Origin of the sequence: Jiella mangrovi (assembly GCF_017815135.1) — a bacterium.
Taxonomy (GTDB): Bacteria; Pseudomonadota; Alphaproteobacteria; order Rhizobiales; family Rhizobiaceae; genus Jiella; species Jiella mangrovi.
This window is the reverse complement of the sequence record NZ_JAGJCF010000013.1, coordinates 57672-114254: the sequence shown is the minus strand read 5'-3', so window position 1 is coordinate 114254 and position 56583 is coordinate 57672. Positions and strand designations below refer to the sequence as shown.

At 63.6% G+C, this 56583-nt stretch carries 54 protein-coding genes and 2 pseudogenes (2 of these 56 running past the window's edge); 23 read left to right on the top strand and 33 right to left on the bottom strand.

Going from position 1 to position 56583, the window contains the following annotated elements:
* Window positions 1-1311, bottom strand: partial view of an aminotransferase-like domain-containing protein gene (locus tag J6595_RS16045; protein ID WP_209595589.1) — the 5' portion only. It extends 108 nt beyond the left edge of the window; only the first 1311 of its 1419 coding nucleotides appear in the window; the start codon lies at window positions 1309-1311; its stop codon lies off the left edge, out of view.
* Between the two features lie 105 nt (window positions 1312-1416).
* On the opposite strand from J6595_RS16045, the gene J6595_RS16040 reads away from it, so the two are divergent.
* Complete coding sequence (locus tag J6595_RS16040) at window positions 1417-1695, top strand: YjiS-like domain-containing protein (RefSeq protein ID WP_209595588.1); 279 nt, start codon at window positions 1417-1419, stop codon at window positions 1693-1695.
* Between the two features lie 98 nt (window positions 1696-1793).
* Here J6595_RS16040 and J6595_RS16035 read toward each other — a convergent pair whose 3' ends face one another.
* The 10 genes from J6595_RS16035 to J6595_RS15990 all read right to left on the bottom strand — a co-directional run bounded on the left by J6595_RS16035 (window position 1794) and on the right by J6595_RS15990 (window position 10597).
* Window positions 1794-2165, bottom strand: coding sequence for a TfoX/Sxy family protein (locus J6595_RS16035; protein WP_209595587.1), 372 nt, complete (start codon window positions 2163-2165; stop codon window positions 1794-1796).
* 20 nt (window positions 2166-2185) lie between these two features.
* A complete protein-coding gene (gene sufA, locus J6595_RS16030; RefSeq protein ID WP_209595586.1) occupies window positions 2186-2566 on the bottom strand; it encodes a Fe-S cluster assembly scaffold SufA in 381 nt (126 codons plus the stop codon).
* Window positions 2567-2783: 217 nt separating this feature from the next.
* A complete protein-coding gene (locus J6595_RS16025; protein ID WP_342453224.1) occupies window positions 2784-3212 on the bottom strand; it encodes a VOC family protein in 429 nt (142 codons plus the stop codon).
* A 16-nt stretch (window positions 3213-3228) separates the two neighbouring features.
* Window positions 3229-3660, bottom strand: a complete 432-nt coding sequence (locus tag J6595_RS16020) for an SUF system Fe-S cluster assembly protein (protein ID WP_209595585.1) — start codon at window positions 3658-3660, stop codon at window positions 3229-3231.
* Between the two features lie 95 nt (window positions 3661-3755).
* Window positions 3756-5006 carry a cysteine desulfurase gene (locus J6595_RS16015; protein WP_209595584.1) on the bottom strand — a complete coding sequence of 417 codons (1251 nt, stop codon included), beginning with the start codon at window positions 5004-5006 and terminating at the stop codon, window positions 3756-3758.
* Window positions 5007-5099: 93 nt separating this feature from the next.
* The gene (sufD, locus tag J6595_RS16010; RefSeq protein ID WP_209595583.1) at window positions 5100-6365 is read right to left on the bottom strand and encodes a Fe-S cluster assembly protein SufD; all 1266 of its coding nucleotides are present in this window, start codon (window positions 6363-6365) and stop codon (window positions 5100-5102) included.
* A gap of 2 nt (window positions 6366-6367) precedes the next feature.
* On the bottom strand, window positions 6368-7123 hold the full coding sequence (sufC, locus tag J6595_RS16005; protein ID WP_209595582.1) for a Fe-S cluster assembly ATPase SufC: 756 nt from the start codon (window positions 7121-7123) through the stop codon (window positions 6368-6370).
* 221 nt (window positions 7124-7344) lie between these two features.
* Window positions 7345-7566, bottom strand: a complete 222-nt coding sequence (locus J6595_RS16000; protein WP_209595581.1) for a hypothetical protein — start codon at window positions 7564-7566, stop codon at window positions 7345-7347.
* Window positions 7567-7731: 165 nt separating this feature from the next.
* A complete protein-coding gene (gene sufB, locus J6595_RS15995) occupies window positions 7732-9258 on the bottom strand; it encodes a Fe-S cluster assembly protein SufB (RefSeq protein ID WP_209595580.1) in 1527 nt (508 codons plus the stop codon).
* 148 nt (window positions 9259-9406) lie between these two features.
* On the bottom strand, window positions 9407-10597 hold the full coding sequence (locus J6595_RS15990) for a cysteine desulfurase family protein (protein WP_209595579.1): 1191 nt from the start codon (window positions 10595-10597) through the stop codon (window positions 9407-9409).
* A 191-nt stretch (window positions 10598-10788) separates the two neighbouring features.
* On the opposite strand from J6595_RS15990, the gene J6595_RS15985 reads away from it, so the two are divergent.
* Window positions 10789-11463 (top strand): alpha/beta hydrolase, encoded by a 675-nt coding sequence (locus J6595_RS15985; RefSeq protein ID WP_209595578.1) that lies wholly within the window; start codon window positions 10789-10791, stop codon window positions 11461-11463.
* 117 nt (window positions 11464-11580) lie between these two features.
* On the opposite strand, the gene J6595_RS15980 is transcribed toward J6595_RS15985, so the two are convergent.
* Window positions 11581-11994, bottom strand: a complete 414-nt coding sequence (locus J6595_RS15980; RefSeq protein ID WP_209595577.1) for a hypothetical protein — start codon at window positions 11992-11994, stop codon at window positions 11581-11583.
* Between the two features lie 86 nt (window positions 11995-12080).
* Between J6595_RS15980 and J6595_RS15975 the strand changes: the two genes are divergently transcribed.
* Together J6595_RS15975 and tyrS are read left to right on the top strand one after the other, a co-directional pair.
* Complete coding sequence (locus tag J6595_RS15975) at window positions 12081-12641, top strand: TetR/AcrR family transcriptional regulator (protein ID WP_209595576.1); 561 nt, start codon at window positions 12081-12083, stop codon at window positions 12639-12641.
* 261 nt (window positions 12642-12902) lie between these two features.
* On the top strand, window positions 12903-14153 hold the full coding sequence (gene tyrS, locus J6595_RS15970; RefSeq protein WP_209595575.1) for a tyrosine--tRNA ligase: 1251 nt from the start codon (window positions 12903-12905) through the stop codon (window positions 14151-14153).
* Window positions 14154-14322: 169 nt separating this feature from the next.
* Here tyrS and J6595_RS15965 read toward each other — a convergent pair whose 3' ends face one another.
* Window positions 14323-17517, bottom strand: a complete 3195-nt coding sequence (locus J6595_RS15965; RefSeq protein WP_209595574.1) for a hypothetical protein — start codon at window positions 17515-17517, stop codon at window positions 14323-14325.
* Between the two features lie 231 nt (window positions 17518-17748).
* On the opposite strand from J6595_RS15965, the gene bcp reads away from it, so the two are divergent.
* The 3 genes from bcp (at window position 17749) to J6595_RS15950 (ending at window position 20913) form a co-directional block, all read left to right on the top strand.
* Window positions 17749-18225, top strand: coding sequence for a thioredoxin-dependent thiol peroxidase (gene bcp / locus J6595_RS15960; RefSeq protein ID WP_209595573.1), 477 nt, complete (start codon window positions 17749-17751; stop codon window positions 18223-18225).
* A gap of 5 nt (window positions 18226-18230) precedes the next feature.
* A complete protein-coding gene (locus J6595_RS15955) occupies window positions 18231-19061 on the top strand; it encodes a ferritin-like domain-containing protein (RefSeq protein WP_209595617.1) in 831 nt (276 codons plus the stop codon).
* A 466-nt stretch (window positions 19062-19527) separates the two neighbouring features.
* The gene (locus J6595_RS15950) at window positions 19528-20913 is read left to right on the top strand and encodes a M23 family metallopeptidase (RefSeq protein ID WP_209595572.1); all 1386 of its coding nucleotides are present in this window, start codon (window positions 19528-19530) and stop codon (window positions 20911-20913) included.
* A 397-nt stretch (window positions 20914-21310) separates the two neighbouring features.
* Here J6595_RS15950 and prfB read toward each other — a convergent pair.
* From prfB to J6595_RS15935, 3 genes are all read right to left on the bottom strand, one after another.
* A protein-coding gene (gene prfB / locus J6595_RS15945) for a peptide chain release factor 2 (RefSeq protein WP_209595571.1) occupies window positions 21311-22439 on the bottom strand; the annotation gives its coding sequence in 2 pieces (ribosomal slippage) (window positions 21311-22369 and window positions 22371-22439; 1128 coding nt in all).
* 140 nt (window positions 22440-22579) lie between these two features.
* Window positions 22580-25027: a penicillin-binding protein 1A gene (locus J6595_RS15940; protein ID WP_209595570.1), complete on the bottom strand. Its 2448-nt coding sequence runs from the start codon at window positions 25025-25027 to the stop codon at window positions 22580-22582.
* A 326-nt stretch (window positions 25028-25353) separates the two neighbouring features.
* A complete protein-coding gene (locus tag J6595_RS15935) occupies window positions 25354-26583 on the bottom strand; it encodes an N-acetylmuramoyl-L-alanine amidase (protein WP_209595569.1) in 1230 nt (409 codons plus the stop codon).
* An 852-nt stretch (window positions 26584-27435) separates the two neighbouring features.
* Between J6595_RS15935 and J6595_RS15930 the strand changes: the two genes are divergently transcribed.
* Window positions 27436-30396 carry an Rne/Rng family ribonuclease gene (locus tag J6595_RS15930; protein WP_209595568.1) on the top strand — a complete coding sequence of 987 codons (2961 nt, stop codon included), beginning with the start codon at window positions 27436-27438 and terminating at the stop codon, window positions 30394-30396.
* A gap of 205 nt (window positions 30397-30601) precedes the next feature.
* On the opposite strand, the pseudogene tnpA reads toward J6595_RS15930, so the two are convergent.
* Window positions 30602-31009, bottom strand: a pseudogene (tnpA, locus tag J6595_RS15925) (IS200/IS605 family transposase).
* A 258-nt stretch (window positions 31010-31267) separates the two neighbouring features.
* Here tnpA and J6595_RS22980 point away from each other — a divergent pair.
* Complete coding sequence (locus tag J6595_RS22980; RefSeq protein ID WP_425342163.1) at window positions 31268-31696, top strand: STM2901 family protein; 429 nt, start codon at window positions 31268-31270, stop codon at window positions 31694-31696.
* Entirely contained in the window at window positions 31687-32040 is a 354-nt protein-coding gene (locus tag J6595_RS15920) for a DUF1493 family protein (RefSeq protein ID WP_209595567.1), read from the top strand. Before J6595_RS22980 ends, J6595_RS15920 begins: the two co-directional genes overlap by 10 nt.
* Window positions 32041-32072: 32 nt before the next feature.
* Here J6595_RS15920 and J6595_RS15915 read toward each other — a convergent pair whose 3' ends face one another.
* The 5 genes from J6595_RS15915 to pdxH form a co-directional block, all read right to left on the bottom strand.
* Window positions 32073-33473 carry an NAD(P)(+) transhydrogenase (Re/Si-specific) subunit beta gene (locus J6595_RS15915; protein ID WP_209595566.1) on the bottom strand — a complete coding sequence of 467 codons (1401 nt, stop codon included), beginning with the start codon at window positions 33471-33473 and terminating at the stop codon, window positions 32073-32075.
* Between the two features lie 13 nt (window positions 33474-33486).
* Entirely contained in the window at window positions 33487-33909 is a 423-nt protein-coding gene (locus J6595_RS15910) for a proton-translocating transhydrogenase family protein (protein WP_209595616.1), read from the bottom strand.
* Complete coding sequence (locus J6595_RS15905) at window positions 33909-35108, bottom strand: Re/Si-specific NAD(P)(+) transhydrogenase subunit alpha (protein WP_209595565.1); 1200 nt, start codon at window positions 35106-35108, stop codon at window positions 33909-33911. The genes J6595_RS15910 and J6595_RS15905 overlap by 1 nt, the downstream gene beginning before the upstream one ends.
* A 77-nt stretch (window positions 35109-35185) precedes the next feature.
* Window positions 35186-35410 carry an aa3-type cytochrome c oxidase subunit IV gene (locus tag J6595_RS15900; RefSeq protein ID WP_209595564.1) on the bottom strand — a complete coding sequence of 75 codons (225 nt, stop codon included), beginning with the start codon at window positions 35408-35410 and terminating at the stop codon, window positions 35186-35188.
* Between the two features lie 99 nt (window positions 35411-35509).
* The gene (gene pdxH, locus J6595_RS15895; protein ID WP_209595563.1) at window positions 35510-36130 is read right to left on the bottom strand and encodes a pyridoxamine 5'-phosphate oxidase; all 621 of its coding nucleotides are present in this window, start codon (window positions 36128-36130) and stop codon (window positions 35510-35512) included.
* Between the two features lie 57 nt (window positions 36131-36187).
* Between pdxH and J6595_RS15890 the strand changes: the two genes are divergently transcribed.
* The 5 genes from J6595_RS15890 (at window position 36188) to J6595_RS15870 (ending at window position 40087) form a co-directional block, all read left to right on the top strand.
* The gene (locus J6595_RS15890; protein WP_209595562.1) at window positions 36188-36610 is read left to right on the top strand and encodes an RT0821/Lpp0805 family surface protein; all 423 of its coding nucleotides are present in this window, start codon (window positions 36188-36190) and stop codon (window positions 36608-36610) included.
* Window positions 36611-36794: 184 nt separating this feature from the next.
* Window positions 36795-37751 carry a DnaJ C-terminal domain-containing protein gene (locus tag J6595_RS15885; RefSeq protein WP_209595561.1) on the top strand — a complete coding sequence of 319 codons (957 nt, stop codon included), beginning with the start codon at window positions 36795-36797 and terminating at the stop codon, window positions 37749-37751.
* Between the two features lie 113 nt (window positions 37752-37864).
* On the top strand, window positions 37865-38677 hold the full coding sequence (fabI, locus tag J6595_RS15880; protein WP_209595560.1) for an enoyl-ACP reductase FabI: 813 nt from the start codon (window positions 37865-37867) through the stop codon (window positions 38675-38677).
* 128 nt (window positions 38678-38805) lie between these two features.
* Entirely contained in the window at window positions 38806-39417 is a 612-nt protein-coding gene (locus J6595_RS15875) for a histidine phosphatase family protein (protein WP_209595559.1), read from the top strand.
* Between the two features lie 64 nt (window positions 39418-39481).
* The gene (locus J6595_RS15870; protein WP_209595558.1) at window positions 39482-40087 is read left to right on the top strand and encodes an LOG family protein; all 606 of its coding nucleotides are present in this window, start codon (window positions 39482-39484) and stop codon (window positions 40085-40087) included.
* 18 nt (window positions 40088-40105) lie between these two features.
* Here J6595_RS15870 and J6595_RS15865 read toward each other — a convergent pair whose 3' ends face one another.
* Window positions 40106-40420: a HigA family addiction module antitoxin gene (locus J6595_RS15865; RefSeq protein ID WP_209595557.1), complete on the bottom strand. Its 315-nt coding sequence runs from the start codon at window positions 40418-40420 to the stop codon at window positions 40106-40108.
* Window positions 40392-40676 (bottom strand): type II toxin-antitoxin system RelE/ParE family toxin, encoded by a 285-nt coding sequence (locus J6595_RS15860; RefSeq protein ID WP_209595556.1) that lies wholly within the window; start codon window positions 40674-40676, stop codon window positions 40392-40394. Before J6595_RS15860 ends, J6595_RS15865 begins: the two co-directional genes overlap by 29 nt.
* Before the next feature lie 82 nt (window positions 40677-40758).
* On the opposite strand from J6595_RS15860, the gene J6595_RS15855 reads away from it, so the two are divergent.
* Window positions 40759-40929, top strand: coding sequence for a hypothetical protein (locus J6595_RS15855; RefSeq protein WP_245198534.1), 171 nt, complete (start codon window positions 40759-40761; stop codon window positions 40927-40929).
* A gap of 56 nt (window positions 40930-40985) precedes the next feature.
* Here J6595_RS15855 and J6595_RS15850 read toward each other — a convergent pair whose 3' ends face one another.
* Complete coding sequence (locus J6595_RS15850; protein WP_209595615.1) at window positions 40986-41315, bottom strand: metalloregulator ArsR/SmtB family transcription factor; 330 nt, start codon at window positions 41313-41315, stop codon at window positions 40986-40988.
* Window positions 41316-41418: 103 nt separating this feature from the next.
* Between J6595_RS15850 and J6595_RS15845 the strand changes: the two genes are divergently transcribed.
* Window positions 41419-41931: an SRPBCC family protein gene (locus J6595_RS15845; protein WP_209595555.1), complete on the top strand. Its 513-nt coding sequence runs from the start codon at window positions 41419-41421 to the stop codon at window positions 41929-41931.
* A gap of 28 nt (window positions 41932-41959) precedes the next feature.
* On the opposite strand, the gene J6595_RS15840 is transcribed toward J6595_RS15845, so the two are convergent.
* Together J6595_RS15840 and J6595_RS15835 are read right to left on the bottom strand one after the other, a co-directional pair.
* On the bottom strand, window positions 41960-43282 hold the full coding sequence (locus tag J6595_RS15840; RefSeq protein ID WP_342453222.1) for an ABC1 kinase family protein: 1323 nt from the start codon (window positions 43280-43282) through the stop codon (window positions 41960-41962).
* 252 nt (window positions 43283-43534) lie between these two features.
* Window positions 43535-44155 carry a YceI family protein gene (locus tag J6595_RS15835; RefSeq protein ID WP_209595554.1) on the bottom strand — a complete coding sequence of 207 codons (621 nt, stop codon included), beginning with the start codon at window positions 44153-44155 and terminating at the stop codon, window positions 43535-43537.
* 304 nt (window positions 44156-44459) lie between these two features.
* Between J6595_RS15835 and J6595_RS15830 the strand changes: the two genes are divergently transcribed.
* Window positions 44460-46010: a carbon-nitrogen hydrolase family protein gene (locus J6595_RS15830; RefSeq protein ID WP_209595553.1), complete on the top strand. Its 1551-nt coding sequence runs from the start codon at window positions 44460-44462 to the stop codon at window positions 46008-46010.
* A gap of 18 nt (window positions 46011-46028) precedes the next feature.
* Here the strand turns inward: J6595_RS15830 and rarD are convergent, their stop codons facing one another.
* From rarD to J6595_RS15800, 6 genes and pseudogenes are all read right to left on the bottom strand, one after another.
* Window positions 46029-46955 carry an EamA family transporter RarD gene (gene rarD / locus J6595_RS15825; protein ID WP_209595552.1) on the bottom strand — a complete coding sequence of 309 codons (927 nt, stop codon included), beginning with the start codon at window positions 46953-46955 and terminating at the stop codon, window positions 46029-46031.
* Window positions 46956-47300: 345 nt separating this feature from the next.
* Window positions 47301-47969 (bottom strand): hypothetical protein, encoded by a 669-nt coding sequence (locus J6595_RS15820; RefSeq protein WP_209595551.1) that lies wholly within the window; start codon window positions 47967-47969, stop codon window positions 47301-47303.
* A 302-nt stretch (window positions 47970-48271) separates the two neighbouring features.
* A pseudogene (pip, locus tag J6595_RS15815) lies at window positions 48272-49225 on the bottom strand (prolyl aminopeptidase).
* The gene (locus tag J6595_RS15810; RefSeq protein ID WP_209595550.1) at window positions 49222-49716 is read right to left on the bottom strand and encodes a GFA family protein; all 495 of its coding nucleotides are present in this window, start codon (window positions 49714-49716) and stop codon (window positions 49222-49224) included. Before J6595_RS15810 ends, pip (J6595_RS15815) begins: the two are co-directional and overlap by 4 nt.
* 134 nt (window positions 49717-49850) lie before the next feature.
* Window positions 49851-50819 (bottom strand): prolyl aminopeptidase, encoded by a 969-nt coding sequence (pip, locus tag J6595_RS15805; protein WP_209595549.1) that lies wholly within the window; start codon window positions 50817-50819, stop codon window positions 49851-49853.
* Window positions 50820-50924: 105 nt separating this feature from the next.
* Window positions 50925-51128 carry a hypothetical protein gene (locus J6595_RS15800; protein WP_209595548.1) on the bottom strand — a complete coding sequence of 68 codons (204 nt, stop codon included), beginning with the start codon at window positions 51126-51128 and terminating at the stop codon, window positions 50925-50927.
* A gap of 276 nt (window positions 51129-51404) precedes the next feature.
* Between J6595_RS15800 and J6595_RS15795 the strand changes: the two genes are divergently transcribed.
* The 5 genes from J6595_RS15795 to J6595_RS22975 form a co-directional block, all read left to right on the top strand.
* Window positions 51405-52148 (top strand): endonuclease/exonuclease/phosphatase family protein, encoded by a 744-nt coding sequence (locus J6595_RS15795; protein ID WP_209595547.1) that lies wholly within the window; start codon window positions 51405-51407, stop codon window positions 52146-52148.
* 232 nt (window positions 52149-52380) lie between these two features.
* Complete coding sequence (locus J6595_RS15790; RefSeq protein WP_209595546.1) at window positions 52381-53361, top strand: sialic acid TRAP transporter substrate-binding protein SiaP; 981 nt, start codon at window positions 52381-52383, stop codon at window positions 53359-53361.
* 115 nt (window positions 53362-53476) lie between these two features.
* A complete protein-coding gene (locus J6595_RS15785; RefSeq protein ID WP_209595545.1) occupies window positions 53477-54046 on the top strand; it encodes a TRAP transporter small permease in 570 nt (189 codons plus the stop codon).
* Window positions 54047-54144: 98 nt separating this feature from the next.
* Window positions 54145-55425, top strand: a complete 1281-nt coding sequence (locus tag J6595_RS15780) for a TRAP transporter large permease (RefSeq protein ID WP_209595544.1) — start codon at window positions 54145-54147, stop codon at window positions 55423-55425.
* Between the two features lie 69 nt (window positions 55426-55494).
* Window positions 55495-56583: the beginning of an ATP-dependent helicase gene (locus J6595_RS22975; protein ID WP_209595543.1), read on the top strand. It continues 1776 nt past the right edge of the window; only the first 1089 of its 2865 coding nucleotides appear in the window; it begins with the start codon at window positions 55495-55497; the stop codon falls past the right edge of the window.

The following is a 56583-nucleotide window of genomic DNA, read 5'->3' as shown; positions in this document are numbered from 1 at the left end:
CACGCAATGATGGGCGCGGTCCGACCGCACGCTCTGAAACTCGTCCTCGCCGTCGATCCGGATACCGTGATTGCGCGCCGCGAGCTGAAAGGCCGGCGATGTCCAGGGCGACGGCAGGGAGACCCAGCGATAAGGCACCGCCGCACCCTGCCCCGTGGTCTTGGTCTTGAAGATATCGTCGAACATGGCCGCTCGCGTCGCGATCTCGGCGATGACGGCCTGACGGACTTTCTCCGCCTCGCCCGAAAGAACCAGCCGCGCGGCGACCTCCATGTTGAGGAACGGCCGTCCTCCGGTGAGCTGATTGTGCGCCACGGTCACGCGCACGGCCTGGCCGCGCGGGCAGGCGGCCCAGCCGGATCGCAGCCCCGCCGAGACGCTCTTCGACAGACCTCCGACGAAAAAGGTTCGTTCGGGAGCAAGCGAGGCAATCGGCGGCAAGTCGCTCGGTGTGACCTTGCCATAGATATTGTCTTCAATGATCAGCAAATTGTGCCGCCTTGCGACTGACACAATCTCCTCCCGTCGGCGCAGGGACATGCAGACCCCGGTGGGATTGTTCACCGCCGGCATCAGGAAGATCATCCGGGGATGCTGCCGTGCCGCGCAGCGATCGAGCTCTTCGGGGATCATGCCCTGGTCGTCCATGCCGACCGTCAGCGGCAAGCGGCCGATCATCGTCGCGGCACGCGCCACGGACGCGTAGGACAGGTCCTCGAAGACGATGCGGTCGCCGGGATGGGTCGTTGCGGCAATGACCCCCTGAATGGCTGCATTCACGCCGAGCGTCGGCACGACATTGGCGGCTTCGGGCTGCCAGCCGCCGGTCTGGAGCCAGGCCGCGCCGGCCTCGAGCCAACTCGTCGGCACCCCGCGGACGTAGTCGAGCGCCTTTTCAGCCGAGTCCCGCAGCACCTCCGCAAAGGTCGACGCCACGAGCTCGCCCTGCCCGACGAGAGGCGCGGATGTCGAATCGAGCTTGGCGTCGTCCTGCGGGAAGCCGGGCAGGGAATCGGCCGTCGAGTTGCGCACGAAGAGCTTTGCATCCTGCTTTTCCGGCTCCGGATGCACCGCACGGACATAGGTGCCCCGGCCGACCTCGCCCGTCGTCAGGCCCCTCTCGCGAGCGATCTGATAGGCCCGCCCGATCGTGCCGACGGTGACTTTCAGATCGAAAGCAATGTCGCGCTGGGGGGGCAATTTGTCCCCCGGTTTGAGAACGCCTTCGACGATCGACCGTTCGATGGCGTCGGCCAGTCGCAGGTAGAAAGGCGTCGTGTCGTCCTCCGAGACTTTGAACTCGATTGTCACCCGGACACCTCTCTTTGTTACCCTGATACAATATCGATTGTACTCAAAGCGAATAGGGATACAAGTGGGTCATCAAGTCAAGGTGCAATCGAAGGAGACACCGCTATGACAATGCACCATGCCCGGATCGCTCAGATCGAGGATCAATCCGTCACCGGCTTCTCGCGCTTGCGGACGAAGGCGGAGGCGCTGCCAACGCTCAGCGAGGCATTTCGCTCGCTCGTTGCCGCGACCGCCTTCCTCCTGCGTGCGTTCGATCGCCGCCGCCAGATGCGTCAGGACATCCTGTCCCTGACGGAAGAGCAGCTGCACGATGTCGGGCTCACGCGTGACGAGGCCGTCAGGGCCGCCGAGCGTGTCGAGTGGCGCGGCGACTGGAAATGATGCCAGGCATCAGCCCCGAATTCCCGACGCATGAACAAAGGGCGGATCACAATATGATCCGCCCTTTTTTGTCATTGTGACCATCGATTGTCGCAGGATCACTTCCCGGACAATTTGTTTCTGGATCTCGTAGCCGGTTTCGAGCTGGCGTCGCGAAGGATCCGCCGCGAAGCGGCATCTGCCACCGCGATCCACCGCTCGGCTTCGTCCGGATCGTCGAAAGCATCTTCGGGAAACCGCCAATAGGGCATGTTCACCGGCGCCCGGCCCGGACGGGTGTAGCTCCAGCGCTCGAGGCCGGCATCCGCATAGACGGCTTCGCTCTCGGGGTCGCTCTTCAGATAGAGAGTCCCGGCGATGACGATGGCGACGATCCGGCCATCGGTGTAGATCGCCTGGCCGCCGAACAGTCGGCGAATGGAGATGGCGGGAAGCGACTGGAAGAGATCGCGAAGGAAAGTCTCGTCCATCCCCTCGCCGATCGCAGCTCTCAGGCCTGTTGCGCAGCGGCCATCGCCGCGAGATCGGCCTGCTTCAGTTCGACGGATTCGCCGCAGCCGCAGGCAGATGTCTGGTTCGGATTCTTGAACACGAAGCCGGATCTGAGAACCGTCTCCTCATAGTCCATCTCGGTCCCGAGCAGAAACAACACCGCTTCCGGCGCAACGAAGACCTTCGCACCATCGTGCTCGACGACGTCGTCGCTCGCCCCCGCCTCGTTGGCGAGATCCACCGTATATTCCATTCCGGCACAGCCGCCCTTCTTGATGCCGACGCGGATGCCGAGCGCCGCGCTATCGCTGGCTGCCAGGATCGACTTGATGCGCTCGGCGGCGGCGCTGGTCATGCTCATTACTGCAAATCGGCCCATCGGATTGCTCCTTTCAGACCTGAGGTCATTTCGTTGGCCACCCGGAAGTCACGACGGCCGGCGCCGTCGAGAGGGTGACACATGGTAAGTCGAAAAGCTGACGAAGCGCTGACTTGTCTACCAAGATGGCCTTCAGCGCGGCGCTTCGCAAGCCTTGCTTCTTTCGCGAACGGGAACGCCATGGCGGCTCTTGCTTCCCGTCCCGTCTCGTCGGCGGTCAGCTTCGCTCCCACAGCCTGCGGGTCGCGAGCTCTCCGCAGTGGCCGTCGGGATCACGGAAATAAAGGCTGTGCCCCCTGCCCTTCGACCATGTCACCTCGCTTTCGACGGTGATTCCGAGATCAGCGAGGTGCGTCCTCCAGGCGTCCTGCGATCCTTCCGGAATCGCGAGAGCGAAATGGAGAGGCCCGCTACCGTCATGGGGCGCGATCGTTCCCTGACCGGGAAGCTCGACCGGTTCGAGCGTCGAGCCGCGCACAAAAAGGATCAGAGCGGTTCCGTCGGCGAGACGAAACACGGTGATCCGGTCCTCGCAGACCAGCGCTTCATGCCCGAAAAGCCGCTCGTAGAAGGAAACGGCCCTCGCCATGTCGTCGACATAAAGGCACGTCTCGTAAAGGCCGGCGAGCGGCGGGGGCGTGGTCACAATCGTCGTCCGTGGATCAGAACCAGCCGACGGCGATCTGTGCCTCTTCGCTCATCCGCTCGGGCGTCCAGGGCGGCTCGAAGACGATCTCGACCTTGACCTGGCCGACGCCATCGACCGAGCCGACGGCGTTTTCGACCCAGATCGGCATCTCGCCCGCGACCGGGCAACCCGGCGCCGTCAGCGTCATTTCGACATCGACATTGCGTTCGTCGTCGATGTCGATCTTGTAGATCAGGCCGAGCTCGTAGATGTCGGCCGGAATTTCGGGATCGTAGACGGTTTTCAGCGCGCCGACGATGTCGTCGGTCAGACGCGACAGCTCTTCGGCCGGAATCGCCGAGGGATTATCGCCTCCGGACGCCATCGCCATATTGGCGGCGGCTGTGTCATCCGCCGGAGTCGCCACTGCGGGCTCGTTGGTCTTCATGTCGACGTCGTCGGTCATGCCATCGTCTTTTCGGTTCTTGTGTCGCGCAGATCGCGCCAAACCTGGCCCGCACCTGTCTCACATCGGTCTATGCTATCACGCTGCGTCGTGCGTCAGGCGAAGAATCGCCGGGCCTTTTCGAGCGCCTCCGCGAGGCGGTCGACTTCGGCCAGAGTGTTATACATACCAAACGATGCCCGGCATGTGGAGGTCGCACCGAAACGCTTCAAGAGCGGCTGGGCGCAATGGGTGCCGGCCCGCACGGCAACGCCCTCCCGGTCGATCACCATCGACACGTCATGGGAATGGATGCCTTCCAGATCGAAGGAGACGATCGCCCCCTTGCCCGGCGCTTCGCCATAGATCCGCAGCGAATTGATCGCCTTCAGCCTCTCATGGGCATAATCGCGCAACGTCGCTTCATGGGCCGCGATCTTCTCACGGCCGATGCTCGCCATATAGTCGAGCGCCGCGCCGAGGCCGATCGCCTGGACGATCGGCGGCGTGCCGGCCTCGAAACGGTGGGGCGGCGCGTTGTAGGTGACGCCCTCCTCGGTGACTTCGGAGATCATCTCGCCGCCGCCATTGAACGGCCGCGTCGCATCGAGCATCGAGGCCCGGCCGTAGAGAATGCCGATGCCAGTCGGGCCGTAGACCTTGTGACCGGTGAAGACGTAGAAGTCGCAGTCGATGTCCTGGACGTCGACCGGCAGGTGGACGGCGCCCTGGCTGCCATCGACGAGCGTCGCGATACCCTTCGAGCGGGCCAGCGCGCAGACGGCCTTCACATCGACGACCGTCCCCAGCACGTTCGACATATGCGTCGTCGCGATCAGCTTGGTGCGCGGCGTGATCGCCTTCTCGAAGGCCTCGACGCTGACCGAGCCATCGTCTTTTACCGGGACGAAGACGAGCTTGGCGCCCTTGCGCTCCCGGATGAAGTGCCACGGCACGATGTTGGAGTGATGCTCCATCTGCGTGACGACGATCTCGTCGCCCTCGCCGATCTCGTTCATGCCCCAGCCATAGGCGACGAGATTGATCGCTTCCGTCGCCGAACGCGTGAAGACGATCTCCTCGCTCGTTGGCGCGTTCAGGAACGCCGCGACCTTCGACCGCGCATCCTCATAGGCCTCGGTCGAGCGGTTCGAGAGATAATGCAGGCCGCGATGGACGTTGGCGTAGTCCTCGCTGTAAGCGCGCATGATGGTGTCGAGGACGGGTTTCGGTTTCTGGGCCGAGGCGCCATTGTCCAGATAGACCAGCGGCTTGCCATAGACCTGTTTCGACAGGATCGGGAAATCGGCGCGGATCTTCTCGACGTCGTAGCCGAGCGGATCGGCGATCGTGTCTGTTGCGGACATGGGTTTCAAACTCCAGATGGCGCGACGTCGCTCGTGCGATCGATCAGCGCCGGCAATCGCGGCGGGCACCTGGGCGCCCGCCTCGTTCGTGATTCAGTGGCTGGCGTCGAGCCAGGCGTCGATCTTCGCCGTGAGCGCCGCGCCGAGCGCTTCCTCGACTTCCAGCTCCTCGACGAGTTCGTCGACGAAGGCCTTGACCAGAAGCGCCTTGGCCTGAGGTCCGGGAATGCCGCGGGACATCAGGTAGAACAGATGGTCCGGGTTGATCTCGCCGGCGGTGGCGCCGTGGCCGCACTGGACGTCGTCGGCGAAGATCTCGAGCTCGGGCTTGGCCGAGAAATCCCCGTCCTCGGAGAGGAGCAGCGTGTTGCAGGCCATCTTGGCGTCGGTCTTCTGCGCCTCGCGAGCGACCTTGATCATGCCCTGAAAGACGCCGTGGCCGCCCATCAGCACATTGCGGAAGGTCTCGGTCGCCGTAGTGTTGGCGAAGGTATGGCGCAGCGTCGTGGTCACATCGACATGCTGCTCCGTCTTCAAGAGGTTGACGCCGCGCATGACGATCTCGGACCCCTCGCCCGCCGTCACCACATGCACCTCCTGGCGCACCAGCGATCCGCCGGCATTGAGCAGGAACAGCTTGAAGGTCGCGTCGGCGCCGACGGAAACGTTGAGCTGGCCGAGATGGGCTGCTGTCTCGTCCTTGGCCTGGTCGATCACCCAAAGGACCTCGGCACCGTCTCCGATGGTGAGATGAGACACCGCGCTGGACGGGGCGGGCGATCCGCTGCCCTCGATCCGCTCGACGAAAACAGCCTTCGCTCCACCGCCGACATTGACCTTCACGGCCGAATGCGCCTTCGCGCCGATGCCGCTCCGCAATTCGACCGGCGCGGTGAGGTCTGCCTTCTCCGCGACGGTGATGGTCGCAGCTCTCGCCCCGAACGCTGCGTTGACGAGACGAACCGTATCGACCGGCCTGTCGAGATGGTTGGGGCTTTCGTGCCAGTCGGCCAGATCGCTAGACGCGGCAATCGTCACGCCGGCGGGCGCGTTCGCGTTTTCCGCCATGTCGAGATCGACCACCGTCGATCCTGCGACGAGCGGAGAGAGCACGGATCCGGTGTCGCCGGGCGCGTTCGCGGCAATCGCTTCGACCGCCTCACCCTTGCCGAGCCGGCGACCCATCAGGCCGCGCAGATCGGTGTAGTGCCATGCCTCGACACGCCGGTGCGGCAGACCTTCCCGGCGCAGCGCCTCGATCGCGCCGCGGCGCGCGTCCTCGTCGCTGCCGGCAGCTTCCGCCAGCTGGACAAGCGCCGTCTCGGCCGGTGTGCGGGGGCGAAGTTCGGTCACACTCATGATCAGGCCGCCTCCCCGATGATCTGGGCATAGCCTTCGTTTTCAAGCTGCAGAGCGAGATCCTTGGTGCCGGACTTGATGATCCGACCCTTGTAGAGAACGTGAACCGTATCGGGCACGATGTAGTCGAGCAGCCGCTGATAGTGGGTGATGACGAGGAAGGACCGCTCGGCCGAGCGCAGCGCGTTGACGCCGTCGGCGACGATCTTCAGCGCATCGATGTCGAGGCCGGAATCGGTTTCGTCCATGACGCAGAGCTTGGGCTCGAGCAGCGCCATCTGCAGGATCTCGGCGCGCTTCTTCTCGCCGCCGGAAAAGCCGACGTTCAACGGACGCTTCAGCATCTCCATGTCGATCTTCAGCTCGGCCGCCGACGCCTTCACCCGGCGAATGAATTCCGGCGTCATCAGCTCCGCCTCGCCGCGCGCCTTGCGCTGGGCGTTCATCGCCGTTTTCAGGAAGGTCATCGTGGCAACGCCCGGGATCTCCAGCGGATACTGGAAGGCGAGGAACACGCCGGAGGCAGCCCGCTCGGCCGGGTCCATCTCGAGGATCGACTCGCCATTGTAGAGGATGTCGCCCTCGGTGACCTCGTAGTCGTCGCGGCCGGACAGGATGTAGGAGAGCGTCGACTTGCCGGAGCCGTTCGGCCCCATGATGGCAGCGACCTCGCCGTCCTGAACCGTCAGATCGACGCCCTTGAGGATCTCGGTGCCTTCCTCGGCGACTCGGGCATGGAGGTTCTTGATTTCGAGCATGGCTTCTTTTCGTCTCTAGCGTTCGTTCGTGTCGGTTTCGTCGGCGTCGCGGATCTCGGCGAAAAGCCGGTCGCGCTCGGCCCGAAGGGGTTCAATTTGGTCAGCCACGATCGGGTCTATAGCGTGTTCCTGTGACCGACCGATCGGTCCCGGGGGTTGCTGGATGCAGGATCCGACTTGGCGCAAGTGGAGCGGGCCAAGTTTTGCCGGACCGGATGTCCTCAATCCACGAGCTCCAACCGGCGTTCGATGCGATCGAGGCGGGATTCGATGCTGGCAAAGCGGTGGTCGCTCAGAGTGTTGCTCCCAACCAGACCACCGACGTGCTGGCGAATGATGAGCGATTCCGCCGAAAGCCGATCGACCTTCTCTTCGAGGCGAGCGATTTGCTCCCGCATGGAGCGAAGATGTTCCAGAACCAGATTTTCGACGTTTTCGTTCATCGAATGACTCCACAGCCTTTAGCTATCCGATTTTCGTCCGATCATCTGCCTTTTAAAAGTGGATAGTGCGATGGGCAGGGCGGCTTCTGTCGTCAAAAGTTCTGTTCAGAAACTGCACCGGCCATCGCGTTCAGCGCGCCGGCACCCCTCTTATCGCACCGCTCATCACCCCACCGAGCCTTCCAGCGAAATCCCGATCAGCTTCTGCGCTTCCACCGCGAACTCCATGGGCAGCTGCTGGATGACGTCCTTGACGAAGCCGTTGACGATCAGCGCGATCGCCTCTTCCTCGGGGATGCCGCGCTGCATGCAGTAGAACAGCTGGTCGTCGGAGATCTTCGAGGTGGTCGCCTCGTGCTCGAACTGTGCCGTGGCGTTCTTCGCCTCGATATAGGGCACGGTGTGGGCGCCGCAGTCGTTGCCGATTAGGAGCGAGTCGCACTGGGTGAAGTTGCGGGCGTTGGCGGCCTTGCGGTTCGCCGAGACCTGACCGCGATAGGTATTGTTGGACTGGCCCGCCGAGATGCCCTTCGAGATGATCCGGCTCGTCGTGTTCTTGCCGAGATGGATCATCTTGGTGCCCGAGTCGATCTGCTGGCGACCGTTCGACACGGCGATCGAATAGAACTCGCCACGGGAATTGTCGCCCCTCAGGATGCAGGACGGGTATTTCCAGGTGATCGCCGAGCCGGTCTCCACCTGCGTCCAGGAGATCCGCGAGTTGGCGCCACGGCAGTCGCCCCGCTTGGTGACGAAATTGTAGATGCCGCCCTTGCCTTCCTTGTCGCCCGGATACCAGTTCTGGACGGTGGAATATTTGATCTCGGCATCGTCGAGGGCCACGAGCTCGACTACGGCGGCGTGCAGCTGGTTCTCGTCACGCTGGGGCGCGGTGCAGCCTTCGAGATAGGAGACGTAGGAGCCCTTGTCGGCGATGATCAGCGTGCGCTCGAACTGGCCGGTGTTGCGCTCATTGATGCGGAAATAGGTGGACAGCTCCATCGGGCAGCGCACGCCCGGCGGCACATAGACGAAGGAGCCGTCGGTGAAGACGGCGGAATTCATCGTCGCGAAGAAGTTGTCCGACACCGGAACCACCGAGCCGAGATATTTCTTCACCAGCTCGGGATGCTCGCGGATCGCCTCGGAGATCGGCATGAAGATCACGCCGGCCTTTTCGAGCTCCTTCTTGAAGGTCGTCGCCACCGACACCGAATCGAACACGGCGTCCACCGCGACGCGCGAGGAGTTCGGTGCCGTCAGCCGGCCCTCTTCGTCCTCGCCCTCGTCGACATTCTGCGGCTTGACGACGCCGGCGAGAATCTCCTGCTCGCGCAGCGGGATGCCCAGCTTCTCATAGGTGCGCAGGATCTCCGGGTCGACCTCGTCGAGCGAGGCGGGACCGGACATCGATTTCGGGGCGGCGTAGTAATGAATGTCCTGGAAGTCGATCGGCGGATAATCGACGCGGGCCCAGTCCGGGCTCTCCATCGTCTTCCAGCGCTCGAAGGCTTCGAGCCGCCAGTCGAGCATCCACTGCGGCTCGCCCTTCTTGGCCGAGATGAGCTTGATGATCTCTTCGTTCAGCCCCTTGGGGGCGACATCCATCTCGATCAGCGTCTCGAAGCCGTATTTGTACTGGTCGACGTCGATCTGCCGGACCTGGTCGATGGTCTCCTGGACAGCTGGCATTCTTTAAAGCTCCATACTCGCCGGATTCAAAGTCCGGTGGTCGGGGGTGGCGATCGGGAAAACTTGCTCCTGATCGTCAAGATAAGTCTCGGTTGGTCGCGTTTTTAGTGCCATTCCAAATAATCGCAAGCGGCCGGCTGGCGACCCGTCATGCCGCCCGCGCGCTCGCCCGCCGCGCCAGCCTCGCATATTGCGAAACGAAGCGTCGCAGGGCCGTCTCGTCCGTCTCGGCGCCGAAGCTGACACGGATCGCGCCAAGCCCCGGATCGATCGCAAGGCCCGCTTTCGCCATGGCTGCGACCACATGGCTCGGCCCCACCTTGCCCGACGTGCAGGCCGAGCCGGCGGAAACCGCGATTCCCGCAAGATCCAGCGCGATCTGCGCCGTCTCCGCCTTGATGTCTGGATGCATGATCGCGACCGTGTTGGGAAGACGCTCCGCGTCCTTGCCAAGAATGACGGCGTCGGGAAGCGCCGCAGCGATTTCGTCTTCCAGAAGGGCCCGCTTCGACTGAAAGCCTTGCGCGCTCATGGCGCCGCGTTCGATCGCGACCTTCGCTGCGGCACCGAAACTTGCGATCGCCGGCAAAGCTTCGGTGCCGGGCCGCATGCCGCGCTCCTGGCCGCCGCCGCGGTGAAGCGCGAAGGGCCGCGTGGAAAGGGTCTTGAGGGCAATCGCGCCGGCGCCCTTCAGGGAGCCGAGCTTGTGGCCGGACAGGATGATGGCATCGGCACCGCTCGCCGCAAGGTCGATCGGCAGGCGCCCGCCGATCTGCGCCGCGTCGAGGACGAGCCGGATCGGCTTGTCCTCGATGATGCCGCGAATCGCGGCAAGCGGCTGGATCACGCCGGTCTCGGAATTCGCCCAGGAAAAAGCCAGCATTGCCGGTCCGCTCTCGCTGGCGAGTGCGGTCCACTCCGCCAGCGCACCAAGATCGACGACGCCGTCGCGATCGACGGGAAGCCGCGTGACGGCTGCGGGATCGAAATGGCCGCCCTCGCGTGTTGCCGGATGGTCGGTCTCGATCACCGCCAGATGTCGGATGTCTGCCGGCTCACCGTCGATCAGCCATCGCGGCGACAACAGCTGGTTCGCCGCCTCGGTGGCGCCGCTGGTGAAGACGAGGTTTTCGGACGCAATCGTCTCCGCCTTCCCGCCGACCAGCCTCGCCAGAGAGCGCCGCGCATCCTCGCACACCGCTCGAGCCGCCCGCCCCTCGCGATGGGTCGACGAGGGATTGGCGAGCGCAAGCGCCGCGATCGCTGCATCCCTTGCTTCAGGAATCAGCGGTGCGGAGGCGTTATGGTCCAGATAGAGCCGCTCGTCGCGGTCGTTCATGTCCAACTCGCTACGATTGTCTTGCCCTGCCGACGCAAATTCCTTGAAATTTCGCCTGCAAAAGGACTAGAAAGCGCCCTTGCACGGCATCGCCAGTTTTGAATGCTTCTAAAGTGGAACTTACGAGGCTGTACTGGCTTCGTCAAGCGCGGCCTGGAGCTTCGCCCCATCCGCTCAAAGAGAGTATCTATATGCCCGAAGTGATCTTCAATGGCCCGGCCGGCCGGCTCGAAGGACGATACCAGGCGGCGAAGGAGAAGAACGCTCCGATCGCCATCGTTCTGCACCCGCATCCCCGCTTCGGCGGCACGATGAACAACCAGATCGTCTATCAGCTGTTCTACATGTTTGTGGAACGCGGCTTCACCACGCTGCGCTTCAATTTTCGCGGCATCGGCCGCAGCCAGGGCGAATTCGACCACGGCACGGGCGAGCTCTCCGACGCTGCCTCGGCGCTCGACTGGGTGCAGAGCCTGCATCCCGATTCCAAGCAGACCTGGGTCGCGGGCTATTCCTTCGGCGCATGGATCGGCATGCAGCTTCTGATGCGCCGGCCGGAGATCGAGGGCTTCCTGTCGGTCTCGCCGCAGCCGAACTCCTATGACTTTTCCTTCCTCGCCCCCTGCCCCTCCTCGGGCCTGATCATCCATGGCGGCAAGGACAAGGTGGCGCCGCCGCGCGACGTTCAGACGCTGGTGGACAAGCTGAAGACGCAAAAAGGCATCGTCATCACCCAGAACACGATGGAAGAGGCCAACCATTTCTATACCGATCACACCGATGAGCTGATCGCCGAATGCGCCGAATATCTCGACCGCCGGCTCGCCGGCGAACTGTCCGACCCGCGGCCGAAGCGGCTGCGCTGATCGATCGAGTTTCGCTCTGCCGGCCGACACGGAAAAGCCGCGGAAAAATTCCCGCGGCTTTTTTGATTTGCGGAGATCGGTTGCCTCGACGTCCGCGTCGATCCTGTTTCCCGGCCGCTACCGGCCACGGGTCGCGATGAAGCGCCACTTCGCGACCACTGCAAAGCGGTGCGGCTTGGCCTTGAGCGTGTAGGTCTGGGACTCGAGGATCCTGCGCAGGTCGGCGAAACGCTCGTAGCGCACGACCGCAATCTCGTCCCAGTCGTCTTCTTGGCCGGTCAACAGCCCGGTCAATCGGATTCCCGCGTAAACAAGCGCCGGTTCCACACCGACCTCCTGCGCGGCCGCGCGAAAACCGCCGACGTAGCCGTCATAGTATCCCGAGCGTGAGTCCGGTTTGGGGTCCGCGAAATCGCGGGGATAGTCGGGGGTGTCCCGGAACCAGAGAAAATTGATCATGACCACCGGGCCATCGCCGATGACCCGTTCCGCATCTTCGACAGCCGTGGAAGATAGTTCGTTCAGCAGCACAGCGCTCTCCTGTCGTTTTGACGTTTTTAGTCATATTGTCAAAACGTCAGTTTGACAATCTCCCGTGTCGGGAAATATCGAGGGCGATGGCTGCAAAGCAATCGAAGGAAAAGCTTGCGCTGATCGGCGCGACCGAGGTGTTCACCCGCTACGGATACGGGCGGACCACCATGGGCGACATCGCGGCGAAAGCCGGGATGTCGCGGCCCGCCCTCTATCTCGTGTTTTCAGACAAGGACGCCGCGTTCAGCCGGGTGATCGAGCACCTGGACCGTGAAGAGTTGGATTCGATTGCGGCCGTTCTGCCGACGTTGGACGGGGTCGAGGCCAAACTGCTTCACGCGTGCCTTTCCTGGGGAATGCGAGGTGTGGAACTCGCGGCAGTACACCCCGACGCGGCCGACCTCTTTGACCTGCGTTTTCCGGCGGTTCAGCAGATCTACGAGAACTTTCAGGCGCTGGTGGCGGAGCTGATCGCTGGAGCGCCCTCACTGGCCAAACTCGATGCCACACCGCAAGAGCTCGCCCGGACGTTCGTCTATGCCATGCGCGGCTTTCGGGAAGCAGCCGCCGATCCCGACGATATGCGCCGTCTGATCACCGTGCACGTCCGCTGCTTCGCGCTGGCAGTCACCAGACGCGCCTGATGGCTCCGTTGCCAACAGCTGCCCGACGAGATTGCTCCTTAAAAACGCACGCCCTGCGTTTCAGCGCCGTCATCTTCGAGGTCGATCGACCGGCGGCCGGACGGGATGATTCCGCTCATGCTCTCGTCCGAACACTTGGCATGGACCACGGCCACTCTCGCGAATTTCCCGCTTGCGTCTGGAAATCGCGCCTGAGGCTGCTAAACAGCCCGCAAGCACGGCCACGGCCAACCGCGACCCTATCGACAGGACCCGCCCAACATGACCGGCTTCAAGTCCGAGTTTCTCCGCACGCTATCCGAGCGTGGCTTCATCCATCAGCTTTCCGACGAGAGCGGGCTGGACGATCTGTTCCGCACCGAGACGGTCACCGCCTATGTCGGCTACGACGCGACGGCGACGAGCCTGCATATCGGCAATCTGATCTCGGCCACCATGCTCTACTGGCTGCAGGAAACCGGCCACCGGCCGATCGCGCTGATGGGCGGCGGCACCTCGATGGTCGGCGATCCGTCGTTTCGCGACGAGCAGAGGAAGCTTTTGACGCCTGACGCCATCAACCAGAACATCGAAGGCATCAAAAGGATCTTTTCGCGCATTCTCAACTTCGGCGACGGGCCGACCGACGCGATGATGGTCAACAATGCCGACTGGCTGATGAAGCTGAACTATGTCGAGTTCCTGCGCGACGTCGGCCGGCATTTTTCGGTCAACCGGATGCTGTCCTTCGATTCGGTGAAGATCCGGCTCGACCGCGAGCAGTCGCTGTCGTTCCTGGAATTCAACTACATGATCATGCAGGGCTACGACTTCGTCGAGCTGTCCCGCCGCTATGACTGCCGGCTGCAGATGGGCGGCTCGGACCAGTGGGGCAACATCATCAACGGCGTCGATCTCGGTCATCGCATGGGCACGCCGCAGCTCTACGCCCTGACGACGCCGCTGCTGACCACCTCGTCCGGCGCCAAGATGGGCAAATCCGCCTCGGGCGCGGTCTGGCTGAACGAGGACGTCTTCAGCCCCTATGACTTCTGGCAGTACTGGCGCAACACCGAGGACGCCGATGTCGGCCGCTTCCTGAAGATCTTCACCCGCCTGCCCCTCGACGAGATCGCCCAGCTCGAGGCGCTGGGCGGCTCGGAGATCAACGAGGCCAAGAAGATCCTCGCCACCGAGGCAACCGCCATCGTCCACGGTCGCGAGGCCGCCGAGGCGTCCGCCGAGACGGCACGCGTGACCTTCGAGGAAGGCGCCCTTGCCGAGAGCCTGCCGACCATCGCGATTGCAGCGTCGGAACTGTCGGCTGGTGCCGGGCTCCTCGGCCTCATCGCCCAGGCCGGTCTCGCCGGCTCCAACGGCGAGGCACGGCGCCACGTTCAGGGCGGCGCCGTCAGGGTGAACGACGAAGCGGTGTCCGATCCGCGCGCGGTCGTCAGCGAGGCGGATCTCAAGGACGGCGTGATCAAGCTGTCGGTCGGCCGCAAGAAACACGTTCTGGTCCGGCCGCAATAACGGCTCGCCAGGCATCGGGCTTCACCGGTCGGTGCTGGTGTCGGCCACGCCGAATGAGCCGCGCCCATCCACCGTTTCGTCATCCCGGGGTGGCCCGGAATGTCGAAGCTTTGCTCATCGCTCCCGATTTGAGACGTCGCTTCGCGCCGACGGGAATCTGCGCTTCCCCTCAATATTCGAAAATCCGCCGGAAGATGCCCGGCGCGATCAGCGAGATCGGATTGACGATGAGTGTCGGGTCGAGGAGCGTTCCTTCCAACCGGTAGGTGATCCCGATCAGCCCGCCCTCGCCGCCATTGCCGAGAACCTCGCCGACGAGCGGCAGCGCGCCGAACAGGCGATTGACGCCATAGGCCGGCATGAACGAGCCGGCCATCGCGATCTGGCCCGAAGGGTCGATCAGCGTGCCGGAAAAGCTCGATCCGAAGACCGGGCCACGGATGATCCCATCATCGACGACGAGCCGGCCATCCGCCCATCTGAGATTGGCCCTTGCGCCGTCGAAATAGGCGTTGGCGACGGGCAGGTCGCCGCCGAAGCGTCGCGCGAGGCTGTCGGAATTCGTGTTCGCAGTGCCGACAAGGCTGCGCAGCCGCTCCTCATCGACGAGCGTGAAATCGTTCAGCGTCACGCGGCCGGCATAAGCGCCGTCTCTTTCGCCGAGGCTGATCTTCAGCCGGCCACCGCGCATCTTTTCGTAAAGACCGGAAAAGCGCAGCAATGCGCCGGCATTCGCGGCCTCGAGGCGCAGGGACGGGTCTGAGGTGGCGCCCGGCTGGAAGGTCATCGAGACCGGCGCGCCTTTTATGTTCGCCGTCAGCGAGGCTGCCCGCACGAGCCCCTTGCCGGCCTCGTAGCGGATCTCGGCGTCGTCCAGCGTCTCGCCGCCAAATCCGCGCAGCGTGTCGGCCGAGAGCTCGACCACCAGACGGGACAGGTCTTCGTCGGCTTCGCCATCCTTTGCGCCGAAGCTCTTTTCGAAAGCGGCGAGGATCGGCCGCGCATCGATGCTGTTGGCGGCGACGCTGAGGCCCATGCCATTTTCGACACGCGTCAAACGCGCCGAAACGCTGTCGTCGCGATTGAGAGCCAGGGAGTTGAGGACCAACGATTTGAGGCCTTTCTCATCGAGCTCGGCAGAGCCGGTGGCCGAAAAGCCCTCGCCTTTAAGGACCGCGTTCGTGACCCGCGTGGTTTTGCCATCCATCGCCACACGAAATGACAGCGCTCCAGCGATTCCCTCGCTCTTCGACCAGCCGATCGCCGGCAGCTTGATGGTGGCCCGGGTCAGATCGGCCTTCGCCGAAAATCCGGCCTTGTCGCCGGTGAGTTCGACCGTGACCGGGCCACTCACCAGATGCGCGAGCACCGGCGACAATTGCGCCATGGATCGATCGTCCAGCTCGGCCTTGAGCGACAGGGATGCGTCGCCGACGGGATCGAGCCCGATCGGCTGGGCGAAGGTGATTTTGGCCGCAATTCCGTCGATCCGGCCGGTGAGGTCCCCGATCACGCTGCCTTCGGCAATCATCGCGGTGCCGGTGAGGTTCGAAAGCCGGCGCCCTTCGATCGGTGTCTTGAGATCGACGTCCTCGAGTTCAGCGAAGAGGCTCCATTTCACCTTGCCGGGCTCGGTCTGTGCTGCCGCGTCCTTCTTGTCGCTGAGGTGGAACGCCACGCCGATTCCGACCTTCGCCTTGCCGGTCAGGTCTTCGGGCTTCAGATTTTTCTGCACCACGGCCATCAGTGGCTGACGGTCGGCCACCGCCAGGAGATTGGCGGCCCCGCCCTCGACGTTCAGGGAAAGCGCGGCATCGACGCCGTCGCCGGCGTGGCGGAAATCGAGCGAGGACGGCAATACGGCGATATCAGGCTCGCCGACGAGTGTCGCAGTCTCGACATTCACCGTGGCGGCGCTGCCCTGATGACGAATGGTGCCGCGGGCGTCCGCAACGCTCGGCATATCGTCTTGCGTCGTGAAAGCTGCGCCCGAAAAACCCATCGAGATCTGCAGCTCGTCGTCGCGCATGGGAACATGCGGCTCGATGACTTCCAGGACGCGCTCGATCGTCAAGTCGAGATCGATCGCCGCGGTATCGATCCGGCCCTGCGACAGATGCTCCAGCGTCCAGGCGCGGGGCCCGTCGGCCACGAAAAACGGCCAGAACGCCATCAGATCGGCGGCCTCGATGGCGTTGCCGCGAAAATTCGCCGACACGCGGTCATTTGTGTCGAAGCCGGTGAGTGCGGCGCTTGCCTTCAGCCAGCCCTCGCCGACCGAAAGGGTGGCATCGTCGATGCGGATGGTGCCGTTCTTCAGATCCACGACACCGCTCGACCCGAAGCTTGCCCGGCGCTCGTCCTCCGGCTTCGCCTGTCCGACGCTGGAGACGAGCCGGGTCGATGACAGACGGAAAGCTGCGATGCCATCGGCGGGGTTGGGAAGATCGAGCTCACCGGAAAACTCGGCATCGACCGAGCCTTGATCGGAAAAATTTGCAGCGATCTTCGCGGTTTCTTCGCCTTCTTTCAACTTGATTGCAAAGCCCCCGAGAAGCTCATCCTCGTTCGGGCTTTCGCCATTCACCCCAGCGGTCAATTCAAGCTGACGCCCGGTCTCGTCGCCATCGAGCGTGACCGACAGAGTGAGTTTCGGCGCATCGATCGCGGCCCCCTGATGCACCGGAAGCGAAATCGGTTCGCTTTTCAGGTCGAGAAGCTGCAGCCGGCGGCCATCGTCCGAGAGCTGCGCTCTGCCATTGGCGGCGAGACTGACCGCGTCCATCTTGGCTGCGAGGGACAGGCCGAATTCGTCGGTCGCCGTTCTGACCAGTGTCAGCCGGTCGATTTGAGGCGCGAGAGTACCGTCCATGGGCGCAAGGTCGGTGACTTCGACGGCCTTGAGCGGCAGATCGCCAAGCTGCGTCGCAGCTTGATCGAGCGCTGCAAAGATCGCCTTGCCGTCAGGGGGCGCGAAATCGCCGGTTCCAGACAGGGTGTCCGTATCGACACGCATATGATCCACGGAAATCTTTTCCGCCGAGACCTCGCCGGACAGGATCGAAACAAGACTGAAGCCGACGGACAGACGATCGGCGGTCGCGACCGTTCGGCCATCGCCGACATCGGCGAGGCTGACGTCTTGAAACTGCAGCGTCACGTCGCCGGCGGACGTGAAGCCGACACTGCGAGAGCCGACGGAGACGCTGATGTCGTCCGGCAAGAGGCTCGAAAGCAGCTGCTGGCTCTGGTCCAGCAGGATGCGATTGCCGAAGGTGGTCGCGACGAGGAGGGCGACGGCCCCGATGAAGAAGACCAGCCCCCCTGCGCAGAGGCCCGCGAGAATTCGACCCGCCGAGGTCATGCGGCCGCGCGGCGACGATCTGTCGGCCGAGCCGTTGCCCGCCGCGTGCCGCCGCGGTCGAGCGAAGAGCTTCGGCGGGGGCTTGCCCGGCCCGTTGCTTCCTGCATTTATCTGCTTCCCAATCCGCCCCGGAATGGCATCTTGCGAGCAGCCGGTGTTATGCGCAATTGGCGCTCCCTGGCCATTCCCTTGAATGCTCCTTCAATCATCTCGCGTCGAAAGGATGACACGATGTCGATTTCCGCTGGCGACAAGTGCCCCGATTTCACCTTGCCGGACGACCGTGGCGAAATGGTCTCGCTCGACGAGCTGAAGACCAAGCCCTTCGTTCTGTATTTCTATCCCAAGGACGATACGTCGGGATGCACGCGCGAAGCTGTTGATTTCAGCGCTTTGTCCAAGGATTTCGAGGCGGCGGGCGTTGCCGTGTTCGGCGTGTCGCCGGACCCGGTGAAGAAGCACGAGAAGTTTCGCGACAAGCACGAGCTGACGGTGCGTCTGCTGTCCGACGAGGAAAAGAGCCTGCTCGAGAGCTTCGGTGTCTGGGTTGAAAAGTCGATGTACGGCCGCAAATACATGGGTGTCGAGCGCACCACGGCTCTGATCGACGCCGGCGGCACGGTGGCGAGGGTCTGGCCGAAGGTGAAGGTGCCCGGTCACGCCGAAGAGGTTCTTCAAGCCGCCCGGCAGCTTAAGGCCGGCGCTTGAGCTTGATGTCTGGCGAGCGCGAACAGATCCCCGATACGCTGCGCCGTGCGACCGTCGAGGCGCTGGCGGCGGGCGATCTCGAGGAGAAGGTGCGGCTGACGAACCTTGCCTGCCGGCTCTGGTTCGCGCGCCGGCTCGGTCTGCATTCGCCGACCGATCCGGCCCATCCGGGCCGTCCGGGCCGCCCCGATGAGCCGGAGCTGGTCTCGCCGAAGAAGCTGAAGCGCCGGTCGGTCCATACCGAGGAGGGCCGGATCGTGCTGATCCATGCCCTCGCCCACATCGAACTCAACGCCATCGATCTCGCCCTCGACATCGTCGCGCGGTTCACCCGCGAGAAAATGCCGCAGAGCTTCTTCGATGGCTGGATGACGGTGGCGCTCGAGGAGGCGAAGCATTTCGGCCTGCTGTCACGGCGGCTCGAATCGCTCGGCTCGCATTATGGCGCCCTGCCCGCCCATGACGGCCTGTGGCAGGCCGTCGAGGCGACGGCGCACGATCTGTCGGCGCGGCTTGCCGTGGTGCCACTGATTCTGGAGGCGCGCGGCCTCGACGTCACGCCCTCGATGATCGACAAGCTCCAGGCGACCGGCGACATCGACACCGCGAAGATCCTCGAGATCATCTATCGTGACGAAAAGAAGCATGTCGCCATTGGCGCCAAATGGTTTCGGTTCCTGTGCTCCCGCCAGAACGTCAATGCCGCCGAGCGTTTCGGCAAGCTTGTGCGCGAGAGCTTTCGCGGCGACATCAAGGCCCCGTTCAACGATCGCGCCCGCGCCGAAGCCGGCCTGACGCCGACCTTCTACCGCTCGCTGTCGCCCCGCTCTCGCTAGAACGCCGTGCGTCCGAATGCACGCCTGCGTACACGACACGATCCTCGGAGGCCGGCCACGACTTGATCGATAAGGCGCACCATTCGACGCTTCGTCATTCTCGGGCCCCATCCCGAGAATTCAGAAACGTTCGACACAGCAGAAGCTTAACCGGCGCACTGGATGCTCGGGACGGGGCCCGAGCATGACGAGCGCGATAAAAGCGGACGCCTGATCTCGGAGTGTCAGGCACTCGATATGCGCCGTTCGACGAGACTGTCGTGTGCACTGAATGCACGCGCAGAGGACGCTATAACCTATTCAATTTACGCTTGTTTCTTTCTCAAAATCGGTTCCAATTCTTGGGCGATGCCGTAGGCCCGGCGCTTCTTGCCGCAGTGTCGCCAACCAAACGTTAACCCTAACGCTTTCTAATCGCCATCGACGAGAGCCCCGGTTCCGGCCGGTCACCAAGCGATCGATAGCGATGCAAGCAAGCAAACTGACGAGCACCTTCGGCAAGCGTAGCCAGCCTCACACCGTGATCATCGCGCGGGGTGAGCATGTGCGGCATTTCACCGTCGGCAAAACCCGGATTCTTCTCGGATCGGCTTTGGCTCTCCTGCTTGTGGCCGGTGCGATTGCGGTGCCGGTGAGCTATGCGATCGCGCCGGATGGCGGTGACGGCCTCGCCGAGCGTCAGTGGCAGGGCCGACACGAATACGAACAGCGAATCGCCAATTTGAGGGCACAGCTCGATCGCGCCACCAGCCGGCAGTTCCTGGCCCAGAAGATGGTCGAGAGCAAAGTCGATGTTCTCCTCGATCAGCAGGAGGAACTTGCCGCGCGATACGAGAGGCTGCAGCCCCTCTTCGATCAGGCAAAGTCGACCGGGCTTCTTGCCGCGACGGTGCCGATCCCGACGCCGAAGCCCGAAGAGGATGTGCCCACCGGTCTTCAAGGCGATGCGGCTTCGGATTCCCTTGCCGATGTCACCGACGATGCAGGCGATCAGCACGCCGCCCCTCCTGCCCCGGCTGCAAACGCCTTTGCTCCCGATGCGTCTCAGCCGAAGGTCGACTGGCTCGGGCGGCTTCGCGCCGAAGCAGCACCCGCGACGCCTTCAAGGGACGCAACCGGCGAGCCACAGTTCACGGCGACGGCCGGGCATGTCATCTCCGACGAAAGCCTGCGCCAGATCGGCGAGGCGATCAGCGTTGCCGAACTCGGCCAGCTTCGCCACCTCGAAGCGCTGGCCGCAACGGCCCGCCATCGAGCGGTTCGTATCTCGTCAGCGCTGGCGGCAGCGGGGATCAGACTGCCGGACGATGTCGGCGACGACCGCGCCACGGGTGGTCCCTACGAGCCGGTCCCCGCAGACGACCTCTTCGACAGATCGGTCGCGGAGCTCGAAGGCGCTTTGTCCGAACTGCAGCGGGTCGACGAAGCGGCCAGGAAGCTGCCGCTGGGCCGGCCCATGCAGGCCTCGGCGATCTCCTCGACCTTCGGCGTGCGGACCGATCCGTTTCTCGGCAAGCGCGCCTTCCATTCCGGGATCGACTTTGCCGAGCCACGGGGAACCTTCGTTCGGGCGACGGCACCGGGCAAGGTGATCAAGGCGGGTCGCTTCGGAGGCTATGGCAATATGGTCGAGATCGACCACGGAAACGGCATCACCACCCGCTACGGCCACATGTCGAAGATCTCGGTCCGTGTCGGCGAAACCGTGTCCCGGGGCGAGACGATCGGCGCCGTCGGCTCGACCGGACGCAGCACGGGCCCGCATCTCCACTACGAGGTGCGCCGGGACGGAACGGCGGTGGATCCCGCCAAGTTCTTTCGTGTCGGCGACAGAATCCGCGACGTCGGGTGACAGGGCCCCTTCAGGAAGCAGGCGCGAACATCGTGCCTGTCGCTATGCGCGAGTGCTCGCCGCGAGTTGATCGAGAAGGCGCAGCCTTCGACGCTTCGTCATTCGCGGGCATCATCCCGAAGATCCAAGAACCTGCAACAAGACAAAATCTTAAATGGCGCACCGGATGCTCGGGACCGGGCCCGGGCATGACGCGCGCGATGACGACGAACGCCTGCTCCCTGATCGCCGGGCCCTCGATATGCGCCTTCTCGATCAGGTCGTGGCCGGCGCCCGAGCACGCGTCGCGTGGTGCGGCGTCCCATTGGGCGCGCGGCGCTCCAAGGTCGTTTGCAGAAACCAGAACGGGCCGGCGATCGCCGGCCCGTTTCTCATGTCGCTGACAAGGTCTGGCGCGTCAGTCGATGTCCTCGACCTCGGCGGTGCCGCCCTGGACGCGCTGGGCCAGCGCGGCTTCCATGAAGTCGTCGAGCCCCCCGTCCAGCACATCCTGCGGCGAGGTGCTCTCGACGCCGGTGCGAAGGTCCTTGACCATCTGATAGGGCTGCAGGACGTAGGACCGGATCTGGTGGCCCCAGCCGATGTCGCTCTTCGACGCAGCCTCGGCATTTGCCGCCGCCTCGCGCTTTTCGAGCTCGGCCTCGTAGAGGCGCGCCTTCAGCATGTTCCAGGCGGTCGCCCGGTTCTTGTGCTGGGAGCGCTCCTGCTGGCACGCGACGACGATCCCGGTCGGCACGTGGGTGATGCGCACCGCCGAATCGGTGGTGTTCACGTGCTGGCCGCCTGCGCCCGACGCCCGGTAGGTGTCGATGCGGCAATCCGATTCGTTCACCTGGATGTCGATCGTGTCGTCGACGACCGGATAGACCCAGACGGAGGCGAAGGACGTATGCCGTCGCGCCTGGCTGTCATAGGGCGAGATCCGGACCAGACGGTGCACGCCGGACTCGGTCTTGGCCCAGCCATAGGCGTTGTGGCCCTTGATCAGGAGCGTCGCCGACTTGATGCCGGCTTCTTCACCGGCATGTTCCTCGAGCACCTCGACCTTGAACTTGGCCCGCTCGGCCCAGCGCATATACATGCGCTCGAGCATCGCGGCCCAATCCTGGCTTTCGGTACCGCCTGCCCCGGAATGGACTTCCAGATAGGTGTCGTTCGCATCGGCCTCGCCCGAGAGCAGCGTCTCGATCTGGCGCTTGTCGACTTCGCTCCTGACGTTCCGGATCGCCGCTTCGGCGTCCTCGACGATCGACGCGTCGCCTTCCTCCTCGCCCATGGCGATGAGTTCGATGCTGTCGTCCAGCGTCTGGGTCAGGCTGTTGATCGCATTGATGGTGGTTTCCAGCTGCTGACGCTCGCGCATCAGGGCCTGGGCCTCCATCGGATCGTCCCAGATCGTAGGATCTTCGGCTTTATGGTTCAGGACTTCGAGGCGTCGGAGGGATTTATCCCAGTCAAAGATGCCTCCTCAGCAGGCTTATGGCCTGCTTGGTTTCGTCGACCACGGTCTCGATTTCGGCACGCATTGCCGCATTCTCCTCAAATGGCGTCGAGCCGTCCTGTGCGGGCGGCCCGGCAGCATGTGCTGCGCTAGAGGGAGGGGTCTTAAAGGCGCGGCGTCCGCTTCGTCAACCGACCGGGCGACGCCGCGCGACTCAGGCCGCGGTCAGAAGAGACCGCCGGCGCCCTGCGAGATGGCCTGTTCGGCCTGCTGGGAAACTTGGCCGGTCTGGCCCGGGCCGGAGGCGATCTCGTCCATGTCGATGACGCTGTAGCTGTCGGCCGGTCCGGTGCCCGGCTTGAACGCTTCCATGATCACGTCCGGGCCCGAACCGCTCGCCCGCATGCCGGTCTTGCGATTGACGGCGATCAGCTCCATGCCTTCGGGCACCTTGAAGTCCGCAGGCTTCTTGCCCTTCAGGGCTTCCTTCATGAAATCGATGAAGACGGGAGCCGCCATGCCGCCGCCCGTGGCGCCGTGTCCCATGGGTTTGGGATTGTCGAAGCCGAGATAGACGCCGCAGACGAGATTGGGCGTGAAGCCGACGAACCAGACGTCCTTTTCGTCATTGGTCGTTCCGGTCTTGCCGGCGATCGGCACGCCGAGTGCCTTGACCCGCGTCGCGGTGCCCCGCTGGACGACGCCCTCCATCATCGATGTGATCTGATAGGCGGTCATCGGGTCGAGCACCTGATCGCGTTCGTCGACGAGCTTGGGATCGGGCTGTCCGTCATATTCGCGGCTGTTGCAGTCGGCGCAGAAGCGCTGGTCGTGCTTGTAGATGGTGCGGCCATAGCGGTCCTGGACGCGGTCGATCAGCGAGGGTTCGATCGAGCGGCCGCCATTGGCGATCACCGAATAGGCCGTCACCATGCGCAGGACGGTCGTCTCGCCCGCGCCGAGCGCCATCGGCAGATAGGGCTTGAGATGATCGTAGATGCCGAAACGTTCGGCATATTGCGCCACGAGATCCATGCCCATGTCCTTGGCCAGGCGCACGGTCATCAGATTGCGGCTCTTTTCGATGCCGAGTCGCAGCGTCGACGGGCCGGCGTAGCCGCCACCGTAATTGGATGGCGTCCAGTAGCCGCCATTGCCGTCCGGCAGTGAGATCGGCCCGTCCATGATCACCGAGGCCGGCGTATAGCCGTTGTCGAGCGCGGCCGAATAGACGAAGGGTTTGAACGAGGAGCCCGGCTGGCGATAGGCCTGGCTGGCGCGGTTGAACTCGGACTGGGCGTAGGAGAAGCCGCCGACCATGGCGCGGACGCGGCCGGTCTCCGGCTCCATGGCGACGAGCGCGCCCTGGACCTTCGGCGGCTGGCGCAGGCGGTAGCCGTCGCCATCCTCCTTCTTTTCCACATAGATGACGTCGCCGCGCGACAGGACGTCGTCGGCCCCGCGGACGCGGCCCTTCTTGTCCTTGGTATTGAGGTTGAGCGCCCACTTCATGTCGGAAAGCGCGACGGTCGCGATCTCGCGCTCGCTCGACCGCGCACCGGAGATCGTGCGCTCAGGCTGCAGTCCGACGCTGAGGCGGTCGGGATTGGCCTCGAGAACCACAGCCAGACGCCATTCGGGCACATCCGACAGCCCGTCGATCTTGCCAAGCTCCGCGCCCCAGTCGCTGCCGATGTCGATCGTCTGGACCGGGCCGCGATAGCCGTGTTTCTGATCGTAAAGGATCAGCCCGTGCTGGAGCGCCGCCCGCGCTTCCTTCTGGAGCGTCGGATCGAGCGTGGTCCGCACCGAAAGGCCGCCCTCGTAGAGGGCCTTCGAGCCATAGCGCTGCACGACCTCGCGGCGAACGTCCTCGGTGAAATATTCCGAAGACGCCAGATAGGTGCCGGACGGGCGCGGCTTGACCTCGATCGGCTTCTGCCTTGCCTCGTCGGCCTCCGCCTTGGTGATGAACCCGTTTTCCGCCATCTGCGAGATCACCCAGTTGCGGCGGTCCATCGCGCGGTCGTAGTCGCGGAACGGATTGTAGTTTTCCGGCGCCTTCGGCAGTGCGGCGAGATAGGCGGCTTCGGCGACGTTCAGTTCCGTCACCGACTTGTCGAAATAGGCGAGCGCAGCGGCAGCGATGCCGTAAGAGCCCATGCCGAGATAGATCTCGTTGAGATAGAGCTCGAGGATCTTGTCCTTCGAATAGGCCTGCTCGATGCGAAGCGACAGCATCGCTTCCTTGATCTTGCGGTCGAGCGTGCGCTCGTTGGTGAGGAGGAAGTTCTTGGCGACCTGCTGGGTGATCGTCGAGGCGCCCTGCATGCGCCCACCCTTGGCAAGAACCATCACGGCGCGGCCGACACCCTCGATGTCGATGCCGGGATGGGAATAGAAGTTCTTGTCCTCGGCCGAGAGGAAGGCGTTCTTCACGAGGTCCGGGATTGCCTGGATCGGCAGGAACAGCCGCCGCTGGGTGGCGTATTCGGCCATCAACTGGCCGTCGGACGCATGCACCCGCGTCGTCACCGGCGGCTCGTAGTCGGCCAGCACCTGATAGTCCGGCAGGCCCTCCGACATCCGTTCGACATACCAGGCGACGGCCCCGGCGACGAGGATGAAGAGAACGGCTCCTATGCCGAAGAAATAGCCGATCAATCTGATCATCGAAACTCCGTCCGGACGATGTCTACAACGAGTGCATCCGGTCCCCGCGAGCGACCGTAAGGTCCTAGTGCCCTCTGGAACGGCTGACGCCAACCCTTTTCCCGTTCATTCCCACGAGAACAGGTCAGCCATGACCGCAAATTGCGGCATCGGCGTGGATCGACGCTGGAAATACGGCTTTTGGCGCTCAAGTCTGGCCGAATTGCCACAGAATTGGCAGGGCCTGTCAAGTATCACGCAAGGTCAGGCGAAGCCGGACGGACCGGCCTTGCTGGCGTTTCTTGTCAACGAATGCCCGCAACATATTGGCAAGGCGGTATTTTTTTTCAGTTCTGGTTCTCCGCGGCCTTCAAGGCCTCGGCTTTGCCGCCGCGAAAGAAACGGATGATCGATTCGGCGATGGCGGAGGTAATTTTTCGCCGCCAGTCCTTGTCCTTCAACAGTTGCTCGTCCTTGCTGTTGGACAAAAACCCCATTTCGACGAGGACCGACGGCACGTCTGGAGACTTCAGAACGCGGAATCCGGCGGATCGCTTCGGCCGATTGATGAGGTCGATCTCGTGCGAATTGAGATCTTCGACGAGGGCGGACGCGAAATGCTCCGAAAAGCTCACCGTTTCGCGCCGCGTGAGATCGAGCAGGATGTCGAAGATCTGCGGCGAGCTTTTGGTGAACCCCTCGGGCGCGAAACGATCGGCGGCATTTTCGTTCGCCGCGATCTGCCGCGACAACTCGTCCGATGCGTCCTCCGACAGCGTGTAGACGGTGGCCCCGCGCAGCGACTTGTAATGGATGGAGTCGGCATGGATCGACAGCAGGAGATCGGCCCCGAGCTTGCGCGCGATCACCGCCCGCTCGTCCAGCGGAATGAAGGTGTCGTCGGTTCGCGTCAGTTCGGCATCGACATTCGGATAAGTCCTCAAGATCGCCTGAAGGGCCCGGGCATTTTGAAGATTGATGTCTTTTTCCATCGTCCCTGAGGGCGACACGGCGCCCTTGTCGTTGCCGCCATGACCGGGGTCGATGACGATCACCAGACGTTTCGGCCCGGATTTCGGCAAGGCCGACTTGCCGGCGATCCGGTCGCTCTGGCGCGCGACGAGATTTTCTGCCGAGGTCGGCTGGTCGGATGCGCCCTGCCCGCTCGATGGAGACACCGTCAGCTCGACGATGTCGGTCCCATCCTCTTCGCGCTGGGAAAGGGTTCCGACCGCAGGCGCCTTCAGCCGCAGAATCACGCGGTAGCGATCGGCGGTGACCATGCCGTGGCGAACCGTCGAGACGAGCTTGTTGTCCGGCAGATCGTCAAACGGAATGGCCGGCACGGTTCCGTCGAAGTCGATCGCGATTCGGTCCGGGTTCTTCAGGGCGAAGCTGCGGACCGCCGTCTTGCCGGTTAGCGTGAAACGCACGACGAGGCCGGTGTCGTTCGCTTCCGGATCGATCCTGGTGATCACCTGATCCTGGGCCGCGGTCGCAGCACCCGGCGAGGCGAAGGCGAGAACCGGAAGGAGAAGGCTGAAGACGAGAGCGGCAAAGCGGTGGCCGGCAATCATACGGACATCTCTCCCCCAAATTCTCGCGGCCGAAAGCTCCCGAACGCATGCGCGCTGCCGGTCTCTAGCAGAGCCCGGCGAGATGGCGGGTGCGAAGGCACCTTCGGCGCGCCATAGCACATCACGAAACGATCGGGCACCGCTCCGCCGGCTGACGGCCGTGCCGTCTTTGCGGGGCCGGGACCGGTCTGAACGCCCAGCATGGCTGCTTTATGAACGCTCCGCCGCCCCCGTCAGCTGCAGGACCGCCGCCCCCTATCTGTCGCGAGTAGACCCCGAAGCTTGCTCCAGCCTCAGCTCGCGATGTGCAGGGCGGCAATTGCCTCGTTCTCGACGCCTCTCAAAAGAGCAGTGCACTTGTCATGATCAACGACCCGTCATAAAAGCAGAAGAGAGGTTCATGGTGGCGGGGAATCCGTCGTCGCCGGCACGAGGTTCGGAGACCCTCGTGGGCTGCAATGCCCGCGAGGAGGCCGACCCGCCAGAGCGGCGATGCTACGCCCGGCCACCCCACCTCAATGTCGAGGTTTTTTGTCGACGCCGCAGATGGAACTGCGATCGACACACTTCATCGTTCATGGTGCGAAGACCGATTGGACAACGCACCGGAAACGCTTCATCGGCCGCAACCAGCGGTCACCCATTGTTATAAGGTCGTGTTGTTGCCGCAGCTGTCCGATTGTCACCGTCTGCCATTGCCCGAAAGCCGCTTCGTCGCGGCCGATCGTCAGTGCGGGAACGTCGAGCTGCGGTCCGAGCGCACGACCCATTCGGGCTCGCGCCCTTCCAGATACCGCCAGGCTTTGAGATGCCGGATGCGTGTCCCTTGCGCGAGCGCCGGGGAGTCACCTCATGGCAAACAAAATGTTGATCGATGCGTCCCACCCGGAAGAGACGCGCGTCGTCGTCGTCCGCGGTAGCCGGATCGAAGAGTTCGATTTCGAATCGGAACACAAGAAGCAGCTCAAGGGCAATATCTACCTCGCCAAGGTCACACGGGTCGAACCGTCCCTGCAGGCCGCCTTCGTCGAATATGGCGGAAACCGCCACGGCTTCCTCGCCTTTTCCGAGATCCATCCCGACTACTACCAGATCCCCAAAGCCGACCGCGAAGCGCTTCTCGCCGAGGAAATGGCACGTGGCGAGGAAGACGACGAGGCTGACGAGCCGAAGCCGAAGGCGTCCGCAAAGGGTGGTCGTTCCCGCAGCCGTGGCCGCAGCAAGGCTGCAGCGCGCGAGGACGCCGATACGGTCTCCGAGGCGGTGGCCGAGGCCAATGGCGACAAAGACGAGGATGGCGCATCCACTGGCGAGACCGACGAAGGCTCGTCGGATGTCGTGACTGCGCGCGCCCCCGAAGCGGATGACGGCAGCGATCAGGTCACGAACGAGGGCGAGACGGGATCAGACGAGGGCGATGGCGAGGGTGACGACACCGACGCGTCGTCGTCCGAGGATGCCGACGACAACGAGCGCCCGCGCCGCGGTCGCCGCAGCCGTCGGCCGCGCGGTCGCAGCAACCAGTCCGATGGCGACAGCTCCGACGACGATGGCGAGGAAGCCGAGGAGATCGACGATCTCGGCTCGGAAGACGCCATGGAGGAAGTGCCCGTCCGCCAGGCTCGCCCGCGCCGACAGTACAAGATCCAGGAGGTCATCAAGCGCCGCCAGATCCTGCTCGTGCAGGTCGTCAAGGAAGAGCGCGGCAACAAGGGCGCGGCGCTGACCACCTATCTGTCGCTCGCCGGCCGCTATTCGGTGCTGATGCCGAACACGGCGCGCGGTGGCGGTATTTCCCGCAAGATCACCAATGCCACGGACCGCAAGCGCCTGAAGGATGTCGTGCGCGAGCTCGACGTGCCGCGCGGCATGGGCATCATCCTGCGGACCGCCGGCGCCAACCGCACCAAGGCGGAGGTCAAGCGCGACTACGAATATCTGATGCGGCTGTGGGAGACGGTGCGGACCGTCACCCTCTCCTCGATCGCCCCTGCCCTCGTCTATGAGGAAGGCAGCCTGATCAAGCGCTCGATCCGGGACCTCTACAACAAGGACATCGACCAGATCCTCGTTGCCGGCGAAGGCGGCTACCGCGAAGCGAAAGACTTCATGCGGATGCTGATGCCGAGCCAGGCGAAGGTCGTCCAGCCTTACCGCGATCAAACGCCGATCTTCGCGCGCCAGGGCATCGAGACGCAGCTCGACAAGATGCTGCAGCCGCATGTGACGCTGAAATCCGGCGGCTACATCATCATCAACCAGACCGAGGCGCTGGTCGCGATCGACGTCAATTCGGGCCGCTCGACCAAAGAGCATTCGATCGAGGACACCGCCTACCAGACCAATCTGGAGGCGGCGGAGGAGGTCGCCAGGCAGCTCAGACTGCGCGATCTCGCCGGCCTGATCGTCATCGACTTCATCGACATGGAGGAAAAGCGGAACAACCGCTCGGTCGAGAAGAAGATCAAGGACTGCCTGAAGAGCGATCGGGCCCGCATCCAGGTCGGCAAGATCTCGCATTTCGGGCTTCTGGAGATGAGCCGCCAGCGCATCCGCGCCAGCGTGCTGGAATCCACCATGCAGCCCTGCCCGATCTGTGGCGGCAACGGCCATATCCGCTCGGCCTCGTCGCTGGCCCTGCATGTGCTCCGGTCGATCGAGGAGCATCTGCAGAAGCAGGCGACCCACGATCTGATCGTCAAGGTGCCGACCGCGACGGCGCTCTACGTGCTGAACGAAAAACGCAAGCGCATCGACGAGCTCGAGCAGCATTTCGGCCTGCGGATCACCATCGAGGCCGACGAGGCGGCCGGCCATCAGGGTGTGACGATTGAGCATGGCGGCCCGGCCGAGCAGCCGGTCATCCGCCAGATCGCGGCCAATCCCGAATCCGTGGTCGCCGAGGACGAGATCGACGCCGTCGAGGACGCGGTGGCCGAGGAGGTCGAGGCCAAGACGCCCGAAGCCGACAAGGACGATGGCGACGGCAACGGCAAGCGCCGCCGTCGTCGGCGCCGGCGGCGGAGGGGCGAGCGCGGCGACGGCCAGGATGGCCAGGACGACAGCTCGTCCGCCGAAGCCTCACAGTCCGATGACGACGCCGATAGCGGCGATGACGACGACTCTGACGATTCAAACGGCGAGGATACGAATGCCGGGTCCGACGACGACGATCGCGGATCCCGCCGTCGCCGGCGCGGTCGCCGGGGCGGCCGCCGCCATCGTGACCAGAACGGCGAGGCCGGCGACGAGACGGGCAACGGGGACGACGCGATCGCGGCTCGCACTGGCGACGACGCCGATGAGAGTGGTCGCGCCATGGCCGGCGGCGATGCCGTCGCGCATGGCGCCGTCGCGCAAGCCGATGCCGAGACCGGCGAAGCCATCACCAGCGAAAGCGCGGCACCGGGCGAGAGCAGGCAGACCGTGACGTCACCGGCGGAGGCGGCTTCCGGCGAAACCGTCATCCGGGTCACCAGCTCCGTCATCGAAGCCGAGCCCGCGGAAACGGCCGCCGAGCCGGCAGCCACGCGGCAGGACGAAGCCAGCGAGACTGCGTCGGAGACGCCCGAGGCAAGCGTTGCCGCGGATGCGTCGGCCGAGGGCGAAGACGTGGCCGGGCGGGAAGCTGAGGTCGCCGAGGGCGAGACGACGATGGCCGAGGCGCCCGAACAGCCGGCAGCCAACGACGACGCCAAGCCGGCCGCGCCGGCGGAACCCGTGGTCACCTCCTCGACCGGCGAAGCGTCATCCGCCGAGGAAGAAGGCAAACCCCGACGCACCGGTTGGTGGGCCCGCCGCAGTTTTTTCTGAAAATCTTCGGGCTCGGCCAATAGGCCGGGCCCGAAGTCTCCTCTGGAGGGGCGACGGTACGGCTCTGACACCTGATACCGTGCTGTACAATCGCTCAGCAAATGTCGGAACCGCCAGACTACGAGTCGGGGCGATGGTGTGAACTCTCCACAGCCTAAAAGGCGATGGGTTCAGGTTATGGCTGAAAGCCGGATCAGTCCGCCATTCAGCGGACTGACGTGACTTCAAAGTTATCGTCAGGTTCGGGCGGCGTTTTGTTTTTGATATAGTCGATCCAAACCTCGTCCGTCACATTGCCTCTGCTGTTAACACAATATCCCCTCGCCCAAAGGTGCTGGCCCCAGTAGCGCTTCCGCATTATTCCGAACTCGTCCAGTAACTTGTGCGAGCTGCGGCCCTTCAAGTGTTTTACCGCGCGCGAAACCGATAGGTCCGGTCGGATCGCGACCAGCATGTGGACGTGATGCCGATTGATCGAGCCGGCGTGGACGATCATCTTGTGCGCCCTCGCCGTCTCGCGCAAAAGCTCGCGTCATCGTTTGCACGCGTCGCCGCCCAGCACTTGGTGCCGGCTGCGCCCAACCGCAAACGCAAACCGCCATTTGTGACGCAGTAAGACTAGGGGGACTTACAAAGTCTATTGAATTTCAACGCAACTCGAATGTCGAATGCATGCCACCAGCCGCAGCAGCCTTATTTACGGCTTAGCCCTTTCGCTCTCGAAGGACAGACATGGACACGAGCCACTGTCCAACTGACCTTTCGTTCGACGGCGTGACGTCCGCGTGCATCCGCGAGTCCAGATATCGCTTTCGGTTGCAATTATCCATTTAACTGCTACTTTTGCGCGTAACTAGAATAGGCACGTGCGATGGCGTCATATTGCTACAATGGTCATTCTGACCTCACATCAGGCGAACTCTTCCTTTGGATATTCGTGGACAAGGCGCTTGACCACCTGGGGGTGGACGAGGTGGCCGCGATGGTTGCCATAGCCATCGGACAGCCCATCGTACCCACACGTGGAAAATTCGCAGGGGCGACCCGCGGCACGTCATTGGCCTCTATTTCTAGCCGCAAGTTACTCAATTACGAGATCAGAACTCGCATGCTCCCGACAATCACAACGGAAAGCGCAAAGGCGCTTCGAATTTTATTCACAAAAAATATTGGCGTTTTCGTAGGCAGGGCCATCCCGGTAGTTGGCTGGATCCTACTAGCAGTTGACGTAACCATTATTCTGAAAGCTACGATCGATGCATATAATGTCGAGGTCACGGAAGCAGATAAATGCCACTAATGCTCCCTAGAGACGAGACGCTAGCCAAAGTTGTCGATTTCGTTAAGGAAACGACTTGCGTCGCATTTGATGTATCGGCTGAAACCCGCATGTTCGAAGACTGCGGGCTGGACGGAAGCGAAGCACTGCAATTTATGGAAGAGTATGCCGAGACTTTCTCCGTTAAGAGAGGTGACTTTGAGTTCAGTCGCTATTTCGGATCGGAGAGTTTCCAACCATTGCAAATTCTCGCATCACCGTTCCGCACGAGCATCAAGAGATCGCCACTCACTGTGGCAATGCTGGCGATCTGTGCCGACAAGGGCGTCTGGGATACCGCCAGTCTTAATGAGAGCGGGACTTAGTAGAGCTGTCGGAAGCGAATCGATAGATGACCTTACCGGTCCAGCGCCTTGACGATGTCCTCCACCATCTTCTTGGCGTCGGCGAGCAGCATCATCGTGTTGTCCTTGTAGAACAGCGTATTGTCGATGCCGGCATAGCCGGAGCCGAGCGAGCGCTTGATGAACAGGCAGGTCTGCGCCTGGTCGACATTGAGGATCGGCATGCCGTAGATCGGCGAGGACTTGTCGTCGCGCGCCGCCGGGTTGGTCACGTCGTTGGCGCCGATGACGAAGGCGACGTCGGACTGCGAGAACTCCGAGTTGATGTCCTCGAGCTCGAAGACGTCGTCATAGGGAACGTTGGCCTCCGCGAGCAGCACGTTCATGTGCCCCGGCATGCGGCCCGCCACCGGATGAATGGCGTATTTCACCTCGACGCCCTCCTCCTTCAGCTTGTCGGCCATCTCCCGCAGCGCATGCTGCGCCTGGGCGACGGCCATGCCGTAGCCCGGCACGATGATCACCTTCGAAGCATTCGCCATGAGATAGGCCGCGTCCTCGGCCGAGCCCTGCTTGATCGTCCGGTCGCCAAGGTCGTCGGCGCCCGCCGGTCCGCTCTCGCCGCCGAAGCCGCCGAGAATGACCGAGATGAAGGAGCGGTTCATGCCCTTGCACATGATGTAGGAGAGGATCGCGCCGGACGAGCCGACCAGCGCGCCGGTGATGATCAGCGCCAGATTCTGCAAGGTGAAGCCGATACCCGCTGCTGCCCAGCCCGAATAGGAGTTCAGCATCGAAACGACGACCGGCATGTCGGCGCCGCCGATCGGCACGATCAGGAGAACGCCGAGGGCGAGCGAGACGAGGACGACGAGCCAGAACAGGACATGGCTCTCGGACGCTGCGAACCAGATCACCAGGACGACGAGCAGAATGCCGAGAGCGATGTTGATGGCATGGCGCGACGGCAGCATGATCGGCTTGCCGCTCATCCGCCCGTCGAGCTTCAAGAAGGCGATGATCGAGCCGGTGAAGGTGATCGCGCCGATGGCGACGCCGATCGACATTTCCACCAGCGCCTGGCCGTGAATCGCGCCGACGGCGTCGATGCCCATAGATTCCGGCGCATAGAGCGCGGCTGCCGCGACCATCACGGCGGCGAGGCCGACGAGGGAGTGGAAGGCGGCGACGAGCTGCGGCATTGCCGTCATGGCGATCCGCCGGGCGATCACCGCGCCGGCCGTGCCGCCGATGGCGATGCCGAGGATGATGAGCAGCAGGCCGCCGAAGGACGGTCCTGCGAGGAAGAGCGTGGTCAGGATGGCGATGGCCATGCCGGCCATGCCCATGAAGTTGCCCTGCCGGCTCGTGGTCGGATGGGACAGACCTCTGAGCGCCAGTATGAACAGGACACCGGAGACGAGGTACAGGAAGGCGGCGGTTGACTCGGACATGGTTCCTATCGCCTCACTTCGACTTTTTCTTGTACATCGCCAGCATGCGCTGGGTGACGAGGAAGCCGCCGAAGATGTTCACCGAGGCGAGGATCAGGGCAATGAAGCCGAAGGTGGTGGCGAGGCCCGAGGCCGAGAGGCCGACGGCGAGCAGAGCGCCGACGATGATCACCGAGGAGATGGCGTTGGTGACCGACATCAGCGGGGTGTGGAGCGCGGGCGTCACCGACCACACCACATAGTAGCCGACGAAGATCGCCAGAATGAAGATCGCGAAGTGGAACACGAAGGGGTCGATGCCCGTGTGCTCGGCGATGGTTGCGACCTGGCCGTAGCCTTCGCCGATCAACCTTTCGACGCCGTTGCGCGCGTCGTTGATCGCAGCTCCCGCGTCGTTGAGGCGCCTGAGCGCTTCCTGAGCCGTTTCGTTCTCCATCATTCGCCCTCCCCGGCGGTCGTTTCTTCTTTGCTCGGCGCCGGCTCTTCAGGCCTGGGGGTCTCGTCGGCTTTGGCTCCCCCGAAGTTCTGGTGCACGACCTTGCCCTCGCGCGTCAGAAGCGTCGCCTTGACGAGCTCGTCGTCGAAATCGATCGCCAAGGCGCCCGTCTCCTTGTCGAGCATGGTTTCGACGAAGGCCGAAAGGTTCTTGGCATAAAGCAGCGATGCGCTGGCCGAGACCCGGCCGGAGACATTGGTGTAGCCGATGATCCGCGCCGGCCCCGCCTCGACGATCTCGCCGGCCCTCGATCCCTCGACATTGCCGCCGCGCTCAACCGCCAAATCCACCAGCAGCGAGCCCGGCCGCATCGAGGCGACCATGTCCTTGGAGACGAGTTTGGGCGCCGGTCGGCCGGGGATCAGCGCCGTGGTGATGACGATGTCCTGCTTGGCGATGTGCTTGGCGACGAGCTCGGCCTGCTTTTGCTGGTACTCCTTGGACATCTCCTTGGCGTAGCCACCGGATGTCTCGGCCGCCTTGAACTCCTCGTCCTCGACGGCGACGAACTTCGCGCCGAGGGACTCGACCTGTTCCTTCGTCGCCGGGCGCACGTCCGTCGCCGTGACGACGGCGCCGAGACGCTTGGCGGTGGCGATCGCCTGGAGGCCGGCAACGCCGACGCCCATCACGAAGACGCGGGCGGCCGGAACCGTGCCGGCGGCCGTCATCATCATCGGAAAGGCCCGGTCGAATTCGTGGGACGCGTCGACCACCGCGCGATAGCCCGCGAGATTGGCCTGCGAGGACAGGACGTCCATCACCTGTGCCCTCGTGATGCGCGGCATCAGCTCCATGGCGAAGGCGAGAATGCCGGCCTCGGCCATCGCGTTCAGCGCCTCGTCCTGGCCATAGGGATCCATGATCGCGATCACGACCGCGCCGGACTTGTAGGCAGAGAGTTCGTCGCCCGTCGGGCGCCGCACCTTCAGCACGACGTCGGCCGAGCCTGCATCCGATCTGTCGCCGATCTTCGCCCCGGCTTCCTCGAAGGCCGCATCGGTGATGCGTGACTTTGCGCCTGCACCGGTCTCCACGATGATCTCGGCGCCGCGGCCGGTGAGTTTCTTGATGGTGTCCGGTGACGCGGCGACGCGGCTCTCGCCCTCGGCGCTTTCCTTCGGAACGAAGATTTTCATGATGCGGCTTCTCCCCTGCCTGCTGACATGACGATCGCTCTGCCCGCCCCGCTTTCGGGGTCGGTCCGATCGATGATTCAGCGCAGGGCGAAATAGCCGATGGCAAGGGCGACGACGAAGGTCAGGACCGACGCGATGACGCCGCTGCCCATGATCAGGCCGACCATCATGCCCAAGAGCAGGGCGATGACCGCGACGGAGCCCCATTTGAACAGGCCGATGAAAAGCGCGTAGGTCTTCTCATGCTCCGGATAGTCCATCTCGGCGGCATTCGACGTGTCGATCTTGATTTCCCCGGCCATGGCAGCCCTCCCATTCTGCGAATGTTCTGGACATACACGATTGCGAGCGACGCTGGCAACGCGGAGTCGCGGCGTCTACGGGCCTGAACCTCGGGTTTTTCAGGGCGACAGCCGGACGATCTCCCACTTCGCGTCGCGCGAGGGCCGCCTGAAGACGATCCGGTCGTGCAGCCGATAGGCGCCGTCCTGCCAGAACTCGATCGACAGGGGCATCAGGCGCAGACCGGACCAGTGGGGCGGGCGCGGGATTTCGTCTTCGCCGAACTTGGTCTCGAATCGCTCCACGGCTTCCACGAGCTCCGCCCTGCTCTGCAGCGGCTGGGATTGCTTCGACGCCCATGCGCCGACGCGGCTGCCGCGTGGCCGCGAGGAAAAATAGGCGTCGGCTTCGGCCTCGCTGACGATCTCGAGCGGGCCGCGCAGACGTACCTGCCGGCGCCGGCTCTTCCAGTGGAAGCACATCGCCGCCTTGCGTGTCGCCAGGGCCTGGCGCCCCTTGGCGCTCTCGAAATTCGTGTAGAAGACGAAGCCGCGATCATCATAGCCCTTGAGCAGCACCATGCGCACGTCTGGCATGCCGTCTTCGTCGACCGTTGCGAGCGAGAGCGCGCCCGGGTCGTTCGGTTCGGTTTCGACGGCCTGTTCCATCCAGCCCGAGAAGAACGCGACCGGATCCAGCCCGACGTCTGTTTCATTGAGTTTTAAGGGTTCGTCGGTCATTGTGATATTGCCCCCGGAAATGAAAGCCAGGCGTCGAGTCGCCGAGATTTACGACATATGAGATCGGTGCTGCGATACAAGGTGGTTCTACTCCTGGCTCTGACGGGCGGCCTCGGCGGATGCGTCGTTGCCGGGCCGGGTGTCGAGGAGACGTTGCTCGATCCCACCATCACGGGCTCCGTCGAGCCGCAGGCCGCCTCGCCCGATATTGATCCCGATACCGATTCGGACCGCAGGATCGTTCGCAATGCCGTTTCCGCCCTCGACCTCGATCGCGGCACGGGCCGCTATCCCTGGTCCAATCCCGAGACGGGTTCGAGCGGAGTTATCACGGCGCTCAGCCAGGAAAAACAGGGCGACAGCATCTGCCGCTCCTTCGAGGCCTCCCGGCAGCGCTTCGACGGAATCGCCCTTTATGCGGGACGCGCCTGCACCGTCGGCGCCGGCGAGTGGGCGCTGATCGAATTCGGCAAGCGCTGAATTTTCGGCGGCCAAGCTGCCATCGATCGACGTCCGGGTAGAAAATTGCGCCTCTGGTTGCCGCAATGGCGGGGCGACCTTCAATTTTCCCTGCCGAGCAATCATATAAGGCAGGATTCGATCTGGCGGGCTCGTGCCTGCTCCATAATCCCATCCATGCCCATCTTGAAGGAACTGACAGCCTATGCGTGATCCCTACGCTGTGCTCGGCGTCGCGAAGTCGGCGAGCGACAAGGAGATCAAGTCGGCCTTTCGCAAGCTGGCGAAACGATATCATCCAGACGCAAATTCCAACGACCCTGCCGCCGCGGCCCGGTTCAACGAGGCCAATCAGGCCTATGAGATCGTCGGCGACAAGGACAAGCGCGCGCAGTTCGATCGCGGCGAGATCGACGCGGAAGGCAAGCCGAAGTTTCAGGGCTTTGCCGGCGGCGATCCGTTCGGCGGTGGCGGTCCCTTCGCCGGCCAGAGATCGCGCTCGGGCGGTTTCGATTATCGCTCTTCGACGAAGGCGGAGGACTTCGACGCCGACAGCATCTTTTCCAGCCTCTTCGAGGGCGCCTTCGGCGGTGGCGGCGCCAAGCGCTCTACCGCCAGCGGCGGCTTTTCCGGCGCGCGGCGCGGCGCTTCGAAAGGCGCCGACATCACCGCCGACCTGACCATCGATCTCGACGACATTGTCCGCAACGAAAAGGTGGAAGTCGCCTTTGCGTCCGGCAAAAAGCTGGCGATCAGGCTGCCGCTCGGGGTCGAGGACGGCCAGACGATTCGGTTGCGCGGTCAGGGCCAGCCGGCGCCGGCCGGGGGTGAACCCGGCGACGCGATGATCACGATCCGGCTCGCACCGCATCCACGATTCAAGGTCGAGGGGCGTGATCTGCGGCTTTCGGTCAGCGTCCCGCTGCGCACCGCCGTGCTCGGAGGCCGTGTTGAGGTCGAGACGCTGGACGGTCGCGTCGCCTTGAATGTCCCGGCCTGGACGAATTCCGGCAAGACCTTCCGTTTCAAGGGAAAGGGCCTTACGACCAAGACCGGGGGTCGGGGCGACCTCTTCGTCAAGGCCGAGATCGTTCTGCCCGAAGGCGACATCGCTCTCGAGGCGCTGATGCGCGAGCGCGCCGCCGAACCGGCGGGGCGATGACGCCTACGCCGGCGGGGGACAGGCGATGTGCCGTGGCTTGAAGCCCCCTCACCTCTGTGCCATACCCCCGCCGCGCAAAGTGTTGTGAAATATCCCTTGGAGGTTGGTGCGCCATGGCTGGATCTGACAGGCTGATGGAGGGCAAGCGCGGCCTCGTGATGGGGGTTGCCAACAACCGCTCGATTGCCTGGGGAATCGCCAAGGCCCTCGCCGATGCCGGCGCCGAGATCGCGCTGACCTATCAGGGCGACGCTTTGAAAAAGCGTGTCGCGCCGCTCGCGGACGAACTGGGCGCGATTCTCGCCGGCCACTGTGACGTCACCGACGAGGCGACGGTCGACGCGGTTTTCGCGGAGGTCGAGGCGAAATGGGGCACGATCGACTTCGTCGTTCACGCCATCGCCTTTTCCGACAAGGACGAATTGACCGGCCGCTACGTCGAGACCAGCCGCGAGAACTTCCGCAAGACAATGGACGTCTCGGTCTATTCGCTGACCTCGATCACCGCGCGCGCCGAGAAGCTGATGAACAAGGGCGGCTCGATCCTGACGCTGACTTATTACGGCGCCGAAAAGGTCATGCCGCACTACAACGTCATGGGCGTCGCCAAGGCCGCGCTCGAAGCGTCGGTCCGCTATCTCGCCGTCGATCTCGGCAAGCAGGACATTCGCGTTAACGCGATTTCCGCGGGCCCGATCAAGACGTTGGCGGCGTCGGGCATCGGCGATTTCCGCTATATCCTCAAGTGGAACGAGTATAACGCGCCGCTGAAACGCTCGGTGACGATCGACGAAGTGGGGCAGTCGGCGCTCTATTTGCTCTCGGACATGTCGCGCGGCGTGACCGGCGAGGTTCACCATGTCGACTGCGGCTACCACACGGTCGGCATGAAAGCCGTGGACGCGCCTGACATTTCCGTCGTCTAGGACAGCTGACTGTTATGGTCGGCGCGGCCCTGCCGGGCATCCGGACCTGATATGCCCTAGCCCCAACCGGGATCGCGCTGGTGCTTCGCCTTCGACAGCCGCCGATCCCGCAGCGCGGAACGCTTTTCATGAACGACGCTTCACTGGGCGCCTTGCCAGAGCTTTTCATTTCCAGGCACGGTCAGACGGACTGGAATGCGGAAGGCCGCCTGCAGGGCCAGGTCGAGGTGCCGCTGAACGCGCTCGGCCGGGCGCAGGCACGGCGGAACGGGCGCTATCTGCGCAATGTTCTGGGCGAGCGCAAGGCCGAGTTCCAGTTCCTGGCCAGTCCGCTCGGGCGAGCCTCGCACACGATGCGCATTATCCGCGGTGAAATGGGCCTCGACCCGGACGCCTTTCTGACCGACCCGCGGCTCGTCGAGTTGGACTTCGGCGATTGGCAGGGCTCGACGATGGACGAGGTGGCCGGCTTCGATCCCGAAGGCATTCGTGGTCGCAAGAAGGACAAATGGGGGTTCGTTCCGCCCGGCGCCAAAGCCGAATCCTACGCGATGCTCGCCGAGCGGGTCTGGCCGGTCTTCGAAGCGCTCGATCGTCCGACCATCCTCGTCGCCCATGGGGGCGTCATCCGCAGCTTCATGTCCCTTTACGGCAAGGTGCCGGGCCAGGAGGCCTCGCGGATGGAAGTTCCCCACGATCGTATGGTGCACGTGAACAACGCCAGCCTCGACTGGGTGTGAGCGGCGCAACGCTGTCTCAGCGCTTTCGCTTGATTTCTGGCTGCTGCCGTCGGACCTTTCCAGCATGAACATGATTCGATCCGTCTGCGTCTATTGCGGTTCCTCGCCGGGCCGCAACCCGTCATATATCGCCGCCGCCCGCAGCCTTGGGACGGAGCTCGGCAAAGCCGGGATCGAACTCGTCTATGGCGGCGGCACGAAGGGAATCATGGGGGCCGTCTCCGACGCGGTCATCGAGGCCGGCGGCAAGGTCACCGGCATCATCCCGAAATTCCTGATCGACATGGAAGCGACCGAGCGCGAGCTGAAGCGTCTCGACGAGTTGATCGTCACCGAGGACATGCACGAGCGCAAGCACATCATGTTCCAGCGTTCCGACGCCTTCGTGGCTCTGCCGGGCGGCATCGGCACGTTGGAGGAGCTGGTCGAGATCATGACCTGGAGCCAGCTCGGTCGTCATGAAAAGCCCGTCGTCATCGCCAATATCGACGGCTTCTGGGATCCCCTCGCCCGGCTCTTCGATCACATGGGCGACGAGGGCTTTCTGCATTCCGCCGACAAGGTGAAACCGCTGGTCATCGACAAGGCCGAGGACATCGTGCCGACGCTGATGCAGCAAGGCGCGGATGGCGAAGCCAGCGGGCGCAGCGAGATCATCGGGAAGCTCTGAGGCCGGCATTTCAGGCGGTCAGGCAGCTCTCGGCTCGATCGCCTGCAGATCGGCCTCGATTTCGCGACGCCGTTCCATCAGGTCGTGGTCCAGCTGCAATCCCAGGAAGAAACCGTCCGACATCGCGAAATACCGCGCCAGGCGCAGATCCGTATCGGCCGTCATGGCGCGCTTGCCGAGGACAATCTCGTTGATCCGTCGCGGCGGCACGTGCACGGCGCGGGCGAGCGCATTCTGGCTGATGCCCATCGGTTTCAGGAATTCCTCGAGCAGGATCTCGCCGGGATGCGGATTTGGCAAAAGCTCAGCGGTGGTAGTCGGCGATTTCGACATCGTGAGCATCTCCTTCTTCCCATGAAAAGCATATCCGCCACTGGTCGTTGATCCGAATGCTGTACTGCCCCGATCGACCACCCTTCAACGCCTCGAGACGATTCCCTGGAGGCACGCGCAAATCCTGCAGCACTCTCGCCTGATTGAGCATGCGGAGTTTTCTCAAGGCAACGGACTGGATGTCCGGCGGCAACTTCCCGCTTCGCCGACCTGCCCAGATCAACTGCGTCTCGGGATCAGCGATGCTCCGGATCATGGAGCGAATTTAAGCACATACAGTTCATAACGCAACGCGTCATGGCCATTGCAACCGCCTCGCACCACCTTGCAAACACGGTATGAACCTCGCTCGGCTTTTCGGTCACATGGCCGAGGAAGGCTTCCTACATTCCGCCGACAAGGTGAAACCGCTGGTCATCGACAAGGCCGAGGACATCGTGCCGACGCTGATGCAGCAAGGCGCGGATGGCGAAGCCAGCGGGCGCAGCGAGATCAACGGGACGCTCTGAAAGACGGCCGTATCAATCGCGTATGAAAGCAGCTGGCCAAGCTCGATCCACGCGGCTCAGTCTTCGCTCGCTTGGCGGACCTTTGGTGCCAGCGAAAGGTCCTTGCTCTCGCGGCGGATCGGCGCGCCGATCGGGCAGATGTCCTGGACGAAGCCGGTGAGCGTCGTCGCCAAAGTGTCCGGCACCTGGCGGTAATAGACGTATTTCCCGCGCTTTTCGCTCGTGACCAGTCCGGCATGCTCCAGCAACTGAAGATGCTGGGAGATCGACGGCTTCGACATGTCAAAACGCGCGGCGATCTCGCCGGCGTTCAGCTCCGTATGGGCGACATAGGCGAGGATCTTGCGGCGAACGGGCGAGGCCAGCGCCTCGAAGATCAATTGCATCGACATGGGCCATCCATACAGTAAGACGATTAGGCAATCAATTAAGCGTTGACACGACAACGATAAGTCGATTACCTAAATGAAGAACTGTCAGGAGCCTCTCATGCGCCTTCATTCCGAATGGGTTTTCCCCTGCGAGCCCGAAGATATCTGGCCGCATTTCACCAAAGCGCGGATGGACGACACAAGGCCTTTGATGTTTTGCTTCGGCATTCCCAAGCCGATGAGCTGCAAGGTTCTGGAGGGCGAAGCCTCCGTCGGACGCACCCGCCAATGCACCACCGATCGCGGCACCATCGACCAGCGCATTCTCGTTTTCGAGCCGAACCGCCGCCTCGCCTACCGGATGATCGCCTCGACGGTCTGGTGCCGCAATTGGGTGGGGCATCTGGAGGATGAGTTCACGCTGACACCTCTCGGTGGCGGGCAGACGCGGGTCGAACGGACCACCACGTTCGAGGCGCGAGGGATGCTGCGCATCATCCGGCGGCTGGGGCTCTTGATTGCGCTGAAACAAGCACACGCCTATGCCGCGCGGAACTGGCGGCGTCTGGCGCAGGAACGTCAAGACAAAGCGAGCGATCAGGCCCCGTCCGGGTTCCTCGGCGCCACCTGAACGCAACATTTCAGTCCGCTACGTCGCCTCAAAAATATCTTGCGAACAGAGCCTTCACGTCGACCTTCGCCCTGAGACGGGCCGCCAGCAGATAGGTCCCGCCATATTTGCGCTGGAGAAACAGCGTGTCGACCGGCGGCAGCCGCCAGCCGTCGCGCTCAGCGGCGAAGGCGATGCTCTGTTCGCGCATGGTCTCGACGATGGCGCGGTTGCCGAAGTCGAAGATGTCCGCACGCTGCAGCGGCTCCATCACCATCTCGACCATCGCCATGACATTGTCCTGATGGCGCTTCGGAACGCTGGCGTCGATGAGGCCGATCTCGGTGAGAGCCTGCCGCGCTGCCGGCCAGTCGCTCGCCATGCCGGCTGATCCGAGGCGCCGGCACTCTTCGGCGAGCTGCGGCGCAAAGGCCCGCGTCGCGCCGAAGTCGAGGAGAACGATTCGCCCGCTCGCCGGCTCGAAGCGATAGTTGGCGAGATTGGGGTCCGTCTGCATCAGCTGGAACGAAAAGAGCTCTCGCAGGGACAGATCGATGAGGAGCCGCGCGATCCGGTTCCGGGCTTCCTGCGGCGCGGTCTCGACGGTCTCGATCGGGACCGAATCGACGAATGTCATCGCCAGCACCGTCGGCCCCGACAGGTCGCGATGAACCTCCGGCACGAGATAGTCGGTTTCCCCGGCCAAAAGCTCGCCGAACCGTTCCATGCAGCCCGCCTCGCGCTCGTAGTCCGCCTCTTCGTGCAGCTGGCGCTTGGCCTCGGCCAGCAGCGGAGCGATGTCGAGCTGTTTGGGGACGATGCCGGAAACGCGCAAAAGCGTCGAGACGTTGTCAACGTCGCTGTCGATGCTGCGGGCAACGCCCGGATATTGGACCTTGATTGCGAGCAGACGCCCGTCCGTCGTCAGGGCGCGATGCACCTGGCCGATCGAGGCGGCGGCGATGGGGCGGTGGTCGAAGAGGTCGAATCGTTTTTCCCAGCCCCTGCCCCAGGCTCCGTCGAGGACGGATTGCAGCTGGCGCCTGGGCATCGGCTCGGCGTCGGCCCTCAGCCGCGCCATGATCGCCGCCAGCTCCGGCGGCAAGACGTCGCCGGCATCCATCGATATCAGCTGGCCCATCTTCATTGCCGCACCACGCAGCTGGGCGAGCTGCTCCGTCGCCTTCAGGACGTTGGCGGGGGTGAGGACGAGGTCTTCCAGCCTTGGCCTCTCGCCGCGCACCGCGCGCCCGGCCGCGTCGATCAGCATGCCCCCGCCGACATTGGCGGCCAGTCCGCCCAGACGGGCAAGCCGCGACAGGCGGCCGGTCGGAACGGACGAGCCACGGGGGGAGCGAGGGCGTAGCGCCACGGACGAAGACCTTTCCAGCCGCGAAGCGGCGACACGAAACCTGCCGCCGCCCCTGTCATGCTGAGCTATGTCTTCTGGCGTCCTGTACAAGCTCCGCGCCTGCGACCCGTCGTCCTGGCGAGGCGCGTTTCGGCTCGAAACAGGTACACCTCCCGGGGCTGCGCGTCGCCGCGGCGGAACTCGAGACCCGCAAGGCCGCCGGAAGCTCGCAGCCTTGCGATTGGACGCCCGTACCGGCGACGCAGCCGGCCGCTACTCGGCCTTCTTCGGCACGAACTCGGTCTGGATCTCCAGCGTCACGTCCTTGCCGACCGGCCCTGCATAGGTGTCGATCCCGTATTTCGTGCGGTCGAAGGTCATCGTGCCGGAAAAGCCGATCGTCGGAAGCTTGGAAACCGGATGCGGATTGACGACCGTGTTGAAGGTGACGTCCATCGTCTCCTCATGGGTCTGGCCGTGCAGCGTCAGGTCGCCGGTCACCGTGCCGGTCTTGTCCCCCGTCACTTCGATCGACTTCGAGACGAATTTCGCTTCGGGAAACTTTGCGGCGTCGAGGAACATGTCGCTCTCGATCTCGTCGTTGAAGCTCTTGTCGTCGGCCGGATAGTGCGTGTCCACCGAAGCTGGATCGACATTGGCGGTCAGCTGCGACTTCGTCACGTCCTGCGGGTCGAGTTCGAGCGTCGCGGAGATGTCCGCGAAGCGGCCGATATAGGTCGACAGGCCGAAATGATCGACGTTCCACAGGACATTGGTGTGCAGCGGATCGTTGACGTAGGTGCCGGCGTCGATGTCGATGCTCTGCGCGCCGGCGGGCGAAGAAAGGGAAGCTGCCGAAAGGGCGATAACGAGGGCGGGAACAAATGACCGCATGAAGGCTCCTTGTGTTGCGACGTGTTGCGATTGCCGGCCGGCAGAGCGACATGACCCTGCCTTGGGGTTGCAGGGGCTATAGCTATCGATCGCGCCTTGGAATGAAACCCGTGCGGGTCGCACTATGGCGTTACGGTGAGTTCATCGCTTCGCATGGTTTCGTCACCTTTGCGCCGGCGGTCTGGACTGCCGGCAAGGGTTTTCGCTTGTGCGAGAGCGTATGTCGCCTATGTCAGGGCACCGGGGCGCAGCCGCCTGGCGATTGTCTCGCCCCATTTTTCAACATTGAGGAATTCCCCCACCCATGGCCGAGAAGCGTTCGACACCTAAGATCGAAGTCCGTACCGCGACGACCAAGGACGTTTCCGACCTCATCGCCCTCTCGGCCAAGGTCTTCAAGGACGAGGCGCCCTACACGCGCGGCATGATCATGGGCCAGCTCTCGGCCTTTCCGGAGGGACAGTTCGTCGTCGTCTACGAGGACGAGATCGTCGGCTATGCGGCGACGATGATCCTGCCCGAGGCGAAGGTGATGAAGCAGCACTCATGGGCCGAGGTGACCGGCGGCGGCTATGCGGCGATGCATGACAGGAAGGGCGACTGGCTCTACGGCATCGAGGTCTGCGTCGATCCGGACAAGCGGCGCCTGAGGATCGGCAAGCGGCTCTACGACGCGCGTCGGCGGCTGTGCCAGGATCTTGAGCTGAAGGGCATCGCCTTCGGTGGACGCCTGCCCGGCTACAAACGCAACGCCAAGAAATACGGCACCGCCGAGGCCTATCTCGAGGCGGTGCGCAAGAACGAGCTGACCGATCCGGTGGCCTCGTTTCACCTGAAGGCCGGCTTCGAGCCGGAGTTTCTCCTGAAGAACTACTATCCGATCGACGTCGCCTCGGGCGGCAACGGCGTGTTGATGATCTGGCGCAACCCCTATTACGATCCGGAGCATTCCAAGCAGCCGGTCAACCGCTCGAACCCGGATATTGTGCGCATCGTCACGGTGCAGATGCAGGCGCGCAAGATCGCCGCTCCGCAGGAGTTTTACGACGCGGTGGAATATTTCGTCGAGGTCGCGGCCGAATACGAGGCCGACTTCGTTGTTTTCCCCGAGCTCTTCACGCTGATGCTCCTGTCCTGCGAGGCCGAGGAGCTCAAGCCGGAAGCGGCTATCTCGAGGCTCACCGAGCACACGCCCGACTTCGTCGAGCGGATGACGGCGATGGCGATCCGCCGCAACATCAACATCATCGGCGGCAGCCACGCGACCCGCACCGAGGATGGCGAGATCCAGAATGTCGGCTACGCCTTCCTGCGCGACGGCTCGGTCCATGCCCGCGAAAAGATCCATCCGACGCCGAACGAGCGGCAATACTGGCACATCCAGGGCGGTGACCCGATCGACGTGATCGAGACCGACTGCGGCCCGGTCGGCATCATGATCTGCTACGATTCGGAGTTCCCGGAGATCGCCCGCCGCCTGTGCGACCAGGGCGCACGCATCCTCTTCGTGCCCTTCAACACCGACACGCGGCACGGATATCTTCGCGTGCGCTATTGCTGCCAGGCGCGGGCGATCGAGAACCAGTGCTATGTCGTGACCTCGGGCATGACAGGCAATCTCGCCAATGTCGACAATCTCGACATCGAATATGCCCAGTCCGGCATCTTCACGCCGTGCGACTTCCCCTTCGCCCGGGACGGCATCGCGGCCGAAGCCTCCGAGAACGTCGAGATGGTCGCCGTCGCCGATCTCAATCTCTCGACGCTGATGTGGGCGCGATACGAGGGCTCGGTCCGGAACTTCCGCGACCGCCGGCTGGATCTTTATCGCACACGCTGGTCGGACGGGGGCTGACGCCCGCCGGGGTCGTCGTCACGGCGTGAGGCCGGACGACGGGCGCGTCGGCACGGCAGTGTCCTTACCGACGCGCCGTCGAAACAACGTGCCGGTATAGAGCCCCAGCGCCGTCCAGATGAAGCCGAAGGCCACGAGCTGCCAGCCGCCGAAAGGTTCGCCGAACAGGAAGACCGCGGTCAGGACCATCAAAGTCGGCACGATGTATTGCATGATGCCGATGGTGGTGAAGTGGAGGAGCCGGGCTCCGGCGGCGTAGAGGATCAACGGAACCGCGGTGAGCGGGCCCGCGGCGACGAGGAGCGTCGTCTCGATGCCGTCGTTCAGGAAATGCTTTTCGGGCACGAAGAGGAGGACGAGGACGATCGAGGGGATCGCCAGAAGAGCCACTTCGAGAAAGAAACCCTCGCTCGCCCCGACGCGCACCGTCTTACGGAGCAGCCCGTAGGTGCCGAAGGTCATCGCCAGCACCAGCGAGATCCATGGCAGGCCACCGGCTTTGAGCGTCAGGATGGCAACGCCGACCGCTGCGAGGGCGATTGCGAGGCCCTGCAGGCGCGTCGGCCGCTCGCCGAGGAAGATCGCCGCCAGGGCGATGTTGACCAGCGGGTTGATATAGTAGCCGAGGGCCGCCTCCACGGTCTGGCCCGTGCCGACCGCATAGACGAATACGCCCCAATTGACCGAGATCAGCGCGGCGGTGAGCGCCGCAAGGCCGAGCGTCCTTGGTTCGCGGAAATGGGCCAGGGCATGGCGCAATGTTCCCTGCCAGAGAAGGATCGCAATCGCGAAGGGCAAGGCCCAGATGATGCGATGAGCGACAACCTCGATTGGCGAGACATGAGCGAGAAGCTTCATGTAGATCGGCAACACGAAGCCCCAGATGGCATAGGCGCCGAGGGCGTAGGCGAGACCTTGACGGCTTTCGCCTTGAGGAGATGGCATGGCGGAAACTCGCTGGCCGAAGTGATGGACGCCTCTTATCTGAATGCGCCGGCGGCTTCCGCCCGTTTCTCGTGCCTGGTTGGTCGCTGCCGGTTTTTGATGATCCCCATGATCACGGCAACGAATGGCAGCGCGCTCAAAGCCATTCAGACTTGAACCCGCTCACATACAAGTTCGCGAGCTTATCGTCCGGTAAGACCCTTGGCCGGAAGCGATGACGACGGAAACCAACCGGAATTCTGGAGCACGTTGGCAGACAAAGGGCGAAGAGTACTCGACGACAATGATCGATCGAAATAGCCCTCATTCAGGTGACCGTATTCCGTTCTGCCCTGTTCCGGGCCTTTACGCCGCGTATCCGAATGTTTCGAACTCGAAGGCGGCGATCTCGCGAATGCGAGATTTTTGTCGTTCACTCAAAATGTCTGCCGCAGCACGTCTGTCCTTGCGATGTTGTCCCTTCGCATTCGGCTTTTCATCGGGAACCGTATGACCCCAGGCGCGCCCCAGCTCCGATAACCGGGGCCACATGTCAGGGTAATCGATCACTTCGTCAACGACGATCTTGCCGCCGATCGAATACAGGTCGCGATCCACGAAATCACCCATCTGCAATGTACGTTCGAGCTCCGCTTCGTATTCCTGATCGACATTCCCGCCCCGACGCCCAATCCGCCAATAAACTCGCGAAATGACCTTCTCGTAAGGGTGTCGTTCAATTGTGAATTCAAACGCGTCGCGCCACAGCGTCGGGAATATTTTACGAACATGCGCAGCATTCATGTGATTGAATACTTTTGCGCCTTTGTATTCTTCGACGGGTAAAATCCCGCCGAACGAAGCTCGTGTCACCTCGTCCACCGGGGACACAACTGTACAAACATCACCGGCATCACACCAGCTGCTCAATACGATTTCGACACTTGTGCCTCCAGTCTTTCGTGTCTTCAGAAAAATGAAATTATTACTGAATGAGGCAATCATACCAAAATAATTCCAGATTTGTACTGACATTCTGTTGGCGGAAGATACCGAACAGCGGAAGACGGGCAAGGATATAAAGGGTGCAGATATTCCTTCGATCCTCGATATTTAGAGCGTCGTGCGTCCGAAGAGACGCACAAAGGACGCTCTCACTTCTTGAAGCTACGCATCGTTGCGCCGGGGACGGAAACAGATCCCGCACAATCCTGCCACTTCGTCAGGCCCCGTGCAAACTCGCTTCGCCCATCAGGTACACCCACCGGATGCCGCCTCGCCCTTTGCTTTCGAGGCGACGGACGACCTCGATCATCGTCGCCGTCTCTAGATCGCGCCTACCCGGCAAACCGATCCGTCGCCCGGATCAGCCGGTCGAGGATCCCGGGCTCGTCGAAGGCGTGGCCGGCCCCCTCGATCAGGTGCAGCTCCGCGTCGGGCCAGGCTTTGGCGAGCCGCCAGGCGGTGCGCGCCGGACACGGCATGTCGTATCGGCCATGGACGATGACGCCGGGAATGCCGGCGAGTTTCCCCGCGTTTTAGATCAGCTGGTCTTCTTCCAGCCAGCCGGCATGGCTGAAGAAGTGGTTCTCGATCCGGGCAAAGGCGATGGCAAAATCGTCACGGCCAAAGTCGTGGCTTAGCTTCTCATCGGGAAGCAAGGTGATCGTCTCGCCTTCCCATAGGCTCCAGGCTCTCGCGGCACGCAGCTGTTCGTCCCTGTCGTCCCCGGTCAGCCGCTTGCGATAGGCGGCGATCATGTCGCCCCGCTCGCTTTCGGGAATGGGCGCGACGAAGCGCTCCCACTTTTCGGGAAACATTTCGGAGACCCCGAACTGATAGTACCAGTCGAGCTCGGCCCTGGTCAGCGTGTAGATGCCGCGCACGATCAGCGCCGAGGTCCGCTGCGGATGCGTCTCGGCATAGGCCAGCGCCAGGGTCGATCCCCAGGATCCGCCGAAGACCAGCCACTTTTCGACGCCCATCAGTCCGCGAAGGCGCTCGATGTCTTCGACGAGATGCCAGGTGGTGTTGGCCGTCAGGCTGGCATTGGGCGTCGAGCGGCCGCAGCCGCGCTGATCGAAGAGGAGCACGTCATAGCGCGCCGGATCGAACAGCCTGCGGTGGACGGCAGAACAGCCGCCGCCCGGCCCCCCGTGCAGGAAAACGGCAGGCGTCGCACCCTTGGTGCCGCATCGCTCGAAATAGATCGTATGGCCGTCCCCGACGTCGAGCTGGCCGGTCTCATAGGGCTCGATCTCGGGATAGAGCCCCCGCAGTGCATGGGTCATGGTCTGTCTGGCTCGGATAAGGTCGCCGGCGACGCCTCGTCGGGCGACGGGGCGTCTGGATGCTGGTGGTTCTTGAACGTTGCAATGACGTCCGCCATATCCGGGTCGTCCTCCGTCGCCAGACCGGAAAGCTCGCCCAGCTCGTCGACATAAGGCAGCTTGGCTTCCAGTCCGAACTGATGGCGGGGAGCGATGGCGGCCGGATCGTCGAAGGCGCCGATGGCGATCGAGACGCCCTCCCTCGCCTCATAGGTCAGTGGCGTCCCGCATTCGGCGCAAAAACCCCGCTGCGCATGGCTCGATGAACGGAAGCGTTTCGGCTCGGCTTTGGTCCAGGCCACAGTGCCCTTCCGCGCGCTGACTAGCGGCGCATAGAACGAGCCGAAGGCCTTCTGGCACATCCTGCAATGACAGACATGCGCGCTGGCCAGATCGATTTCGCATCGAAAGCGAACCGCGCCGCACTGGCATCCGCCGGTATAGATCGACATTCGTCATCTCCCACGCTGCTCAGCCTCGACGCTGCCCGAAATTCATACGTCCGTCTTCCCGCAAAGAGAAGCAGGAGCTTGTCCCGGCGACAATTGGCCGACCTTCCGGCGCAAGCGATCGTCGAGGCCGCCTGTCAGCGGCCCGCGAACGCGTCTGCAAAGCGATCCGTCGCCTCGAGGAGCGCGTGCAGGATGCCAGGCTCGGCAAAGGCGTGCCCCGCGCCTTCGACCAGCCGGTAATCGGCCTTCGACCAGGCCTGAGCGATCTGCCATGAGGTGATCGCCGGGGTGACGACGTCATAGCGGCCCTGGACGATGACCCCGGGCGTTTGCGCAAGACGGTCGATATTGTCGAGCAACTGCCCCTCTTCGAGCCAGAGCTCGTGGAAGAAATAGTGGTTCTCGATCCGTGCGAAGGCGATCTGCCCATCCGTCGCAGTGGCGCTGGGCGAAGGGTTCGGCGGGTTCGTCGTGCGCATCATGACGGTGGCCGCTTCCCACGCCGTCCATGCCTTCGCCGCCTGGGCGCGCACGGCGCGATCTTGGTGCGTGAGACGCCGCCGATAGGCCGCGACGAGGTCGTCCTGTTCCGATGCGGGGATCGACGCGACGAGGTTTTCCCAATGGTCCGGAAACAGCCGGTTGGCACCCCAGTCGTAGAACCAGTCGAGCTCGGAGCGTCGGCCGGAAAAGATGCCGCGCAGGATTAGACCAAGCACCCGTTCGGTGTGCTCCTGGGCATAGGTGAGCGCCAGCGTAGCGCCCCAGGAGCCGCCGAAGAGCAGCCAGCGCTCGATCCCAAGGTGCCGGCGAAGCCGTTCGAGATCATCGACGAGATGCCAGGTTGTGTTGTTTTCCAGGCTGCCCAAGGGGATCGAGCGCCCGCAGCCGCGCTGATCATAAAGAACGATGCGATACCGCTGCGGATCGAACAGCCGCCGATGCGGAGCCGAAGCGCCACTTCCCGGCCCGCCATGCACGAAGACGACGGGCAGCCCGCTCGGGTTGCCGCATTCCTCGAAATAGAGCTCGTGGCCGTCCCCGACATCCAGCCGGCCCATCTTGAACGGCTCGATCGGGGGGAATGGTTTGCGCAATGTCATTGCAGCGCATTACAGCTGAAACCCCGAGGGGCGCAAACGACAATCGACGGAACGGTTCGATGTCCCCCGGCGGCGCGGCCCGACGCGAACGGGAGCGGACCCGGATCACAAGCGGGTTTCGCGGTGGGCCGCAATCTCCCGCTCGAAATTGAAGCCCTCCTCCCAGAGCGCCCGTTCGGGATCTGCGTTCGATCGAAAGGGGTTGAACGCGCCGAGCCCCTCGCGCCTGAATGCCTGGCGCCCGAGCGACCATGTCGCCTTTTCGCTTCGCGCCGACAGGATCGCGTCGCGTAGTCGTTCGCTGCTCATTTTCCCTCCCCCCGGTCCTTGCTTCCCTTGGGTGATGTTATTGTTCGACGCGATGCTGAGTCGAGTCGGATCGTGGCTCGAGTGCTGAGCCAATTCGGTAGCCGGGAAATGATCCGAGTGCGGCAGGCTCCGGCTTCATCGTGACCGACGGCCCCGGCCTCGCGACACTTGGCCGCCCTGGCCTTCCGGGTTTGACCGGCAAGTCGTGGCCAAGCCCCGATTACCATGACATCGAGACGTGCTACCTGAGCCACGGGACAGCAAGGAGGCCAGTCCGTGTTGCGCGTTGCATCCTACAATATCCGCAAGAGCATCGGCACCGACTGGCGCCGGCGCCCGATGCAGACGCTTGCGGTCCTCAACGAGATCGACGCCGACGTCGTCGCCCTGCAGGAGGTCGACCGGCGCTTTGGAGCGCGCACGTCGTCCCTGCCACGGCAGGCCATCCGCGACGAGACCCGCTATGTTCCCGTCGCCCTCGATGCGCGGCCCGGTGGGCTTGGATGGCACGGGAACGTGGTCCTCGTGCGTGACGGCATCGAGGTGCTCGGCGCCGACTGCCTGACGCTCCCTGCCCTCGAGCCGCGCGGCGCGGCCTTCGTCGAACTCGCCGTCGGCAAGGCGAGACTGCGCGTCGTCGCCATGCATCTCGGCCTGCTCGGACTGTGGCGACGGCGCCAGGCGGCTGCCATCCTGTCGCATCTGATGAGCCTGAAACCGGGTGTGCCGACGGTCATGATGGGCGATCTCAACGAGTGGAACCCGCAAGGCCGCTGCTTCAAGCTCTTCGGCAAGGCGCATCAGGTCGTCGTTCCGGGGCGATCCTTTCCCTCCCGCATGCCGCTCGGCGCGCTCGACCGGATCATTCTCAGCCCCGAGGTGAGGCTCGTCGACACCGGCGTTCACGTCTCCAACCGGTCGCGGGGCGCCTCCGATCACCTGCCCGTCTATGCCGACGTCGCCTTTCCCGGCAGCGAATCTGTCCGCCGGCATGTTCGCCCGCTGGTGTCGCAGCCCTGAGGGGCGCCTCCGATCGCGGCGATCGGACGGCCGGCTTGCCGCCGTCGCCGCCGCTTCAGCTGTTTCGAATTGCCCGGTCGAGACGACGGGGCCGGGCCGGCATGAGGGGTGGCACCGGCGAATTCGGCCGTAACTTAGACAGGTGTCAGGCGAGGATTGAGGTCTGCCATTGCACTTGCGGCGCAAGCCAATAAGATGGCCTTTCTGCGTATACGTTAGGGAGGAAAACTGAATGGCATACGCTTGTAAGACGACAGCGTTGGGAGTGGCGCTGCTTGCCTCCACAGCCTTTACCGGGTCCGCCGCTGCGCAGACCGTCTTGAAATTCGCCCATGTCTACGAAGCCAGCGAACCTTATCACAGCTGCGCCGTCGAGGCCTCCGACAAGCTGAAACAGGCGACCGAGGACCGCTATTCCATCGAGGTCTATCCGGCCTCGTCCCTCGGCAAGGAGGTCGATATCAACGAGGGCCTCGGGCTCGGCACCGTCGACATCATCTATACCGGGCAGCTCTTCGCCGGCAGGGCTTACGGGCCGATCGCCATCGGTGGCGCGCCCTATATGTTCCGTGATTACGACCACTGGGACAAATATCGCAACTCCGACCTCTTCAAGGAGCTGGCGCAGGGATATCAGGACGCCACCGGGAACCATGTCGTGGCCACCACCTATTACGGCCAGCGGCACGTGACCTCGAACAAGCCGATCGAAAAGCCCGAGGACATGCAGGGCATGAAGATCCGCGTCCCGAATGCCCCGCTCTACATGATGTTCCCGAAGGCCGTGGACGCGAACCCGACCCCGATCGCCTTCGCCGAGGTATACCTTGCACTGCAGCAAGGCACGGTCGACGGTCAGGAGAACCCGCTTCCGACCATTCAGGCGAAGAAGTTCTACGAGGTCCAGTCGGACATCAACCTGACCGGACACATCAACGATGCGCTGCTGACGATCGTCGGCGGGCCGACCTGGGGCCAGATGGACGAGCCCGACCAGACCGCTTTGACAAAGGTGTTGGAGGAGACGGCCGAATGCGCATCGACCCAGGTCCGGGACAACGAGGCGAAACTCGCCGACTGGTTCCGCGAACAGGGCGTGAAGGTGCATGAGGTCGACATCACGCCGTTCCGGGAGATGACGATGAAGCTCCATAACGGCCCGGACGCCACCTGGGATCAGGCGACCTACGACCGCCTCCAGGCGATCGAATAGTCCTTTGAAACGGCTGCCGCCATCAGCGCGGCATCCTGAAGACACCGATCCGGGCGGCTCTCTGCCCTCCGGATCGGATCGTTCCCCGTGTGCCGTTCCTGGGAGGAGACTGGCCATGTCATCTGTCGAGCCGGAGCGCGGCGTCCGGGCCGAGGAGCCCTCGCCGCTTCAGGACGAACCGGTCGATCTGTCGGACCTCAGATGGAGCGACGGCGTCGTGCTGGTCGTCTTCTGGGTGCTGGCCGGGGTCGTCTTCCTGCAGTTCTTGACCCGTTACGTACTCAACGATTCTCTCGGCTGGACCGAAGAGATCGCCCGCTTCCTGCTGATCGCCGTCACCTTCGTCGGCTCGATCATGGCCGCCCGCAAGGAAAGCCACATCGCCGTCGAACTGTTCTACCGCTACTTCACCCGGCCGATCCGCTTCGTGCTGCAGATCGTCGTCGATGTCGTCTCTCTGGCCTTCTACGTCACGATGACATGGCTGTGCATCAGCCTGGCCGGACGCACCCAGCAGAAGATGGTCTCGATCGATCTGCCGAAATCCTGGGTCTACTGGCTCGTCGCCGTCTCGCTCGCCCTGATGGCGGTCTGGGCTCTCGCTGCGCTCGTCCGCCACCTTCGCACCGGAACCAGCCGGCTGATCGACCCGGAGCGCTTCGCCGTTTCGACGAAGGGCGTCTGACGGCGGGCCGCCCGAAAGGCGCCGCGCGCCAAGGACCTGACGCTTCCATTTCTGCCTTCCTCCGCCCTGCGCAGCACGCTTTACCAGATTGACCCGCAATGCTTCTCGCCCTGCTCTTTCTCCTTCTTTTTGGCCTCCTGGCCCTCGGCGTCCCGGTGGCGATCTCCCTGGCGGCGTCCTCGGCGATCTTCATTCTGGTCGAGGGCCGGGTGCCGGAGGTCGTCGTCATCCACCGCATGGTCAATGGCGTCGATTCCTTTCCCCTCCTGGCGATCCCCTTCTTCATCCTCGCCGGAAACCTGATGAACTCCGCCGGCATCACCGAGCGCATCTTCGATTTCGCCAAGGCGATTTTCGGCTGGATGCGCGGCGGCCTCGGTCATGTGAATGTCGGCGCCTCGGTGATCTTCGCCGGCATGTCGGGCGCCGCCGTCGCCGATGCCGGCGGCCTCGGCGCGATCGAGATCAAGGCGATGCGCGACGCCAAATACGATCCGGGCTTTGCCGTCGGCATCACCGCCGCCTCCTCGACCATCGGGCCGATCATCCCGCCGTCGCTGCCCATGGTGATCTACGGCGTCAATGCCAATGCCTCGATCGGCCAGCTCTTTGCCGCAGGCTTCGTGCCCGGCCTCCTGATGGCGGTGGCGCTCATGGCGATGATCGCCGTCTATGCCCGGCGGCGGAATTATCCCGTCGACCAGCGCTTCCGCCTCGGCGCCCTGTGGACGACTTTCCTGCGCGCCGCCCTTTCGCTGATGACGCCGGTCATCATCGTCGGCGGCATCCTGACGGGCGCCTTCACGCCGACGGAGGCGGCCATCGCCGCCTGTGTCTGGGCGATGTTCCTCGGCCTCGTCGTCTATCGCACGCTTTCGCTCCGCCGTTTTCTTCGCGTCTCCTTCGATACGATCGAGACCACCTCGGTCGTTCTCTTCATCGTCGCCGCCGCGACGATCTTCGCCTGGGTGCTGACGTCGAACCGGGCCCCGGAGCATTTCGCCGCGCTGATCCTGACGGTATCGGAAAACCCGTGGATCGTGCTCCTCCTGATAAATCTCATTCTGCTCGTCGTCGGCTGCTTCATGGAGACGGTGGCGGCGATCACCATCCTGACGCCCGTTCTCTTGCCGATCGCCATGAAGATGGGCGTCGATCCGGTGCATTTCGGTGTGATCATGGTGCTGAACCTGATGATCGGCCTGCTCACCCCGCCCATCGGCATGGTGCTCTACGTCCTGTCGCGGGTCTCCAACGTCCCCTTCGAGCGTTGCGTCTCGGCGACGGCGCCGTTTCTGGTGCCGCTGTTTCTGGTGCTCGCTCTCGTCACCTTCCTTCCGGCCCTGACCATGTGGCTGCCGACACTGATCTATCGCTGAGGCGCCGGCGTCGCGCCTGCGTCCAGACCGCCGTTGGTCTTCGCCGGCCGATTGCTTACATTGCGATCCATGAGCGATTTCAACGAATCAGTGCCCGCCGCGATGCCCCGGCAGGGCGGCATCGCGGCCCGTGCCATGGCCGCCCGCGGCGGACCGAACGCAGTCGGCGCGCCGGACTATCTGTCCGGCCTCAATCCCGAGCAGCGGGCCGCGGTCGAGACGACGGAGGGCCCGGTCCTGGTGCTCGCGGGCGCCGGCACCGGCAAGACCCGGGTGCTGACGACGCGCATCGCCCACATCCTCGCCACCGGACGGGCCTATCCAAGCCAGATCCTCGCCGTCACCTTCACCAACAAGGCGGCGCGCGAGATGAAGACCCGCATCGGCATGCTGGTCGGCGGTCAGGTGGAAGGCATGCCGTGGCTCGGAACTTTCCACTCCATCGGCGTGAAGATCCTGCGACGACATGCGGAACTCGTCGGGCTGAAGCCGAACTTCACCATCCTCGACACCGACGATCAGATCCGCCTGATCAAGCAGCTGATCCGCGCCGAAAATCTCGACGACAAGCGCTGGCCGGCCCGAACCTTCGCCAACATGCTCGACGGCTGGAAGAACAAGGGCCTGTCGCCGAAGGATATTCCCGAAGGCGACGCGCGGGCCTTCGCCGGCAAGGGCCGCGATCTCTACGCCGCCTATCAGGCGCGTTTGATGACGCTGAACGCCTGCGATTTCGGCGACCTCCTGATGCATCCGATCGCCCTCTTCCGGGCCAATCCCGACGTCCTCGCCGACTATCACCGCCGCTTCAGATACATTCTCGTCGACGAGTATCAGGACACCAACGTCGCCCAGTATCTGTGGCTGCGGCTTCTGGCGCAACGCCCCTCCAGAGGGCAAGGCGATGAAGCTGCGATCTCCCCCCTCGAGGGGGAGATGGGCGGCAGCCCAGAGGGGGGCGCGCCGGGCGCTACGCTCGGAAACGTTCGTGCCGAGGCACCCCCCTCTGCCTTGCCAGGCATCTCCCCCTCAAGGGGGGAGATCGACGCGTCGGTCTCCGCGCCCATTCCGGCCGAAGGCCGCAAGGGCGACCGCCCGTCGGCCGGTCCGGCCGCGCCCGTGCAGGCCAGCGAGCAGAGCGAGCGCTCGGCCGTGAGC

Coding starts and splice junctions, on each gene's coding strand:
- J6595_RS16040 (WP_209595588.1), top strand. CDS start 1,417: ATGACAATGCACCATGCCCGGATCGCTCAGATCGAGGATCAATCCGTC.
- J6595_RS16035 (WP_209595587.1), bottom strand. CDS start 2,165: ATGGACGAGACTTTCCTTCGCGATCTCTTCCAGTCGCTTCCCGCCATC.
- sufA (WP_209595586.1), bottom strand. CDS start 2,566: ATGGGCCGATTTGCAGTAATGAGCATGACCAGCGCCGCCGCCGAGCGC.
- J6595_RS16020 (WP_209595585.1), bottom strand. CDS start 3,660: ATGACCGACGACGTCGACATGAAGACCAACGAGCCCGCAGTGGCGACT.
- J6595_RS16015 (WP_209595584.1), bottom strand. CDS start 5,006: ATGTCCGCAACAGACACGATCGCCGATCCGCTCGGCTACGACGTCGAG.
- sufD (WP_209595583.1), bottom strand. CDS start 6,365: ATGAGTGTGACCGAACTTCGCCCCCGCACACCGGCCGAGACGGCGCTT.
- sufC (WP_209595582.1), bottom strand. CDS start 7,123: ATGCTCGAAATCAAGAACCTCCATGCCCGAGTCGCCGAGGAAGGCACC.
- J6595_RS16000 (WP_209595581.1), bottom strand. CDS start 7,566: ATGAACGAAAACGTCGAAAATCTGGTTCTGGAACATCTTCGCTCCATG.
- sufB (WP_209595580.1), bottom strand. CDS start 9,258: ATGCCAGCTGTCCAGGAGACCATCGACCAGGTCCGGCAGATCGACGTC.
- J6595_RS15990 (WP_209595579.1), bottom strand. CDS start 10,597: ATGAACGACCGCGACGAGCGGCTCTATCTGGACCATAACGCCTCCGCA.
- J6595_RS15985 (WP_209595578.1), top strand. CDS start 10,789: ATGCCCGAAGTGATCTTCAATGGCCCGGCCGGCCGGCTCGAAGGACGA.
- J6595_RS15975 (WP_209595576.1), top strand. CDS start 12,081: ATGGCTGCAAAGCAATCGAAGGAAAAGCTTGCGCTGATCGGCGCGACC.
- tyrS (WP_209595575.1), top strand. CDS start 12,903: ATGACCGGCTTCAAGTCCGAGTTTCTCCGCACGCTATCCGAGCGTGGC.
- J6595_RS15965 (WP_209595574.1), bottom strand. CDS start 17,517: ATGACCTCGGCGGGTCGAATTCTCGCGGGCCTCTGCGCAGGGGGGCTG.
- bcp (WP_209595573.1), top strand. CDS start 17,749: ATGTCGATTTCCGCTGGCGACAAGTGCCCCGATTTCACCTTGCCGGAC.
- J6595_RS15955 (WP_209595617.1), top strand. CDS start 18,231: ATGTCTGGCGAGCGCGAACAGATCCCCGATACGCTGCGCCGTGCGACC.
- J6595_RS15950 (WP_209595572.1), top strand. CDS start 19,528: ATGCAAGCAAGCAAACTGACGAGCACCTTCGGCAAGCGTAGCCAGCCT.
- J6595_RS15940 (WP_209595570.1), bottom strand. CDS start 25,027: ATGATCAGATTGATCGGCTATTTCTTCGGCATAGGAGCCGTTCTCTTC.
- J6595_RS15935 (WP_209595569.1), bottom strand. CDS start 26,583: ATGATTGCCGGCCACCGCTTTGCCGCTCTCGTCTTCAGCCTTCTCCTT.
- J6595_RS15930 (WP_209595568.1), top strand. CDS start 27,436: ATGGCAAACAAAATGTTGATCGATGCGTCCCACCCGGAAGAGACGCGC.
- J6595_RS22980 (WP_425342163.1), top strand. CDS start 31,268: ATGGCGTCATATTGCTACAATGGTCATTCTGACCTCACATCAGGCGAA.
- J6595_RS15920 (WP_209595567.1), top strand. CDS start 31,687: ATGCCACTAATGCTCCCTAGAGACGAGACGCTAGCCAAAGTTGTCGAT.
- J6595_RS15915 (WP_209595566.1), bottom strand. CDS start 33,473: ATGTCCGAGTCAACCGCCGCCTTCCTGTACCTCGTCTCCGGTGTCCTG.
- J6595_RS15910 (WP_209595616.1), bottom strand. CDS start 33,909: ATGGAGAACGAAACGGCTCAGGAAGCGCTCAGGCGCCTCAACGACGCG.
- J6595_RS15905 (WP_209595565.1), bottom strand. CDS start 35,108: ATGAAAATCTTCGTTCCGAAGGAAAGCGCCGAGGGCGAGAGCCGCGTC.
- J6595_RS15900 (WP_209595564.1), bottom strand. CDS start 35,410: ATGGCCGGGGAAATCAAGATCGACACGTCGAATGCCGCCGAGATGGAC.
- pdxH (WP_209595563.1), bottom strand. CDS start 36,130: ATGACCGACGAACCCTTAAAACTCAATGAAACAGACGTCGGGCTGGAT.
- J6595_RS15890 (WP_209595562.1), top strand. CDS start 36,188: ATGAGATCGGTGCTGCGATACAAGGTGGTTCTACTCCTGGCTCTGACG.
- J6595_RS15885 (WP_209595561.1), top strand. CDS start 36,795: ATGCGTGATCCCTACGCTGTGCTCGGCGTCGCGAAGTCGGCGAGCGAC.
- fabI (WP_209595560.1), top strand. CDS start 37,865: ATGGCTGGATCTGACAGGCTGATGGAGGGCAAGCGCGGCCTCGTGATG.
- J6595_RS15875 (WP_209595559.1), top strand. CDS start 38,806: ATGAACGACGCTTCACTGGGCGCCTTGCCAGAGCTTTTCATTTCCAGG.
- J6595_RS15870 (WP_209595558.1), top strand. CDS start 39,482: ATGAACATGATTCGATCCGTCTGCGTCTATTGCGGTTCCTCGCCGGGC.
- J6595_RS15865 (WP_209595557.1), bottom strand. CDS start 40,420: ATGTCGAAATCGCCGACTACCACCGCTGAGCTTTTGCCAAATCCGCAT.
- J6595_RS15860 (WP_209595556.1), bottom strand. CDS start 40,676: ATGATCCGGAGCATCGCTGATCCCGAGACGCAGTTGATCTGGGCAGGT.
- J6595_RS15855 (WP_245198534.1), top strand. CDS start 40,759: ATGAACCTCGCTCGGCTTTTCGGTCACATGGCCGAGGAAGGCTTCCTA.
- J6595_RS15850 (WP_209595615.1), bottom strand. CDS start 41,315: ATGCAATTGATCTTCGAGGCGCTGGCCTCGCCCGTTCGCCGCAAGATC.
- J6595_RS15845 (WP_209595555.1), top strand. CDS start 41,419: ATGCGCCTTCATTCCGAATGGGTTTTCCCCTGCGAGCCCGAAGATATC.
- J6595_RS15835 (WP_209595554.1), bottom strand. CDS start 44,155: ATGCGGTCATTTGTTCCCGCCCTCGTTATCGCCCTTTCGGCAGCTTCC.
- J6595_RS15830 (WP_209595553.1), top strand. CDS start 44,460: ATGGCCGAGAAGCGTTCGACACCTAAGATCGAAGTCCGTACCGCGACG.
- rarD (WP_209595552.1), bottom strand. CDS start 46,955: ATGCCATCTCCTCAAGGCGAAAGCCGTCAAGGTCTCGCCTACGCCCTC.
- J6595_RS15820 (WP_209595551.1), bottom strand. CDS start 47,969: ATGTCAGTACAAATCTGGAATTATTTTGGTATGATTGCCTCATTCAGT.
- J6595_RS15810 (WP_209595550.1), bottom strand. CDS start 49,716: ATGTCGATCTATACCGGCGGATGCCAGTGCGGCGCGGTTCGCTTTCGA.
- pip (WP_209595549.1), bottom strand. CDS start 50,819: ATGACATTGCGCAAACCATTCCCCCCGATCGAGCCGTTCAAGATGGGC.
- J6595_RS15800 (WP_209595548.1), bottom strand. CDS start 51,128: ATGAGCAGCGAACGACTACGCGACGCGATCCTGTCGGCGCGAAGCGAA.
- J6595_RS15790 (WP_209595546.1), top strand. CDS start 52,381: ATGGCATACGCTTGTAAGACGACAGCGTTGGGAGTGGCGCTGCTTGCC.
- J6595_RS15785 (WP_209595545.1), top strand. CDS start 53,477: ATGTCATCTGTCGAGCCGGAGCGCGGCGTCCGGGCCGAGGAGCCCTCG.
- J6595_RS15780 (WP_209595544.1), top strand. CDS start 54,145: ATGCTTCTCGCCCTGCTCTTTCTCCTTCTTTTTGGCCTCCTGGCCCTC.